This is a genomic window from Pseudomonas sp. GM33 (genome assembly GCF_000282295.1).
Taxonomy (GTDB): Bacteria; Pseudomonadota; Gammaproteobacteria; order Pseudomonadales; family Pseudomonadaceae; genus Aquipseudomonas; species Aquipseudomonas laurylsulfatiphila.
In genome coordinates, this window is record NZ_AKJO01000004.1 from 1 (window position 1) to 55,727 (window position 55,727).

General features: G+C 55.6%; 46 protein-coding genes. 23 read left to right on the plus strand and 23 right to left on the minus strand.

Annotated elements, in window-relative coordinates; all coding sequences use genetic code 11:
• Nucleotides 1–120 precede the first annotated feature (120 nt).
• On the minus strand, nt 121–1,794 hold the full coding sequence (locus tag PMI26_RS28520; RefSeq protein WP_007969948.1) for a nitrite/sulfite reductase: 1,674 nt from the start codon (nt 1,792–1,794) through the stop codon (nt 121–123).
• Between the two features lie 433 nt (nt 1,795–2,227).
• On the opposite strand from PMI26_RS28520, the gene PMI26_RS31755 reads away from it, so the two are divergent.
• Nucleotides 2,228–2,572 (plus strand): hypothetical protein, encoded by a 345-nt coding sequence (locus PMI26_RS31755; RefSeq protein ID WP_007969949.1) that lies wholly within the window; start codon nt 2,228–2,230, stop codon nt 2,570–2,572.
• A gap of 93 nt (nt 2,573–2,665) precedes the next feature.
• Nucleotides 2,666–3,124: a hypothetical protein gene (locus tag PMI26_RS31760; RefSeq protein WP_007969950.1), complete on the plus strand. Its 459-nt coding sequence runs from the start codon at nt 2,666–2,668 to the stop codon at nt 3,122–3,124.
• 207 nt (nt 3,125–3,331) lie between these two features.
• On the opposite strand, the gene PMI26_RS28515 is transcribed toward PMI26_RS31760, so the two are convergent.
• From PMI26_RS28515 to PMI26_RS0129265, 3 genes are all read right to left on the minus strand, one after another.
• Nucleotides 3,332–4,087 (minus strand): SDR family oxidoreductase, encoded by a 756-nt coding sequence (locus tag PMI26_RS28515; protein WP_007969951.1) that lies wholly within the window; start codon nt 4,085–4,087, stop codon nt 3,332–3,334.
• Nucleotides 4,088–4,138: 51 nt separating this feature from the next.
• Nucleotides 4,139–4,429, minus strand: a complete 291-nt coding sequence (catC, locus tag PMI26_RS28510; RefSeq protein ID WP_007969952.1) for a muconolactone Delta-isomerase — start codon at nt 4,427–4,429, stop codon at nt 4,139–4,141.
• 73 nt (nt 4,430–4,502) lie between these two features.
• Nucleotides 4,503–4,886, minus strand: a complete 384-nt coding sequence (locus PMI26_RS0129265; RefSeq protein WP_033047299.1) for a winged helix-turn-helix transcriptional regulator — start codon at nt 4,884–4,886, stop codon at nt 4,503–4,505.
• 93 nt (nt 4,887–4,979) lie between these two features.
• Here PMI26_RS0129265 and PMI26_RS28505 point away from each other — a divergent pair, with 93 nt between their 5' ends.
• Nucleotides 4,980–6,107, plus strand: a complete 1,128-nt coding sequence (locus tag PMI26_RS28505; RefSeq protein WP_007969953.1) for an alkene reductase — start codon at nt 4,980–4,982, stop codon at nt 6,105–6,107.
• A 323-nt stretch (nt 6,108–6,430) separates the two neighbouring features.
• Here the strand turns inward: PMI26_RS28505 and PMI26_RS28500 are convergent, their stop codons facing one another.
• From PMI26_RS28500 to PMI26_RS28485, 4 genes are all read right to left on the minus strand, one after another.
• Nucleotides 6,431–7,441 (minus strand): XdhC family protein, encoded by a 1,011-nt coding sequence (locus PMI26_RS28500; RefSeq protein ID WP_007969955.1) that lies wholly within the window; start codon nt 7,439–7,441, stop codon nt 6,431–6,433.
• Nucleotides 7,442–7,577: 136 nt separating this feature from the next.
• On the minus strand, nt 7,578–9,806 hold the full coding sequence (locus PMI26_RS28495; RefSeq protein WP_007969957.1) for a xanthine dehydrogenase family protein molybdopterin-binding subunit: 2,229 nt from the start codon (nt 9,804–9,806) through the stop codon (nt 7,578–7,580).
• On the minus strand, nt 9,799–10,284 hold the full coding sequence (locus PMI26_RS28490) for a (2Fe-2S)-binding protein (RefSeq protein ID WP_007969958.1): 486 nt from the start codon (nt 10,282–10,284) through the stop codon (nt 9,799–9,801). The genes PMI26_RS28495 and PMI26_RS28490 overlap by 8 nt, the downstream gene beginning before the upstream one ends.
• A gap of 301 nt (nt 10,285–10,585) precedes the next feature.
• On the minus strand, nt 10,586–11,767 hold the full coding sequence (locus PMI26_RS28485) for an MFS transporter (RefSeq protein WP_007969959.1): 1,182 nt from the start codon (nt 11,765–11,767) through the stop codon (nt 10,586–10,588).
• Nucleotides 11,768–12,201: 434 nt separating this feature from the next.
• Between PMI26_RS28485 and PMI26_RS28480 the strand changes: the two genes are divergently transcribed.
• From PMI26_RS28480 to PMI26_RS28470, 3 genes are all read left to right on the plus strand, one after another.
• Nucleotides 12,202–13,638, plus strand: coding sequence for an aldehyde dehydrogenase family protein (locus PMI26_RS28480; RefSeq protein WP_007969960.1), 1,437 nt, complete (start codon nt 12,202–12,204; stop codon nt 13,636–13,638).
• A gap of 44 nt (nt 13,639–13,682) precedes the next feature.
• Nucleotides 13,683–13,961: a muconolactone Delta-isomerase gene (locus PMI26_RS28475; RefSeq protein WP_007969961.1), complete on the plus strand. Its 279-nt coding sequence runs from the start codon at nt 13,683–13,685 to the stop codon at nt 13,959–13,961.
• A 113-nt stretch (nt 13,962–14,074) separates the two neighbouring features.
• Nucleotides 14,075–15,337, plus strand: coding sequence for a c-type cytochrome (locus PMI26_RS28470; protein ID WP_007969962.1), 1,263 nt, complete (start codon nt 14,075–14,077; stop codon nt 15,335–15,337).
• A gap of 180 nt (nt 15,338–15,517) precedes the next feature.
• On the opposite strand, the gene PMI26_RS28465 is transcribed toward PMI26_RS28470, so the two are convergent.
• Nucleotides 15,518–16,396, minus strand: coding sequence for a LysR substrate-binding domain-containing protein (locus PMI26_RS28465; protein ID WP_007969963.1), 879 nt, complete (start codon nt 16,394–16,396; stop codon nt 15,518–15,520).
• Nucleotides 16,397–16,559: 163 nt separating this feature from the next.
• On the opposite strand from PMI26_RS28465, the gene PMI26_RS28460 reads away from it, so the two are divergent.
• Nucleotides 16,560–16,973, plus strand: coding sequence for an ester cyclase (locus PMI26_RS28460; RefSeq protein WP_007969964.1), 414 nt, complete (start codon nt 16,560–16,562; stop codon nt 16,971–16,973).
• A gap of 459 nt (nt 16,974–17,432) precedes the next feature.
• On the opposite strand, the gene PMI26_RS28455 is transcribed toward PMI26_RS28460, so the two are convergent.
• From PMI26_RS28455 to PMI26_RS28425, 7 genes are all read right to left on the minus strand, one after another.
• Entirely contained in the window at nt 17,433–18,734 is a 1,302-nt protein-coding gene (locus PMI26_RS28455; protein WP_007969965.1) for an MSMEG_0569 family flavin-dependent oxidoreductase, read from the minus strand.
• 50 nt (nt 18,735–18,784) lie between these two features.
• Complete coding sequence (locus PMI26_RS28450) at nt 18,785–19,120, minus strand: MSMEG_0570 family nitrogen starvation response protein (RefSeq protein WP_007969967.1); 336 nt, start codon at nt 19,118–19,120, stop codon at nt 18,785–18,787.
• A 1-nt stretch (nt 19,121) separates the two neighbouring features.
• On the minus strand, nt 19,122–20,153 hold the full coding sequence (locus tag PMI26_RS28445; protein WP_007969969.1) for a sll0787 family AIR synthase-like protein: 1,032 nt from the start codon (nt 20,151–20,153) through the stop codon (nt 19,122–19,124).
• Complete coding sequence (locus tag PMI26_RS28440; protein ID WP_007969971.1) at nt 20,146–20,706, minus strand: MSMEG_0567/Sll0786 family nitrogen starvation N-acetyltransferase; 561 nt, start codon at nt 20,704–20,706, stop codon at nt 20,146–20,148. Before PMI26_RS28440 ends, PMI26_RS28445 begins: the two co-directional genes overlap by 8 nt.
• Nucleotides 20,707–20,720: 14 nt before the next feature.
• Nucleotides 20,721–21,803, minus strand: coding sequence for an MSMEG_0568 family radical SAM protein (locus PMI26_RS28435; RefSeq protein ID WP_007969974.1), 1,083 nt, complete (start codon nt 21,801–21,803; stop codon nt 20,721–20,723).
• Nucleotides 21,790–22,767: a Nit6803 family nitrilase gene (locus tag PMI26_RS28430; protein WP_007969975.1), complete on the minus strand. Its 978-nt coding sequence runs from the start codon at nt 22,765–22,767 to the stop codon at nt 21,790–21,792. Before PMI26_RS28430 ends, PMI26_RS28435 begins: the two co-directional genes overlap by 14 nt.
• A gap of 139 nt (nt 22,768–22,906) precedes the next feature.
• Nucleotides 22,907–23,389 (minus strand): MSMEG_0572/Sll0783 family nitrogen starvation response protein, encoded by a 483-nt coding sequence (locus tag PMI26_RS28425; RefSeq protein WP_007969977.1) that lies wholly within the window; start codon nt 23,387–23,389, stop codon nt 22,907–22,909.
• Between the two features lie 242 nt (nt 23,390–23,631).
• Here PMI26_RS28425 and PMI26_RS28420 point away from each other — a divergent pair, with 242 nt between their 5' ends.
• From PMI26_RS28420 to PMI26_RS28390, 7 genes are all read left to right on the plus strand, one after another.
• Nucleotides 23,632–25,533 carry a sigma 54-interacting transcriptional regulator gene (locus PMI26_RS28420; RefSeq protein ID WP_007969979.1) on the plus strand — a complete coding sequence of 634 codons (1,902 nt, stop codon included), beginning with the start codon at nt 23,632–23,634 and terminating at the stop codon, nt 25,531–25,533.
• Nucleotides 25,534–25,795: 262 nt separating this feature from the next.
• A complete protein-coding gene (locus tag PMI26_RS28415) occupies nt 25,796–26,656 on the plus strand; it encodes a Pnap_2097 family protein (protein ID WP_007969980.1) in 861 nt (286 codons plus the stop codon).
• A complete protein-coding gene (gene scpA, locus PMI26_RS28410) occupies nt 26,641–28,719 on the plus strand; it encodes a methylmalonyl-CoA mutase (protein ID WP_238540782.1) in 2,079 nt (692 codons plus the stop codon). The genes PMI26_RS28415 and scpA overlap by 16 nt, the downstream gene beginning before the upstream one ends.
• Before the next feature lie 556 nt (nt 28,720–29,275).
• Nucleotides 29,276–30,223, plus strand: coding sequence for a D-2-hydroxyacid dehydrogenase family protein (locus PMI26_RS28405; protein ID WP_007969982.1), 948 nt, complete (start codon nt 29,276–29,278; stop codon nt 30,221–30,223).
• A gap of 65 nt (nt 30,224–30,288) precedes the next feature.
• Nucleotides 30,289–31,575 carry an SLC13 family permease gene (locus PMI26_RS28400; protein ID WP_007969983.1) on the plus strand — a complete coding sequence of 429 codons (1,287 nt, stop codon included), beginning with the start codon at nt 30,289–30,291 and terminating at the stop codon, nt 31,573–31,575.
• Nucleotides 31,576–31,766: 191 nt separating this feature from the next.
• Nucleotides 31,767–32,027: a DUF2790 domain-containing protein gene (locus tag PMI26_RS28395; protein ID WP_007969984.1), complete on the plus strand. Its 261-nt coding sequence runs from the start codon at nt 31,767–31,769 to the stop codon at nt 32,025–32,027.
• 96 nt (nt 32,028–32,123) lie between these two features.
• On the plus strand, nt 32,124–32,969 hold the full coding sequence (locus PMI26_RS28390) for a LysR family transcriptional regulator (RefSeq protein ID WP_007969985.1): 846 nt from the start codon (nt 32,124–32,126) through the stop codon (nt 32,967–32,969).
• Between the two features lie 911 nt (nt 32,970–33,880).
• Here PMI26_RS28390 and PMI26_RS28385 read toward each other — a convergent pair.
• A complete protein-coding gene (locus tag PMI26_RS28385) occupies nt 33,881–35,182 on the minus strand; it encodes a cation:dicarboxylate symporter family transporter (RefSeq protein WP_007969986.1) in 1,302 nt (433 codons plus the stop codon).
• Nucleotides 35,183–35,651: 469 nt separating this feature from the next.
• Here PMI26_RS28385 and PMI26_RS30220 point away from each other — a divergent pair, with 469 nt between their 5' ends.
• A complete protein-coding gene (locus PMI26_RS30220) occupies nt 35,652–37,058 on the plus strand; it encodes an MmgE/PrpD family protein (protein WP_007969988.1) in 1,407 nt (468 codons plus the stop codon).
• A 1,010-nt stretch (nt 37,059–38,068) separates the two neighbouring features.
• Here PMI26_RS30220 and PMI26_RS28380 read toward each other — a convergent pair.
• Nucleotides 38,069–39,085 carry a DNA-binding protein gene (locus PMI26_RS28380; protein ID WP_007969991.1) on the minus strand — a complete coding sequence of 339 codons (1,017 nt, stop codon included), beginning with the start codon at nt 39,083–39,085 and terminating at the stop codon, nt 38,069–38,071.
• A gap of 78 nt (nt 39,086–39,163) precedes the next feature.
• Between PMI26_RS28380 and PMI26_RS28375 the strand changes: the two genes are divergently transcribed.
• Complete coding sequence (locus tag PMI26_RS28375) at nt 39,164–40,270, plus strand: site-specific integrase (protein ID WP_033047306.1); 1,107 nt, start codon at nt 39,164–39,166, stop codon at nt 40,268–40,270.
• A 119-nt stretch (nt 40,271–40,389) separates the two neighbouring features.
• On the opposite strand, the gene PMI26_RS31275 is transcribed toward PMI26_RS28375, so the two are convergent.
• The 3 genes from PMI26_RS31275 to PMI26_RS28370 all read right to left on the minus strand — a co-directional run bounded on the left by PMI26_RS31275 (nt 40,390) and on the right by PMI26_RS28370 (nt 43,877).
• Nucleotides 40,390–41,280, minus strand: a complete 891-nt coding sequence (locus PMI26_RS31275; RefSeq protein WP_338009678.1) for a hypothetical protein — start codon at nt 41,278–41,280, stop codon at nt 40,390–40,392.
• Nucleotides 41,281–41,420: 140 nt separating this feature from the next.
• The gene (locus PMI26_RS30055) at nt 41,421–42,266 is read right to left on the minus strand and encodes a TniB family NTP-binding protein (protein ID WP_007969995.1); all 846 of its coding nucleotides are present in this window, start codon (nt 42,264–42,266) and stop codon (nt 41,421–41,423) included.
• Complete coding sequence (locus tag PMI26_RS28370; protein ID WP_007969996.1) at nt 42,267–43,877, minus strand: Mu transposase C-terminal domain-containing protein; 1,611 nt, start codon at nt 43,875–43,877, stop codon at nt 42,267–42,269.
• A 424-nt stretch (nt 43,878–44,301) separates the two neighbouring features.
• On the opposite strand from PMI26_RS28370, the gene PMI26_RS30225 reads away from it, so the two are divergent.
• Complete coding sequence (locus PMI26_RS30225; protein ID WP_081500921.1) at nt 44,302–44,736, plus strand: class I SAM-dependent methyltransferase; 435 nt, start codon at nt 44,302–44,304, stop codon at nt 44,734–44,736.
• Between the two features lie 466 nt (nt 44,737–45,202).
• Here PMI26_RS30225 and PMI26_RS28360 read toward each other — a convergent pair whose 3' ends face one another.
• Nucleotides 45,203–46,066, minus strand: coding sequence for an MBL fold metallo-hydrolase (locus tag PMI26_RS28360; protein ID WP_007969998.1), 864 nt, complete (start codon nt 46,064–46,066; stop codon nt 45,203–45,205).
• Nucleotides 46,067–46,216: 150 nt separating this feature from the next.
• On the opposite strand from PMI26_RS28360, the gene PMI26_RS28355 reads away from it, so the two are divergent.
• Nucleotides 46,217–47,320 carry a CaiB/BaiF CoA transferase family protein gene (locus PMI26_RS28355; RefSeq protein ID WP_007969999.1) on the plus strand — a complete coding sequence of 368 codons (1,104 nt, stop codon included), beginning with the start codon at nt 46,217–46,219 and terminating at the stop codon, nt 47,318–47,320.
• A gap of 69 nt (nt 47,321–47,389) precedes the next feature.
• Here the strand turns inward: PMI26_RS28355 and PMI26_RS28350 are convergent, their stop codons facing one another.
• Complete coding sequence (locus PMI26_RS28350) at nt 47,390–48,397, minus strand: AraC family transcriptional regulator (protein ID WP_007970000.1); 1,008 nt, start codon at nt 48,395–48,397, stop codon at nt 47,390–47,392.
• A 368-nt stretch (nt 48,398–48,765) separates the two neighbouring features.
• Here PMI26_RS28350 and PMI26_RS28345 point away from each other — a divergent pair, with 368 nt between their 5' ends.
• From PMI26_RS28345 to PMI26_RS28325, 5 genes are all read left to right on the plus strand, one after another.
• Nucleotides 48,766–50,238, plus strand: coding sequence for a flavin monoamine oxidase family protein (locus PMI26_RS28345; protein ID WP_007970001.1), 1,473 nt, complete (start codon nt 48,766–48,768; stop codon nt 50,236–50,238).
• 108 nt (nt 50,239–50,346) lie between these two features.
• Entirely contained in the window at nt 50,347–51,798 is a 1,452-nt protein-coding gene (locus PMI26_RS28340) for an arylsulfatase (RefSeq protein ID WP_007970003.1), read from the plus strand.
• Nucleotides 51,799–52,010: 212 nt separating this feature from the next.
• Nucleotides 52,011–52,394, plus strand: a complete 384-nt coding sequence (locus PMI26_RS28335; RefSeq protein ID WP_007970005.1) for a c-type cytochrome — start codon at nt 52,011–52,013, stop codon at nt 52,392–52,394.
• A 57-nt stretch (nt 52,395–52,451) separates the two neighbouring features.
• On the plus strand, nt 52,452–54,236 hold the full coding sequence (locus PMI26_RS28330; protein ID WP_007970007.1) for a DUF1302 domain-containing protein: 1,785 nt from the start codon (nt 52,452–52,454) through the stop codon (nt 54,234–54,236).
• A gap of 9 nt (nt 54,237–54,245) precedes the next feature.
• Nucleotides 54,246–55,607, plus strand: a complete 1,362-nt coding sequence (locus tag PMI26_RS28325) for a DUF1329 domain-containing protein (RefSeq protein ID WP_007970009.1) — start codon at nt 54,246–54,248, stop codon at nt 55,605–55,607.
• Nucleotides 55,608–55,727 lie beyond the last annotated feature (120 nt).

Consider the following 55,727-nt stretch of genomic DNA (forward strand, 5'->3'; position numbering starts at 1 on the left):
GGGGAGCCAGTGGCAGGATCAGCGGGCCGGTGGGGAGCTCACCCTCGGCGTCGCGGATCAAGGTCCACTGATCATCCGAAACATGACGCGCACCGCCTTCGCACAACATCAGCAAGTTATTCATGCTAGGGCCTCCGCGTGTTTGGGGTAGACCCGCTCCTTGAACGGCTCGATACCGATGCGGGAGAAGGTATCCATGAAGTTTTCATCGACTTCTCGATAGTCGACGAAGGTGTCGACGATGCGCTCGATAACATCCGGGATTTGCTCGGCGCTGAAGGATGGGCCGATCACTTTGCCCAATGCCGCGGCTTTGCCCTGGGCGCCACCCAGGGTGATCTGGTACCACTCCATGCCGTTTTTATCGACCCCAAGGATGCCTATGTTGCCAATGTGGTGATGACCGCAGGCATTCATGCAGCCGGAAATGTTCAAGCTGAAATCGCCCAGGTCATGCAGGAAGTCGAGGTCATTGAAACGCGCCTGGATCGCAGCGGTAATGGGTAGCGAACGAGCATTGGCCAAGGCGCAAAAATCACCACCGGGGCAGGCAATGATGTCAGTCAGCAAGCCGGCATTGGCCACCCCCAGCCCCTGTTCGCACGCCAGCGTCCACAGCGCGAGCAAATCGCTTTTGCGCACGTCCGGTAAAATCAGGTTCTGCTCATGAGCGATACGTATCTCACCGAAACCGAAAAGCTCCGACCAGCCGGCCACCGCCTCCATCTGCACTGCCGTCAAGTCGCCAGGCGGTGTGTCCGCGCCAGGTTTTGTCGACAACACGACACTCACGTAGCCAGGGACCTTGTGCGCCTGGGTATTACGCGATACCCAGCGTGCAAAATCAGGAAAAGCCATCAGATCACTGCCAAAACTCAGTTCTGTATCGCTCAGCGATTGATACGCCGGGACGACAAAGGCGCGGGCGACGCGCTGGTATTCGACTTCAGTCAGTTGCGCGGGACCATCCTTGATCTGTTGCCACTCCTGTTCGACTTCAGCAGCGAAGGCTTCGATGCCCAGTGACTTTACCAGGATCTTGATTCGCGCCTTGTACTTGTTGTCACGTCGTCCGTGGCGGTTGTAGACCCGCAACACCGCTTCGACATAAGACAACAAATGCTCCCAGGGCAGGTCTTCCCGGATCTGCTGCGACAAGATCGGAGTGCGCCCCAATCCACCGCCGACCATCACCCGCAAACGCATATGGCCTGCTTCGTCGGCATACAAGTACAGGCCGATGTCGTGCATCATGATCGCCGCACGATCCTGTTTTGCGGAACAGATGGCAATCTTGAACTTGCGCGGCAGGTACAGAAACTCCGGGTTGATTGTCGACCACTGCCGCAGGATTTCTGCCAAAGGTCGAGGATCCATCAATTCATCGGCCGCGACGCCGGCAAAGGCCTCGGTGGTGATATTGCGCACGCAATTTCCCGAGGTCTGGATCGCATGCATATCCACTTCTGCCAGGTGCTGCAGAATCTCAGGCACCTGATGCAGCTCGATCCAGTTGTACTGCAGGTTTTGCCGGGTGGTGAAATGCCCGTAACCGCGATCATAGTCGCTAGCGATTCGCGCCAGGATGCGCAACTGCCGCGCCGACAGAGTACCGTAGGGAATTGCGACCCGCAGCATGTAAGCATGCTTCTGCATATACAGACCGTTCTGCAGGCGCAAAGGCAGAAACTCTTCTTCGCTCAGCTCGCCCGCTTGATAGCGTTCGACCTGATCGCGAAACTGCTCTACGCGCTCTAGCACCAGTGCACGGTCGTAGTCGTCGTATTGATACATGCTCGGGTCCTCATCAGTGTTTGCCCTCTCACACGGGGCAACTTCGATAGGGCCAATATGCGCTTGCGCTGATATTCATTACAGAAGCAGATTATGCATAAAAAACCGGATCAGATCTGGCGCAATCCATCCGGTACTCGTGGCATATCTGATATCGTTTTCTTTAAAGATTGGTGTGTTTGTTTTGACGCGGAGCAACCGCCAAATCCCCCTCCAATACTCAAATCAATATGAGATGGCTTTTAATTGCTTTTCTAATTCCATCAATGAACCGTGCACTCCCGTAGATATACGAAAATTCGTAATCCCCGGCCGTCCAGGCGGTGATGAGTTTCCTCGTGTCATGTGTTGAAAACTGAGTCAGTACACAGTAAAAGATGTGCATTTTTACGGACGGTGTCCGCACTTTTCTAGGCTGGCGAGCGGGCCCGTCTTGGTCGCCAGGACCGGTGGTCGACTGATTCTCGCAACCAGTGGCCTCATCATCGCGCTGGGCCTGGTCTTGCTCGCCAGCGCACCCAACCTGCCCTGTTTTGTTATGGCCTGGGTGGTGATCGGTGTCGGAATGGCTGCCGGACTCTACGACCCTTTGTTTGCCGCTCTGGGACAACTCTATGGAGACAACGCGCGCAGCGCGATCCCCCGGATCACGCCGATTTCTGGGTTCTGTACCACCATAGCCTGGCCACTGATTGCCATCCTCATCGAGCGCTTCGGCTGGCGTGAAACCTGTTTGGTGTACAGCACCGGACTTGCGCTGCTGGTACTGCCGATCTAGCTGTGTGTGTTTCCCAAACACCTCCCCGCAATACAAACAACAACGGCTCACCCACGCATCGAACAAGCTCTATCGAACGTAGCGCAAGAAAGGATGTTCAAGCTACTGACAGCGGGCTTCATCCTGGCCTCCGTGATCATGACCGCGATTTCGGTCCAACTGATCGCCGTGCTACAAGCGCAAGGCATCTCGCTCGCTGCAGCCCTGGGTATTGCCGCATTGCTCGGACCCAGCCAAGTGGGTGCCCGCGCCATCGATATACTCATCGGCAAGCAAGCTCACCCGATCTGGAGCGCGTTAGGCTCTTCGGTTCTCGTCGCACTTGGGTTGCTGTGCGTGATCATGTCACCCACTATGGCAACATTGAGCATCGTGCTTTACGGCGCTGGCAGTGGCATTCGTTCCATCGTTCGCGGCACCTTGCCCCTGGCACTGTTCGGTACACGTATTTACCCGATCATACTGGGCCGAATTGCTCGTCAGACATTGATTGCGAAAGCATTGATACCTTTGGCTGGGGGTACTTGCAGCAGCGCTACGGCGCAACGGTGACCATGATGGTCCTCGGGGGGGGGCGCGCTAACCAATGTCGTTCTCGTGCTGATGTTATTGACTGAGGTTCGCAAAATGCCGAAACCGAACGAAACCAGCGCTACGAATAGAACGCCTGATTGACGGGTAGCGTGGTCCATGGGTTTGTCCGCTTCGCCACCCCCATAAACCTTGATGACCCACTCATGGGAAGCGCCATCATCCCGCTTATATGCCTTGGCCTCCGGACACTTCAATCCGCTGAGCGTTAACCCAGCGATTGTCCTCAGATAACAAACTCGCGATCATCGGTCCAATATCGTCCGGTAGCCCTGTGCGGCCTAGCGCGGTCATATCCGCGAACAATTTGTTAACCTCAGAATTGTCGCGGACGGCGCCGCCGCCAAAGTCAGTTTCGATTGCGCCCGGCGCCACAGTGTTGACCGCGATACCACGACCACCCAACTCCTTGGCCATGTACACGGAAAGTACCTCAACCGCGCCCTTGACGGCTGCATAAGCGGCATAGCCGGGAAAGGAAACCCGCGTCAACCCGGAGGAAAGGTTAATGATACGGCCGCCATTGGCGATCATTGGCAGCAGCGCCTGAGTCAAAAAGAAAACGCCCTTGAAATGGACATTGACCAACCCGTCGAACTGCTCCTCGGTGGTCTGTTCGATCAGAGCGTAATCACCGTGACCGGCGTTATTCACCAAATGATCGAATGTTTCGCGCTGCCAGATCTCGCGTAATGCCTTCTGAAGCTGCCCAGCGAATGGCGCGAAACCAGCAATTTTCCCGGTATCGAGTTGCAAGGCGATCGCCTTGCGCCCCAAGGCGTTGATTTCTGCGACGACAGCCTCAGCGTCTTCACCACGGCTCTGATAAGTAACAATGACGTCACTGCCGTGGCGAGCGATGCTCAGTGCAGTGCTTCGGCCGAGACCGCGGCTTGCACCGGTAACAATGGCAATCTTGGTCATGATGGATCCTCATCGTGCATTGATTAGCATGCAAATCGGAACAACGTCGGCCTAGCGATTATCCTCATGAATGGAAGCGGGATGCTGGCACATCGCATCTACCTCAATTGCCATGTAGGGATGTAGCGGTAATTGCATCAACAGGTCGTGCAATTCCTGAACGCTGTCGACGTCAAAGACGCTGTAATTGGCGTAGTGCCCGGCGATACGCCATAGGTGGCGCCACTTCCCTTGCTGCTGCAGGCGCTGCGCCAAGGCCATCTCATCGGCCTTGAGCTGGGCGGCGAGGTCTGGGTTCATTTCGAATGGCAAATTCACGGTCATTTTCACATGGAATAGCATGATGCTCTCCTCAGGTTTGATGAACGGTAGGTGGCTAGTTGCATTATCGCTTTAGAACGTTGTTTGACTCACACTAGCGCTGGCCATCAAGTGAGCGCACGACCGCGTCGCACGATATCAGTCGATGGGCGTCCCCCTGCTCTTGCGCATGTTGCTGGCCCCAATCCTGGAGCGACGAAATCAGAGGTTCAAGACTCAATCCCAATGGCGTCAACGAGTAATCAACGCGTTGCGGCTCTTCAAGAGAGGTTTTTCGCCAAACAATGCCGTGTTCTTCGAGCGCCTTGAGCTGCTGGATAAGGACTTTCTGCGAGATACCGGTAATTTGAGTCTCTATCTCGCACGTTCGCTTGGGACCCTCCAGCAATACATGGATGATGACTGCTTTCCAGCGTCCTGAAATGATGCCAAGGGTTCGCTCGATGGGTAGGCGGGGAAGCATTTTTGTAAGGGTCATAGGGCGGTTCAATCTTGCATACCAAAGTGTGTGTAGATACGAGAATAAGCTCTAACTAATCTGGTTCTCCAGTCCACTTTGGAGATAATTCAGATGTCCTCCTTGTTCAAGGCCTATGCACTAGGTACCCGCAAGCTACAAAACCGCATCGTCATGGCCCCGATGACCAGATCACGCACCTCCACCGGGGACGTCCCCAATGCGCTTATGGCGGCCTATTATGCGCAACGAGTGAGTGCTGGCCTGATCATTACGGAAGCTACCGATGTCTCGGCGTATAGCAAGGGTTACGCTTGCACCCCTGGCATTTATACAGCGGAGCAGACTCAAGGTTGGCGCCTGGTAACCGACCGAGTCCATCTCCACGGCGGTACGATTTTTCTGCAAATCTGGCACGTCGGCAGAATGGCCCACCACACAATGCTACCTAACGGAGAGGCACCGCGTGGTGCGACCGATGAGCGGGCAGCACAATCCGATGTATTTATCTACGACACCACAGGAACGGCGGTTTTCGTTCCCGCGGATACTCCGCGCAAGATTGAGACCGACGAGGTCGCAGGACTGCTCGATGAGTTCACGCTTGCCTTCAGAAACGCGAAAGCTGCCGAGTTTGATGGTGTGGAAATTCACGGCGCCAATGGTTATCTGTTCGATCAGTTCATGAACTCGACCCTAAACACGCGTACTGATCAATTCGGGGGGCAGACACCTCAAACGCGAACGCGTCTGTTGCTGGATGTGGTCGACATTGCGATTCGGGAACTAGGGGCCCATAAGGTCGGCGTTCGTGTCTCCCCATTCGGAAAATTCAATAGCATGCCCTCTGATCCATTCGCAGAAGAAACTTTGCTTTACCTGTGCAGCGAGTTGAATCGCCGTGAAATTGCCTATCTGCATGTCGTCTACCAACCGTTACCAGCAGGCAACACTGTGGACAGCGAGTTCAACGAAAATAATCTCAGTGACGACTTAGTGCGCGAGGTCCGTAACGCCTTTCAGGGCACATTGATCTGGTGTGGAGGATTTGACCAGCAAGCGGCTCAGGCGGCAATGGATGACGGTTGGGCAGACCTGATAGCTTTCGGCAGACCTTTCATTGCCAATCCTGACTTGGTGGATCGTTTGAGAAACAATTGGCCGCTTGCCGAGGCTCCTCATTCCACCTTTTATACACGCGACGGTGAGAAGGGCTATACCGACTTTCCATTTTTCGAATAAGTCGTTACGCGTCCGCCAAATCACACCTTGGCTGCGAAGTCGGTAGTAGAAAGTATGGCTCATAGAGCTGTTGGGACCGCATCAGTGATCCCAGCAGCCACTTACCGACTATCCAGTGGCATGATAGAGATGCCTTGAGCGAGATGACGACGCTCTTGTCGCATAGACTTCCGCTTAAAAAGGCTAGAGATAGTGTCTTCCTTGCAAAGCAGGCAGAGACCACAGCTTTTGCATCCCCCAGGTGATTCTAAGGAGCTTGAGCAAGGTAACGAGCAAAGTTATAAATCACTGCTTTGGTTCAGTCGGTGTTAGATCACAGAGATTCAGGCGCTTGCGATCAGCGATAACAGACGCGGCTCAACAAAGGACTTCTTCTGCACTGCTTGGACTCCATTCTTGATCGAGACGATTTCGGCCATTAGCGACAAGGCTATTTCCGGCGGAGTATGACTACCAATATGTAAACCGACAGGCCCATGCAATCGAGCAATTTCGTCCTGCGCCAACCCAAGCAACAGGAGATTTTCTCGACGTTTGAGTGTGTTAACTCGAGAGCCAAGCGCGCCGATATAGAAAGCATCGGACTTCAGTGCTGTCAATAGTGCCATGTCATCCAACCTTGGATCATGGGTGAGCGCGACGATGGCAGTATGTGCATCAGGGACGATAGCGTGCACGGCATCGTCAGGCATTCCCGGAACAAAGCGGGCTCCTTCGTCCTCCCAGCCATAGGCGAACTCTTCTCGCGGATCGCAGATAAGGACGTCGAAATCCAGCATTCGAGCCATAGACGCCACATAGCGGGACAGTTGCCCAGCACCAATCAATAGCAGACGCCAGCGCGGCCCATAAACTGTTTTCAGTCGTTTTCCGTCGAATTCAAGGAAATCATCGCGCGTCGCAGCACCCAACTTCGACTGACCTGTGCTTAGCGACAGTTCACGACTCACAATTTCGTGGTTTTCGCAGCACGCCAACAGTTCTTCGACCCAGGACGGATCAGTTATCCGTTCTTCGGTTAACCGTAACGTGCCTCCGCAGGGCAGTCCAAAACGGGCCGCTTCTTCCCTGCTCAATCCGTAGGTGATCAGTTGTACGGGAACATTGAGCACTTCATGATCCCGTTCTGACTGACGACGCGCGATCAAATCATCTTCAATGCACCCTCCCGACACTGACCCGATCACCATGCCATCTTCGCGCAAGGCTAACATCGCGCCTGGTGGACGGGGTGCACTTCCCCATGTCTGGATGACCGTATAGAGCCAGACAAGATGTCCGTCGCGCCGCCATTGCAGGACGTTTTTCAAGACGTTGAGATCGACGCTGTCCATGGGGCCTCCGGACATACTTGAAGGATAGAGACTTAATTCAGGGTGGGAATGTGGCTGAAAACCCGCGCTGAGCACCCAGAAAAAACACTCGCTGCTGCATCACAGCAGCGGGTAGTTTTGCCGCTATTGCGGGCAGTCAAACACTAGTGCTTGCGGTATGCCCCAACGCGGCCAGCACTTTGGCCTCGGTGAAAGGTATTGACCGCAGACGCACTCCCGTGGCGTCGAATACCGCGTTACCGACTGCCGCACACACCACGGCCGCGGCAATTTCACCTACGCCCAGCGGAGGTTCCGTGGGACGTTCGATCAACTCAATTTCGATCTCCGGAACTTCCGGGAATGTGAGGATCGGATAGGACGCCCAGTCGCGGCTGGTCACGGTCGACTGATCGAACTTGAGCTCCTCTCGCAAGGTCCGGCTGAGGGTTTGCACGATGCAGCCTTCGATCTGGTTGCGGGTCCCGTCGGGATTGATCACCAGCCCACAGTCATGAGTGACGTAGAACTTGCGCGCAAGGATCTTGCCGGTTTTTCGGTTTACCTCAACGTCCGCCACCATGGCCACGTAGGTTTTCGACAAGTCGTATTTGACGTAGGCCAGTCCCCTCCCCCTTACCGTCTCGTCGGTGCCGGCCGGGCGAGGATAAGCCCCTGCCTGCCACTTCGATATCGTTGCCAAACGTTGCAACACCTCGGCACCACGCAAGTCGGTGGGATCGATGCTTTTGAGACGGATCGTCATCGGATCAATTCCTTCAACTGCTGCAATTTCGTCGAGAAAACTTTCGTTGGCAAAAGTGTTCTGCATCCGTCCCGGGGAGCGAATCCATGCAGGACGAAACGGCGTATTGGCCAAGCGGTGACCTTGAGTGAGGATATTGGCGAACCGGTAAGGAATGCCTGAGTTTCCCATCACGCCGCCCGGTGAGATGAAGTCTTCATGGGGCATGTCGCTCAGGTCGGCAGCGATTAGCGCCACCGTACCCGGTTTGCCGTCCGGCACGAAGAAGTCGCTTTGCCACGCGGTCAAATGGTTGTCAGCGTCGAAACCGGCCTGCATATCGATGAGCGTCGGAGGCCCCTTCGGGTCCCACCCGTGTTCATCGGCACGCATCCACTGCACGCGCACCGGCTTGTTCATGATCTTCGCCAACAAAGCTGCATCTGCCGCGGCGTCCTCATGACCGTTGCGGCCATAACAACCGGCACCCTCCAGGTAAATTGCACGCACGTTTTTTGGATCAAGCTTGAACATCACCGCCAATTGCCGGCGCAAGGCATGGGTACCCTGTGATGCAGTCCAGCAAGTCAGATCACCGTCCTTGAACTGGGCGATGGCACACGAAGGGCCGATGGAGCCATGGGTATGAATGGCGAAATCATAGGTGGATTTCAGCGTGCGATGTGCGCTGCGCAAAGCCGCACCGGTGTCGCCCAACTTGCTGGAGACTTCGGTATTCGTCACGGGTGTAGCACGCACATGCTCCCAAAGCTTTTCCTGCTCAGGCAGTCCCGTCCAGTTCGTCCACGAAGCGCTGAGGGTTCTCATCGCCTGGATCGCTGACCATTCCGTCTTGCCCACCACTGCCAGGAAGTTTCCTTCGCGTACGACTTTCAATAGACCAGGAATGTCCTTGACCGACGCCTCATCAACGCTGACTAGCGTTGCCCCCATCGCTGGTGGCCGAATGACCCGGGCATGGAGCATCTCCGGCACCTTGAAATCCTGCATGTAGGTAAAGTCACCGGTGACTTTTGGTGGAATATCACGACGCGCCGCGGACTTACCGATGCTCCGGTATTGCATGGCATCTTTGAGCACCACGTTCGTCGCGATGGGCAAGTTCAACTGATCGCCGCCAACCAGTTCGCCATAGCTGAGGCCAGGTGCCCCAGGTGCGGTGGAGATCACGCCGTTGGTGACTTGCAAGTGATCAATGCCGACCTTCAAGCGCACGGCAGCTTTAGCTATCAATGCCTGACGGGCAGTCGCCGCAGCCTGGCGAATCTGCAACCCGCCATTGGTGATCGACATGCTGCCATATGTGGTGCCTTGATCCGGGGTCAATGCTGTATCACCCTGGATGATCGTGATCCGTTCAATCGCTACATCGAGTTCTTCGGCGGCCATTTGTGCCAGCGCGGTTTCAACGCCGGTACCCAGATCGACTTTGCCGGAGAAGACTGTGACCTGACCGGTTTTATCGATGGCTAAAAATCCGTCGACCTGATCGAGGTTAACGCTTTTTTCCTGAGTACCTGTTTGAGCAAGCAACTGAGCGGCTTGAGGTAGCAGGCTAAAGCCGACCACAACCGCCCCACCCTTGAGAAACCCTCGTCGACTGCTTGAGATATCAAACATGTTGGCCTCCCTGCATCGATTCGGAGGCGCGTTTTACCGCGCGCAAGATCCGCACATGAGTGCCGCACTTGCATAAGTTATTGGCCAGTTCCTGGCGGATTTGTTCGTCGCTCGGTGTCGGGTTGCGACGCAGCAACGCCGCCGACTGCATGATCATGCCGTTGATGCAGTAGCCGCACTGCACTGCTTGTTCATCGATGAACGCTTGTTGCAGAGGATGCAAGGCGTCGCCTTCGGCCAAACCTTCAAGCGTAGTGACGCTGGAACCTACGACGGCGGATACAGGCATCAGGCAAGACCGCAACGCCTCTCCATTGAGCAATACCGTACAAGCACCACACTGGCCCAAGCCACAGCCGAACTTGGGGCCATGAAATCCAAGCTCATCGCGAAGAGCATATAGGAGTGGCATATTTGGATCATCAACTTCGACTGTAACTGTTTTTTGATTCACAACCAGCGATAGTGACTGACTCATGGTGCTCGCCTCTCTGCAAGAAAATGCCTGGTGACGTGCGCTCAATATACGCCTCACCCACCCAGCTGTTCACAACTTGTGTTTCAGCTGAAACCGATTAAGTTGCGATGATTTGTTCATTTGACCTCCTGTTGTATCCGCCAGCAGCAGATCGTTTCAGGAATGGTCGAACATCAAGCGTGACCGCTCAAACGATATGAAGAAAGGAGTCAGTTGACAAAATATCAACTCAATACTGAGGCGGATGAAAAAAGGCAGGAGTTGCCTCGCGCCTTTTTTTGTGGGAATGAACATCACTCGATCAAGCGACCCTCGCAGACATTGCCAAGCCGCCCAGCGCCAGCAGAGCACTACTGGCAATAAAACAGGCCAAGGCAGTCACTCCCATTTCCAAACCAAAAAATTCAATGAGATAACCCGTGGCCACTGGAATGATGCCGGCTGGTATGTAACCGCCGATATTGAATATCGCATTCGCTTCAGCTCGGCGATTGGCCGACACATTATCGGCAATCAGTGTCAACCCGCCTAATTGCCCCAGGCCTTGACCCGCACCGGCAAACAAAGCGCCTACCAGAAGCCATGCAGCAGAGCCAAAGTGCAGCGCAAACCACAGACTCAGCATGCTTAAAATCGTCGAGAGGCCGCTGAGCAAAAACATTTTTTTAACGCTGAATGGCTTCATCGCAAATTGCACGAGCACTGCGGTAAGAAACATGAAAAACGCCATCACACCACTCAGGAGGGGTTGATTGGTATGTAAAAATGTCGCGAGCATCTTCGGTCCCAACGAAAGCACAAAAGACGTAGCTGTGATTCCAGGCCCGAAAAAGGTCACTCCCAGCAAGACAACGCCGATGCTCTGCTTTGGTATAGAGGGAAGCTTGGGACGGAACCTTCCTGTACCCAACTTGCGATGGGGTTGGCGAAGAACGGCGACCAGCGCGAGCAACAACAGCAGGATTTCAGTGCTGAAGACCAGGCGAATCGGATCCGCGCAGTAGTGGGCTATTACCCCCGCTAACAAAGGTCCCGAGCCCGCACCTGCGACCATGGCAACAGACGCCATTAACGACGCGAAATGCTTACGGTGGGACGAGGTCTGTTCAACTACATTGGCCATACCCGCAGAGACGACGATTCCTACTGATACGCCTGTCAGGAAGCGCGCAAGCATCAGGACGAAGACGCTTTGAGCCGCCTCAAATAACACTGCGGCTGCAATGGCTATCACAATGCATGGCAGCAACATTGCTTTGCGCCCATAGTGATCCGAAAGTTGTCCAGCAACAATTAAAGTCATTAACAACCCGAGAATGTAACATCCGAAAATAACAGTCAGTATTCCCGAAGCAAATCCTAATTCATCCTGCCAAATTCCATATAACGGTGTTGCAGCATTGGAAAGTATAAATATTGCCGTGATTATCCAGGCGGCCCGCATGACGCCCAGTGTGTTGTCAGCTTTCACTTCGATAATCATCGTTAACACTCCGCATAAATTCCCGTAGTGGAGGCAGCATAAACAGTGTTCTTTGACCTACATATGCCAACGAGCGCGGAGTTCATGTGCAAAATTTCACAAGCGTTCAGCGTTGATAATGAACCTCAGCGAGGCCGCATGAGTGGATCTGCTAAATAATTTCCCAAAGAAAAACCCCGGCAATAATGTCGCGGTTGTGGTTTCAGATGCTTATCCCCGCCTTTTTCAGGCTTTTTTTCGTTCCGTTATCCCACTGACGATTGGTTTTTTCTCAATCTTCCAACGCCATAAAATCAGTTGAACAACCCTCTGCTTGCTTCTGTAATGAAAACCACCCTGCCGGAATCGTCTGCCACGTAACGACGAAAAAGGTTGGCCCGACACTGCACGCTTGTCACCTCGAATTGCGAGATTGCTTTCAGAGAGAAACGACCATGTTTGAAAAAGTGAAGAGTTATGTCCACGGGAGATATGCGGAGCCGGTGGAAGGCGCGTATGTGGACAAAATCGATCCGCGCAGCGGGCTCAAACTCAGTGAAGTCGCCAACAGTGACGCACGCGATGTCGAGCTCGCTATCGAATCCGCATCCAGCGCATTGCAGGCATGGCGCGATATGCGCCCAGCTGACCGTGGTCGTCTACTCAACGACCTGGCTCGCATCATTCGGCGCAGTGAAAGCACCTTGGGCGCGCTGGAGAGTGCAGACACTGGCAAGCCGCGCCGTGAGATGTCAACGCTAATGGATCTCACCGCCCAATACTTCGAGTTCTATGGCGGCATCGTGAATGTGATGGATGGCGAAGTGATCAACCAAGGCCCGAATTACCATGTTTACACTCGGCGCGATCCATTCGGCGTTATCGGCGTAATTCTGCCGTGGAATGCCCCGCTCCACCAAGCTGCACGAGCAATCGCGCCAGCGTTGGCCACCGGCAATGTCGTCGTTGCGAAACCCTCCGAGCATACCTCCGCATCATTGGTAGAGTTGGCGCGCATTGCCGTGGAAGAAGCTGGAATACCCGCTGGCGTTTTCAACGTCATCGTTGGAAAAGGCAGCGTCATAGGGCCGGTCATGGCCCGTCATCCTGATATTCGCAAGATCTCCTTCACCGGTGGGTTGCGAGCAGGTCAGGAACTGGGGCATATCGCCGCAGAGCGCATTCTTCCACTGACCCTGGAATTGGGCGGCAAGTCAGCCAATATTGTCTTTGACGATGCTGACCTCGATGCTGCGGCAAGGGGTTCGACCACTGCCTTCACATGGAACAGTGGTCAATGGTGCGCGGCCGGCACGCGCCTGCTGGTTCAGGAAAATATCTACGATCGTTTTGTGGAAAAGCTAGTCGCCGAAGTCGCAGTGCTGCGCGTCGGCCCGGAAGATGACGCCACTTCAGGCCCCATCACAACTCAGGCGCAATTCGAAAAAATCAAAAGCTATTTCGCCATCGCCGAACGCGAAGGTATGACGCTTGCTATCGGGGGCAAGGTGCTAGCCCGGCCAGGACTGGATGAGGGGTGGTACATCGAACCTACGGTCTACACCCACGTCACTAACGATATGACGCTGGCTCGGGAAGAGATCTTCGGACCGATCGTGTGTGTCATACCGTTCAAGGATGAAGCCGACGCCTTGCGCATTGCCAATGATAGTGAGTTTGGATTGGGGGCCGGGATCTGGAGTCGGGACATCGGGCGCATCCATCGCGTGGCAGGCAGACTGGAAGCCGGCCGAATCGTGGTCAACGAGTACAGCGGCGGCTTCGTGCAGACGCCCTGTGGTGGTTTCAAACAAAGCGGATATGGGCGCGAACAGGGTGTTGATGCCCTGTCTCATTACACTCAATTGAAATCAGTGATTATCCGTTTGTAAGAACGGAGGTCGCTTAATCGCCCTCAGACAGACAGGAGATTCCCATGCTGTTTCACGTATACATCCAGATCAACATTCCACATGACGCGGACCAGGAAAAAATTCGAAACCTCAGCGCCCAGGAGGTCAAGCAGGCGCAAGAGCTTCAGCATCAAGGGACGTGGCTACATCTATGGCGGGTCGCTGGGAAATGGGCAAACGTCAGTGTTTTCGATGTCGACAGTATCGACGAGCTTCACGCAATCCTGAGCGCTCTGCCGCTGTTCCCCTTCATGGCGCTCGACATAACACCGTTGTGCAAACACCCTGCGGCCCTAGGGTGAGGCAAAACCTCAATGGGGATTTTTGCTGAGGTGATAAGCAATCGTGCCGAATTCCCAGGTAAAGCGCACCTCCGCAAGATAGACCTTGTCAACGCCAGATAAGGAACCTGATCATGATAAAGAACCTGATTCCTGCCCTTTGCCTTGTCTGGCTGAGTGCTGTACTTGCGCCTGCATACGCAGCCAACGACAGTACGCTCGTCAGTACCGGTGAATACCTGGCGAGAGCCGGAGATTGCGCCGCCTGCCACACTGTTCCCGGAGGCAAGCCATTTGCCGGCGGGCTGAAAATGGTGACGCCCATGGGCGCCATTTACTCCACCAACATTACCCCTGATCGTGAATCCGGCATTGGTCGCTACAGCGAGGCCGAATTCATACGAGCGGTTCGCGAAGGCGTAGCCCAGGACGGCCATCGCCTTTATCCGGCCATGCCATTTCCTTCCTATGCGAAAATCAGCGACGAGGACATGCATACGCTCTATACCTGGTTCATGCAGGAAGTCCCCCCCGTCGCCCAGGCCAATACAGCGTCGGACATTCCCTGGCCGCTTAGCATTCGCTGGCCATTGATGTTCTGGAGTTGGACGTTTCTAGAGGATGAACGCTACACCGCCGTCCCGCAGCAGTCTTCAGAATGGAACCGCGGCGCTTATCTGGTCCAGTCCCTAGGGCATTGCGGTGCCTGTCACACGCCGAGAGGAATCGGTTTTCAGGAACTGGGGCTGGATCAAAACAGCCCTCGCTACCTGAGCGGTGCACAGGTCGACCATTGGTTCGCTTCCAATCTGACCGGCAATCACAACACGGGGCTAGGTCGCTGGGACATCCAGGACATTGAAAACTTCCTGCGCAGCGGCGCTAATCGGCACGCGACCTCGTTCGGCTCAATGACCGAGGTGGTCAACAATAGCAGCCAACACCTGACTGAACAGGATTTGCGTGCCGTCGCGGTGTACCTGAAATCCCTGCCCGGAGCCCGTGACGATGATGGAGCACCCTTTCAACCGGGAGCGGGCCTGGCAACCAGCCTCAGTGGCAATCGTGGCCGCCTGCTCTACGCTAACCATTGTCTTCAATGTCACGGTAGCAACGGCCAAGGTCGAGCGCCTTGGCTGGCACCGTTAGCGGGGAACCCCAATGTGCTGGAGCCGGATCCATCATCGTTGATCAACGTCACCCTTAATGGCACCCCCTTCATCGTGCTCCATGGCATCCCCTCCCCCTTCCCCATGCCCGGTTTCAACGCCGCGCTGAACGACCAGGATGTGGCCGACGTGGTGACTTATCTTCGCACCGCGTGGCACAAGGAGGGTTCGAGCGTGACGGCTGAACAGGTGAAAAAAATCAGGGACGTGACGCAAGGGGTGCATTGATCGCGATCCAGCATACTGCGGCTCACGCCAACAAGACGCGCAACTGCCACTAGTGCGTGTGTTACCGCAGCCAAGGCTAATGCCTAACCTGAATCAGTTTTCGACAGAGCATTGCCACGGGATCGGTGCTGCGTGAAGGCGCCCCTCGCAGACGCAAACAAGAAGGACGAACCTGCAATGTCATGTCAGGCTAGTACCGGACATCAGTCCTTCAGTCAGCAACGACACCAAAGGCTGGACTAAATGCTGAGTGCGTACATCATCGCCGATCACCGCCACTTCAGTGGTGGGCAGCGTAGGCAATTTTTCCGAAGGCTCGACGATTTTCATGCCTTCTTGCAGAAATGAAGTGCCAAGGGCGGTGATACCCAATCCGCCTGCTACGGCTGCTTGAACGCCAATCAGATTGCTGGCCAGACAGGCCGAAGTCCAGTCGCGCCTTACCGAAGCCATCGCCTCGATCATGATCGCGCGGTACGCGCATGGAGGTCGCATCATCACCAGGCGCACCGGCCGCGATGCTTCAATTTCATAATCCTTTGCGGCAATCCAGACCAGTGGTTCACGCCAGATGATCCTGCCTCGCTGGGCCGTGGCGCTGATCTTGCGTTTAGCGATCACCACATCCAGCAGTCCTGCTTCGTGGTCCGCCAACAAGTCGTTGCTGAGGCCAGTGGTGAGTTCCAGCTGAATATCCGGATAGAGCTTGCTGAAGCGGGAGAGCAGTCGTGGCAACTGGGTAGGCACCAGGTTCTCAGAGATGCCGAGACGCAGGACATTCACCCCCTCTGGCTCCCTGATTTCACGGACGAAATTGTCAAAGTGCACCATCATTTTGCGTGCGCCAACCAGAAGACGTTCGCCCTCCGGGGTCAGGGTCAATGCACGACTGGTGCGCTCGAAAACGCGCATGCCAAGTACTTCTTCCAACCGGATGATTTTCTGACTCACCGCTGATTGCGATCGTGCAATCACCTCAGCCGCCGCCGTGAAGCTTCCCGTTTCTGCGACTGCGATAAACGCCCGAAGCAAATCGATATCCACGTCGCCCGCTTGCATGATGAATTCGCCTATCAACTAGATGCCATTAACTTTATGCGTTTGAATTATAGATAGCAAACTCCGAACATCGTGCTTGTGATCATCCCTTAGGGACGTTTCACCGACTAATCCAGCGTCACCACTGAATGGGACGCCGAGCTCAAATTCCAGGAGATAGAAAATGCCTGACAATAAAGCTGTAGAAATTGTTGAAAGCTTCTGGCGAGAAGTCTGGCAGGCGAAAGATCCGCAGGCCGCCGCACGCTTTGTTGCTGAAGACTTTGTCATTACCTCTGGCGGGGTCGATATCGTCGGCCGTGAAGCCTTTATTGAGTGGATCGAAGTCTTTTTGTCGAAGATCGAAGATTTCACATTTGGCAGCATCGAGACCTTCCAGAACAAAGAAGGTACTCGCGTGGCCTCACGGTGGAAACTCACCGGCAAGAACAAGGGCTTCATAGGCGCTCGCTCGTGTAGCACACCTTTCGAAATGCTCGGTACTGCGGTTTGGGAAGTACGTACAGACGGACTGCTAGCGCACAACTGGGTAGAGCGCAATTCGCTTGAGGTTCATCGCGACGTTATCGGTCTCTAAGGTCGACTCGCTGCCTCAACACCCGGCCTACCTCCCTCGGTTTCGTCCACGCAACGTCTTCTCGAAGACTTCGAAACCTTCGAACGTCGTTTGGGATATGCCGATTTCACCGAACGCACCCTGCGTTATACGAGCAATAAAAACTGATTGCCCCTTACACCATCGAACTTGTCCCTTCCGATGGTCGACACTGTCGGAAGGGTTGGATTTTCCTCCCGGAGCGCTCATGAACCAGATGGCGTATCTAGTACTCTGCCTACAACTGTTGACACCGCCTCATGCGGCTCGTCCTCCGGAAATCGTGATGGATACGAGAACGATCCTGCCTTGGGCGGGCTTCGGTCATCCTCCAGATCCCCAGCACCCGGAGGCACGATAAACTTTGTTTCAGCCATCCACGGTGCTAGAAGCAAACGCCTCTGGCCTGCTCACACACGCCAGAGGATTTGGTGGTCTGGCCTACCCCGCCACTGAACGTCGTTTCCGTGAGGTGCCTTCAAGCGCTCCTTCGATAATGTGCTGCACCAGGTACTCTGCGTCCCGCGCTACACCCGAGAAACGTCCTGATCCCCAGGTGTACAACCACGGCAATCCAAGAAAGTACAAACCAGACTGTGCCGTGACTCCGCGTTGGTGCCCGGGATGGCCACGCCCATTGAAGACCGGTGCCTCGACCCAAGTGAAATCCGGACTGAAGCCTATACACCAGATGATGCTGGTGATGCCCTCGCTCACCAGGTCCAGTTCGCTACGCTCCTGCACGGGTACCCAACTCGGCTGGTAGTGCTCGCCGGGAGGCGCATCAATCCCGTGTTGCTCGATGTACTTGTCGATCGAGCCGTTGATCCGGTTGTACACCGCATCGGCGCTGTCCAGATTCTCGGTCAGGTTGTTGGCGAATTGCAGGCGCGTGCCTTGCAAGCCGTCGAGCCGACCGAACAGCTCCATGCCTTCGCGGGCAAAGTTGCGCAGGTCAATATCACGACCACCATCGCGACCGGTCACGTAGTGGTTGGTGTTGTCGCGCACGCCTTCACGCAACGGATGGGTATCAACGCCAATCTCGTAGTAACCCATTTCCGCCAGCCAATCGACTACGTCCTTGCCCCGGTAGAAACGTGCGCAACGTGGCGCATCACCGACAGCCAGATAGACTTTGCGCCCGGCCAGGTGCAAGTCCTCGGCGATTTGCGCACCCGACTGCCCGGAACCAACGACCAGCACATTGCCGACGGGCAAGGCCTGCGGATTGCGGTATTGCTCGGAGTGAAGCTGATGAATGCCCGCCGGCAAGCGTTCGGCCAGGCGCGGGATGATCGGTGTGTGATAACCGCCCGACGCGACAATCACCTGATCGGCGGTGAATTCGCCTTGCGAGGTATGCACCTCGAAACCACCTTGGGTTCGAGGCACTACGCGCTGGACCGTGACACCTTCACGGGCCGGAGCATTGACCGATTTGACGAATCCGGCCAAGTATTCGTTGATCTCGTCCTTCTTCATGAACCCATGAGGATCGCTGCCGTTGAAGCCGTCTGTGTAACTGTAGCCCGGCAATGCGCATTGCCAGTTGGGCGTCACCAGACTGAAGGCATCCCAGCGCTGATTGCGCCAGGTGTGGGTCAGGCTGTGTTTTTCCAGGACCAGATGATCGATGCCCTGCTGTTGCAGGTAGTAGCTGGCGGATAACCCGGCCTGACCGCCGCCGACGACGATCACGCTGTGGTGTGGAGTTTTGATTGAAGTGAGGTGGCTGGTCATGGGTGCTCCAGTACTGGGTAACGAAAAGGGTTAAGGGAAAAATCGATGAATCAGAATGAGCTCCAGCCCGCACCGATCACTTGGCCTGCGCCTTCGGTACGCATGCTCAGAATGTCCACCTGGCCATCGGCGAAGGCTGGATCGACCAGGTAACTGGCCTGGCCCTTGAGCGAACTCAAGGTGTCCATCGCCGAACTGCAATAGAAACCCTTGACCTGCTTGACCCGTTCCGAGGCATTGTCCAATGCGCTTTCGATGAGTTGCAGAAAGTCCGTCAGCGGGTAACTGGCGCCCTCCTCAAGGTATTGATAGATCACGGTCGAAGGCGAATAACCGGTCGCTTCCCGGCCATTGGGCCAGCGGATTTTGAAATTGACGGCGGGCATGTCAGTGCTCCTGTTGATTGAGTTTTAAAGGGGTCAGATCGAGATGGGGATAGCTGAATCCGGTAAACGGCTGCTCGCGCAGGTTCCAGAAGTCGCCGTGTTGTGCGCCGGACTGGACACGCAACGTGCCGCTGGCGTTGACCAGGCCAATGCGTTCGCAGCGCACGCCTTCAAAGGCAAAAGCGCTCTGCACCTGCGGCCAGTCACGCTCATCCAGCGTCATCAAAAAGCCATAGCTGGGAAACACCTGAAGCCAGCGAGCGAGGTCGGCATCCGCAGGACAGGGCAGCGCAGATAAATCGATGGTCGCGCCGCAGCCGGTGGTGTCCAGCAACATCAACAGGCTGCCGAGAATCCCGGCGTTGCTGATGTCTTTGGCCGCCTGCAGCAGCCCGGCTTCGGCCAGGCGCGGCAGCACTTCGAGCTTGCTGCGCAGGCGCTCGGCCGGTACGCCTTCGAAGGCCTTCCAGTACGTGCTGTCGGAATGCCAATGGCCGTCAAGGTCCACCGCCATGGCGATTACCTGACCGGGAGCGACATGCAGGGTCGACAGTAATTTTTTCGCGATGCCGGTAATCGCTACCGCCAGCGCAGCCGGATTGCCCGCCGTGAGGCTGGTGTGCCCACCGGCCAGCAACAATCCATACGCGTCGCAGGCCGCACGAATACCCGCCAACAGCGCTTTGGCGGCCGCATCATCGTGATGCCAATAAGCATTGACCACCGCCGTGGCGCGTCCCCCCATGGCGGTGATGTCGCTGACATTGGCCATGACCGCCGACCACCCGGCAAACCAGGGCGCCGCCTCGACGAAGGCCGGCAACATGCCTTCGATGGCCAGCAGCTGGAAATGCTCGCCACAGGCAATCGCTGCCGTGTCATCGCCGGGCAAGGCGTAAAGCTGTTCGCGGGTCAGCGCTTGCGCCGCACTGCCGATAACCGCCGCCGGTTGCTGGATAGCCTGTTTCGAGCGCGTCGCTGGGGTGTTGCGCAAGGTCTCGAGCAGCGCGGGTAAATCAACGACGTCAGTCATGGCGAGCCACCTTCAGCGCACGTAACGACACCTGGCGCGGCATCAACGGGTAGCTCGGCAAATCCGCCTGCATCAGGCAATGCGGCTGGCCGAGCAATTCCAGTTGTTTGAGAGTTTGCCAGCTCAAGCCGTGAAAGTAGGTTTCGTTTTGCGTCTGTACAGTGGCGCGAAACACCTCGCAACCCAGGTCCTTGGCCCGAGACACCGCTTCATTGACCAGCGCCCTACCAATCATGCTGTGCCGCCGATACGCCGGAGCGACACACAAGCGCCCGCCGTACCACAAACCAGGCTCTGGCTGATAGATGCGCACCGCACCGACCACCTGATCAGCGATGCCGCAATTGCCGGCCAAGGCGACGATGGCGATCGCCTGGAAATCATGGCTGTCTTTGTCCTGCACCAGCAGTTGTTGCTCATCGGAAAACACCGAGCGCCGCAGGGCGAAATAGGCCTGTTTTTCCCAGTGTTCGTTGGCGGGCTTGACCACAAGTTCACCGGCGCGAAACGGTTCGAAGGTGCTGTCGACCAAAGCAAAGGCGAGATTCGGCATGGGTGTTCTCCGGCTTATTCGTAGCTTTTCAGAGCCGAGCACGCGCCGCATTTGGCGCAGCCGGCGTTGATCTGATCGGAGTGCAAACCGTGACGACGCAGGCTGGCGCCGATTTGCGGGTAGAGCCGGGCCATCATCGCGCTGTCGGGTTTCGGGTGAAGAGCCAACGGTGTGCCATCGATGGGTACGAACGGCACCACGAACGGGTACACACCCAGCGCGCATAAACGCTCGCTCATCTCACTGATCGCTGCTTCGCTGTCACCCAGGCCGGCGAGGATGTAAGTGCTGACCTGGCCCCGACCGAAGACGTCGACCGCCGCTCTGAAGGCATCGAAATAGCGGCTCAGCGGCACTTCGGCCTTGCCCGGCATGATCCGTTGGCGCACTTCATCAGTGACTGCTTCCAGGTGCATGCCGAGCGACACTACACCGCTGTCGGCCAAGCGTTGGAACCAGCGATCGTCGTCCGGCGGCTCGCACTGGGCTTGAATCGGTAGAGCGACCACAGCGGTTACCGCCGCGGCAGACTCACACAGAATTGCCGCGCCACGGTCCGGGGTTTGTGGCGTGCCGGTAGTCATCACCATGTGCTTGACGCCGTCGAGCTCCACTGCGGCTTTCGCGACTTCTGCCAATTGCTGCGGGCGTTTTCGGGCAATGGTTTTTCCCGCTGCCAGTGACTGGCCGATGGCGCAGAACTGGCAGGAACTGGCGCGGTCATTGAAGCGAATGCAGTGCTGTAACACCGTGGTCGCCAGCACATCGCTGCTGTGCAGCGTGGCGATTTTCCAATAGGGAATACCGTCGGCGGTGCTCAAACTGTAGAACTTCGGCACGCCGGGCATCTGCACCTGGCCGACCTGCAAGCCTTCGCGGAAGATCAGCGCCTGACTGCCATCAGCCGTGGGTTGCGCCTGATAGGGCGAATCCTGGGAGGCCTGGTTGAGGATCGGCACCATCATGGTCCGGCTGCCGAACGTCAGCGCCTTGTGGTCTGACGGGCCTGCACCGCCTTGTCGAGACAGGCCGTTTTGCGCCGCTGGCCAACGCACGCCATGGCATTGCAGTTCAGCGAGCAATTCATTGGTTTGCATGGTCGGACTCCTCGTCGGCCACCGATGCAAAGTGGCCGCCGCGCTCATGGACATGCGCCGTGGGCGTGCGGTCGATCAACAGGCTGAGCAACTCTGGACGGCTGTAGTGCCCGACCGAATCCATCATGCGTTTTCGCTTGTCGATCAGTGCTAGATCAAGGTCGGCAATCACCACGCCTTCGCCGGAACGCAGCGGTTCTCCGAGCAATTTGCCTTCGGGAGAGACGATGGCGGTGAAGCAGCCACCCGAGATCGGGCCGAGGCCGCAACCGGTGTCCTGCATGATCTGGCCCTGCTGATCGGCATCCAGCCACGCGGTGGCGTTAACCACAAAACAACCGGATTCCAGGGCGTGATGACGAATGGTGACTTCGATTTGCTCGGCAAAAATATCGCCCACCAGGGAGCCGGGAAACATCGCCGCGTGGATCTGCTCGCCGTCCGCCATCAAGGCGTAACGGGCCAGTGGGTTGTAATGCTCCCAGCAGGCCAGCGAGCCGATGCGCCCGACAGCGCTGTCGATGGCGCGCAAACCGGAACCATCGCCCTGACCCCAGACCATGCGTTCGTGGTAGGTCGGGGTGATCTTGCGGCGATGCTGAATCAGGCTGCCGTCGGCATCGAAGAGTAATTGCGCGTTGTAGATCGTGCCGCCATCGCGTTCATTAACGCCGATGGACACCACGATGCCCACTTGCTTGCAGGCCTCGCCAATCGCAAGGGTGGCGGCGGACGGAACCGTAACGGATTGATCCAGCAATTTGAGGTGCTGTGCGCCCATGGCGAACGGCGGCTGCACGAATGAGAAATAGGGGTAATAAGGCACCACCGTTTCCGGGAATACGGCGAACTGCACGCCTTGTCGACCGAGGGCGATGATCTGTTGGCAGACCTTTTCCACGGTGCCTTCGCGGCTGTAAAGCACCGGGCTTATCTGTACGGCGGCTGCGCGAATAATGGCCATGATGGGTCCTGAAGTCAGTAGTGGTCGGAAGATGGACAGCGGTCCTGTGGGAGCTGGCTTGCCTGCGATTCAGGCGGCGCGGTGTATCAGTCACACCACCATCGCGAGCAAGCTCGCTCCCATAGGGAGTTCTGTGCTGTCAGGCCGTCCAGGTATCGATGATCATTGCGCCTTCACGGCGCATCAGCAGACGCAGGTCCATCACGTCCAGCGGGTTGATCGGGCGGATGCCTTCGATCAGGGCTTTTTCGGTTTGGCCGTACAACGCTTGCAGAGCGAATCGGCAGGCATAGACCTCGCCGCCCTCTTCCATGAACTGAATGAGTTGCTTGTTCACCGCCAGATGACCAGGGAACGCTTCAGCGCCCAAGGTCGGAAAACCGCGCTGCACGCCCAGTTGCACGCCTGGCCCGTACAGCAGGATTTTGGTTTCGAAGCCTTTGCGCAGCAGACGCTTGGCCTGAAGCATATTGACCAGGCCGATGGAGCCCTCGAAGGCGATGGTGTGGAAGGTAATCAGGACTTTTTCGCCAGGCTCGGCCTTGATGTCTTCGAAGACTTTCTCTTCGTAATTGACCAGGAAGTCGCCGTCTTTGTAATGGGGGATGTCCACGGTTGGCATAGTGTCGCTCTCCAGTTGCTTCGTGCTTGAACGCCAGCCTGTATTGGCTGCCGGGTTACAGGAGAGAGAGCGAACGCCGTGCCAGGAAATAAAATTATTTTCTGTGCAGTGGTAAGTGATTGATTAGGTTACGAATGACCATCTGATCCGGTTTTATATTGCGTATCTGATGCTATCGGTGAATCACGCATTCCCGTAGAAATACGAATATTCGTAGCAGCCAATCACGAGACTTCGTAGCCATGACTGAAACAGACTCTCTCAGCGGCTGGGCCGATCTGGCGTATTCGTCGCGGCACATGGTGTTCGAGCATTGCGCCGAGGCCATCGCGCTGCTCAACCCGTTTTCTGATCGGCTGGGTGACCTGAACATTGCTGCCTGTAAGTTGCTCGGCTACCCGCGTCAGGAGTTGCTGGAACTGCCGGTGAGCAAGCTGTTCGGCCATCAATTGGCCGACCTGATCGTGTTCACCCAGGCAGTGATGGACAAAGGTCGTGGCTGGACCGAAGAGTTGAGCTGCAACTGCAAAAGCGGCGAGCGCATCGAGCTGGAAATCTCCGCCACCACCTTGCAGATCAAGGGTGAGCAGCACTTGATTCTGGTGATGCGCGAGTTGAGTCATGAAAAGTACCAGCGCGACCAGGCGCATACCGAGCGCACCATGCGCGGCGGGCTGATCGAGTGGCGCAACATTCTCAACCTGTTTCAGGAAAGCGAGCGCGATAACCAACTGTTGCTCAGCTCCGTGGGCGACGGCATCTACAGCATCAACAGCGATGGCCTGGCCACCTTCGTCAACCCGGCCGGCGCGCGCATGCTGGGCTGGGAGCCGCAGGACATGATCGGCAAGAACATCCATCGCATCCACCACCATACTCACGCGGACGGCAGCCATTATCCGGTCGAAGAGTGTCCGATCTACAAAGCCGTGCGCGACGGCGTGGTTCACGAAGGACGTCAGGAGGTGTTCTGGCGCCGAGACGGCAGTTCGTTTCCGGTGGAATTCACCAGCACTCCGGTGATTTCCGACGGCCGAATCGTCGGTGCGGTGGTGGTGTTTCGCGACATCACCGAGCGGCGCAGCACCGAAACCCAACTGCAAAATGCCCTGGATGAACTCAAGGTCCTCAAGGAGCGGCTCGAAGAGCAAAACGCTTATTTGCAGGAAGAGATTCACATCGAGCACAACTTCCGCGAGATCGTCGGCCAGAGCGAGCCGATCAAAAAAATCATCAAACAGATCGACGTGGTCGCCCCCACCGATGCCAGCGTGTTGATCAACGGCGAGTCGGGTACGGGAAAGGAACTGATCGCTCGCGCCATCCATCAGGCCAGCCGTCGTAATGCCAGCCCGCTGATCCGGGTCAATTGTGCGGCGATTCCTGCCGAGTTGTTCGAAAGCGAATTCTTCGGGCATATTCGCGGTGCCTTTACCGGCGCTGTGCGAGATCGCGTCGGGCGCTTTGAACTGGCCGATGGCGGTACGCTGTTTCTCGACGAAATCGGCGAAATCCCGCTGGAGCTGCAAAGTAAACTGCTGCGGGTTTTGCAGGAAGGCCAGTTCGAACGTGTCGGCGAAGAACGCACCCGCAAGGTCGATGTGCGGATCATTGCCGCGACCAATCGCGATCTGCGCCAGGAAGTCGCTGCGAAACATTTTCGTGAAGACTTGTATTTCCGGCTCAACGTTTTCCCGATCCAGTCTCCGGCACTGCGTGAACGTCCGATTGATATTGCGCCCCTGGCGGTGCACTTTCTCAAGCAGACCGGCAAGCGCCTGAACATGCCAGGGCGGCGCCTGCGTAACAGCGACATCGAGCGGCTGCAAAGCTACTCCTGGCCGGGAAATATTCGCGAACTGCAAAACGTCATTGAGCGCGCCCTTATCACCTCCGTCGGGGCGGATCTGAACCTGGACTTGCCCGACGAACCTAAAACCACCGTCACCCAAAAACTTGCCCCCTCGCCCCAGATCATGACTGACGCGCAGATTCGGGAACTGGAGCGCAACAACATGCAGGCCGCGCTCAAGGCCTCCGACGGCAAACTGTTTGGAAAAGGTGGTGCAGCCGAACTGCTGGGCCTGAAACCCACGACCTTGGCGTCGAGGTTCAAGCGGCTGGAAATCAAGTTGGAGAACTGATTCGATCGTGGGCATGGTTTGGCACTTGACCACGCAATCTCGTAAAAGCCTCTACGAAAATTCGTATTTCCACGTAATTACGTAATTTCTGCGACGCCATCAGCGATGCCCAGGCGTATCGGACACTAAAAAATAATATTTATTATCAAATAGTTAGCGATTAGCTTGAAACCATCAACGTGCTGGCACGACCTTCGCTTCTGAGTGCTGCAACCGATAGGCCAAACGGGCCATCGATAACAGCAGATCCAGGATGCCTACCATGCCGACAACCTCTGCTTTCACCGTTTCACGTTCAGAAACCTACCTGGCTTCGATGCCCAACCTGGCGTTCACCGGCCTGTCGGAAAATTGGTTATTGAAAGAATGCGGGCATCAACATTGGCTCGCACTGGCCCAACTGCATGATCGGCCTCTGCCAGATTTCGTCGATGAGCGAGGGCGCATCGCCTATGCCGCGTTCACCGCAGTCAAAACGTGGAATTTACAGCTGGAAGCCATCATCGAGAATCGCACGTTCCAGATTCATACGCGGATCGGGCGCGGTGGACAGGCCCGGCATTACAGCGAACATGAGGTTAGACTGGGTGATCGCCTTGTGGGGCAACTGGCATTGCTGTCCACCTTTGTGAGCCGTCACGTACCGGGCGATAATCGCAGTGTCAGCAAAGCATGTTTGAACGGCACTCAAGTACCCGTGACCCCGCTACCTGAGGCGTTGCAAGCACTGCACGCCGACAATCGGCGAGTACGCAGCGGCGACTGGCGCAGTCATTTCAGCATTGACCGTCAATCAACCGAGGCGCGCGTATTTGATTTTACGCCCTGTCCTGACATCGACTTCAACGGTGCCGACCTCCTGTACTTCGCCAACTTTCAGGCCATGGTCGAACGTGCGGAATGGGCCCTATTGGGATTGCGCCGCCCCGGCCACATTCGTCAACGCGAGCTGCACTTCTACGGCAACCTCAATATCAGCGACAGCATGCAGCTCAGACTGCACACCAGCCAGTCAGGTCATCGAGAATTGCACTGGTGTGAAGTGTATCGGCGCAGCGACCTCTTTAAGCTAGCTGACATTTTCACCCGCAAAATCCACCTCTCCGATTGCAGCCGACCATGAGCCATACTCCTCTCTGGCGGCCCGAAGGCCTGCGACTCAAGTCGGTGTACCACGGCAGTGACCTGGACGGTCTCGAGCACCTGCACAGCCTGCCCGGCAAAGCGCCTTTTGTGCGTGGCCCCTATTCGAGCATGTACCCGGAAAAACCTTGGACCGTGCGCCAGTACACCGGATTCGCGAGTGCCGACGCCAGCAATCAGCGTCTGCGGCAACGTTTGTCCGAGGGCGCAACGGGTATATCACTGGCCTTCGATCTGCCGACTCATCGCGGTTACGACTCAAGTGATCCGCAATGGCAGGCGGATGTCGGCAAGACTGGTGTCGCCATCGATAGCGTCGAGGACATGGCTGAACTGCTAGACGGCATCGCTCTGGACCAGGTGTCGGTGTCACTTACCATGAACGGCGCAGTGCTGCCGGTGTTGGCAGCGTTCATCGTTGCCGCAGAAGAATCCGGCGTCGCTGCGACTCAACTCAGCGGCACGATCCAGAACGATATTCTCAAAGAGTTCACGGTACGCAACACCTACATTTTTTCGCCACAACCCTCAATGCGCATAACCACGGACGTGATCGGCTACTTGAACGAACACGTGCCGCGGTTCAACCCGATTTCGGTGTCCGGCTATCACTTTCAGGAGGCCGGTGCGGATGCGGTGCTGGAGCTGGCATTGACCTTGGTCAACGCCAGAACCTATGCCGAGGAGGTGCAAAAAAGCGGGCTGGACCTGCAAAGATTCTGTGAACGAATCAGTTTCTTTTTCGGCATCGGCAACGACTTTTTCACCGAAATCGCCAAGTGTCGCGCGGCCCGTCTGCTCTGGTCCGAAATCACCCAGGCCCTGGACGTGCAGAGTGAAAAAGGCCGGGCACTTCGCATGCACTGCCAGACCTCAGGCTGGTCGCTGTGCGCTCAGGAACCGCTCAACAATGTCACGCGGACCACCGTCCAGGCCATGGCCGCGGTATTTGGTGGCACGCAGTCTCTACACACCAATGCCTGGGACGAAGCCTTGACATTGCCCAGTGAGGCGTCGTCCAGGTTGGCCAGCAATACCCAGCATATCCTGCAGCAGGAAACCGGGCTTTGTGATGTAGTCGATCCTTGGGCTGGGTCCTACATGATGGAATCACTGACAGCAAAAATAGCTTCGCTGGTTCGTCAACGAATCGCAGAGATTGATGCCCGGGGTGGAGTGCTGCAGTCGATAGAGTCCGGTTGGATCAGTCAGGCCATTCATTTGCAAGCCATGGCCACCCAGGCACGCCTTGACGGCGGGATTCAACGGCGCATTGCTTCTAGCGAACAAGTACAGACAACGCAAGAAGGAACGTCCACCATTAACAGCCAGGCACTGCACGACCGTCAGTGCCAACGCCTGAGCCACTTGCGCCTTAGGCGCGACACTACTCGGGTTGAAGCCCTTCTGCATTCGATCACTGAGTGCGCACGCTCGGGCCAGGGCAATTTGCTGGAGGCGACCGTGGCGGCCATCAGAGCTCGGGCGACGTTGGGTGAATGCACCCAGGCACTGGAAATGGTCTGGCCACGATTTCGGCAGGACCTGAGCTTTCACCGCGGTCACTTTCGCCCCTCCGTGTGCAAACAACCTGGTTGGGCACGGGTCGCTGCGCGCATCTCGAACTTTGCCTCTCACCATGGGCGGCCGCCCAGGATTGTTCTGAGCAAGCTGGGTCAGGACGGGCATGACCGTGGGATTCGGCTAATGGCTGCGGCGCTTTCCGATGCAGGCTTACAGGTGCGTCTTCTGCCGCTGTTTCAAACGCCGATTCAATTACTGGAATCGCTGGAAGACAATAGCCCGGTGGACTTGATTGGGGTTTCCAGCCTGGCCGGGGCACATCACGAATTACTCACTGAACTGCTGAACCTGTTGAACGAACGCGAACTCGACGTTTCGGTGGTGGTGGGAGGAATCATTCCGGACGCCGACGCGCGACAGTTACTGCGCTTGGGAGTCAAAGCTTGTTTTGGTCCTGGCCAGGACGTGATTGAAATTATTGAACAGCTGGTCGATCTACTAGCGCCCCCACATTCGTAGCGCCTTACATAAACTTGACACCCCTTGGGCACCGCGTATTTACCCTACTCCGCAAGATTCAGCACGGGATAGCGAATGGCCGCTGACTCGTTTATTGACCTTAAACGATGAATACAAACTGCCAAGTCGACTGCGTCTCCACAGGAAACGCAAATACGCACTTTGAAAAATGAATGAATATGGAACTTCACTCATCACTGACAACAAGCGATCGGCGGCAACAAGTTAATCACTCAGCTTACAAGGTAATTGAGACTTGTTACATTGAGCATAAAAAAACTGTGTCAGCGCGACATCAACCAACCTCCTTATACAACTAATGACATGCTTTAATCATTATCTCGCATAACTTGGAGCTTAAAGATGGAGTCAAATAGAATGCATTGAGATTTTTCTCCCATTTGATAACGCGGATGCCATTATTGACCAAGCTACCGTTTTGATTTTTTTGCAATCGAGAATGGCAAAAAACTCAGTTGTCTGTATTGGGTGAGCTGGCTAACTTGGACGACAGATCACCGCCCGAGTTACTCCCTAAACTATTAGGAATATGAGAATGCGAATTGCCGTCCTTAATGATATTCACCATGCCTACGAAAATACCGCTGGTATCCGCCGATTGCGTGAGCACGCTCAGGTCGAAATCTTCACTGGACCTATTAGCGGGCCGAGCGATTTGAGAGGTTTTGATGCGGTCATTGCCAATCGTGAGCGGACCTTGTTCACTGCGGAGTTTTTGGAGCAATTGCCTGATCTTCGTATTATCGCTCAGACGGGCAATCATGCTTACCATATCGATCTGGAAGCCGCGCAAAAACTGGGTATCGTGATTGCCAAAGCGACTGGGGGGTTCTGCACCAGTGCGGGTGAATTCACCTTCGGATTGATGATGGCATTGATGAGAGAAATCCCATGGGTCGACAACGCGGTCAAAAATGGTGATTGGCCGACGCCCATGACGCGAGTTCTGCGCGGCAAAACGCTGGGCATTGTGGGTATGGGCAATATCGGTCGTTACGTAGCGCAGATCGCCCAAGTGTTTGGCATGAATGTCGTCGCTTGGGGCCCCAGGCTTACGGAGGAAATCGCTACAGCGGTTGGAGCCAAGGCATTGGACCTGGATGAGTTGATGAAGCAGTCCGACATCGTTTCGGTTCATGCTACGTTGGCTGCAGAATCGAGAGGCCTGATTGACGCACGGCGTTTGGCCTTGATGAAACCATCAGCCTACATTGTCAATACCGCACGCGGCCCCATTATCGATGAAGCCGCGCTTGTGCACACTCTTGCAGAAGGTCGTATAGCTGGCGCAGCACTGGATGTATTCGATCAGGAACCCCTGCCTAAAGGGCATGCCTTGACTGGCCTCTCCAATGTAATCCTCACTTCCCATATCGGCTGGCCGACCGATGAGATGTATGCACAATTCGCTGACGCCGCTGCTGACGCTTTGCTTGGATGGAAGCAAGGCATTGATGTCCCGCGCTTCCTCCCTCACCACTAATTACTCGTCCTTCCCCGGGGCCGATCGGTCCCGGTCAACAACAAGAATAAAAGGAAGAGGTTTCGATGCTTACTATATTGATTTTATTAGCGATCCTGGCGTCCATCGGTATCGGCTATTGGCTAAACGTCAACACCGGACTCTTGGCGATTGTATTCGCCTATTTACTCAGCGTTTGCATACCCGGTACATCGCTGAACGATTTGGTCACACTCTGGCCTACAAAACTGTTCCTAATCATCTTTGGTGTCACGTTTTTCTTCGGATTTGCGATCGCAAACGGCACACTTGAGCAAATAGCAAACCGGGTCGTCTATGCGACACGCAACCGTCCTGCGATGATACCCTTTGCCTTATATGCACTGGTAATGCTGATTTCTGGCATGGGACCAGGACACTACGCAGTATTTGTTTTTCTCTCCCCCCTGGTTATGGCAGTCGCAAGCAAAACCGGCATGAGTCGACTGCTGGGTGCTGTGATCGTCGTATGCGGCGGAATGGCCACTACTTTCAATAGCATTAGCCTCGGTGGTCGAGTAACCCAAGGAATTTTTGAACAAATGGGCTTCAACACCCCCACTGCGGAACTCTTTACACACCAATTATTGTTGGATTCACTAATCGTACAAACTGTAATATTTGTTGCCGCCTATCTGTTGCTGCAAGGCTACAAAACCCGATGTTTGGTGGCCGATGCTCCGCCTCCATTAGATGCAGTGCAGCGTAAAACAGTCGTTCTTGTGCTATTCATATTGGGACTCGTCGTTATACCTAGCCTTTTGGCTGTAATTATCCCTGGACAAGGAATCCTCATAACTGTCAGATCAGCAGTAGATCCAACGTTCATCTCAATACTGGGTGTCGTCTTGGCGCTGATGTGCAAAATCGGAGATGAACGCATTGCCTTGGCCAAAGTGCCGTGGTCAATCATCATATTGCTGTGTGGAATGGGAATGCTCATCTCCGTAGCAACGAAGGCTGGCACCATCGACGTTTTATCTCAATGGTTGGGGTTACATGTCGGAAGTAACTCAGTGGTTTACGCCACCGGAATCTGCGCTGGGATCATGAGCTTTTTTTCAAGTACGCTTGGTGTAGTAATGCCAACGTTATATCCAATTGTACCGGGCCTGGCTGCACAGACGGGCGTGGGTCCAACAGTGCTATTTTCCGTCATTACTTCCTGTGCAATCATGACTGGGTTCTCACCGTTTTCTTCTGCAGGCGCCATGGCACTGGCAGGTGTCCAGGAAGATGCCGAGCGCAGCAGACTCTTCTATCAACTCTTCATGGTTCCGCTGTTAGGCATAATAGTTGTATTCGCATTGGCATTTCTGAGAGTTCTGGGATAAGCAATACTATAACAGATACTTGGAGGCACGATGGTGATGGCCGGGCACGAGTGATGGTTCCTTTGTGCAAAAAAGCATAGAACGTGTGCAGGGATGGGGAATTTTCAGCATGTAGGTGTTTCATCAGAATGATCACAAGCCGATATGACGACGATCATAAAGGTGAACAATGTGACTTCTGGAGAAATATCATGAAATTTATAACCACCCTTGGCACTCTGGTGATTGCAACCGTTAGCGCTTTTGCTTATGCAGATCAGGACACCGTGCCCCCCACCACCCCTTACAGCTATGCAATGAAGCTCGATGTGGCCAAGGTGATTGCCATGGATGAACCTGATTCCGCAACGTGCCAAGTGATCGTGGCGTATATGACCTACAGTACGACCGCAGGGAGTGTGCAACGAATCAGTTATCGAAAATTTGCCCAATCGTGCAACTTTCAGAACTGATGCTGTTTGTGAACCGCTCAATCGGCAGCCTAGCCGTGGCAATGTGGAGTTGTCACGTGCCAGGCAAGCACCATAATCCGGCAAAGGACGTACGTGATGTTTGATTGGGAAGATCTGCGCTACTTCTCGGTGTTTGCTCAAGAACAGTCGTTATCCGCAGCAGCACGCAGGTTAAAAGTTGATCACGCGACAGTAGCAAGGCGAATCAGTGCACTGGAATCGTCATTGAATCTTAAATTGGTAGACCGTCGGCCCAGGTCCTACGTGCTGACAGCGGACGGCGAACGAATTGCCATTTTGGGCAAACGCATGGAAGTCGAATCCTTTGCAGTGGAGCGCAGTGCATTAGCAGGTCAGGTCGGGGTTGTCGGAGAGGTGACAGTCAGCGCACCGCCTGCGTTGGCCTGTTCATTAATTGCTCCGCACCTAGGGAAACTTCGTCAGCAATATCCTCAACTTTCTCTGCAACTGCTAGGCAATTTAGGCAGCGCATCCCTCACTCGTCGGGAAGCGGACATCGCTGTTCGCTTGAGCCGCCCTACAGAGCCCGACTTCGTCGCGCGAAAAATCACAACCATTCCATTTGCCTTGTATGGCTCTGCCGATTATCTGGACCGGACACCCGCCGATCAGATGACCTTCATCGCCTATGACGAAAGCATGGAGCAAACCACTCAGCAGCTATGGTTGATGAAACAGGCCGGTGATCGCCCAATTCTGCTACGCAGCAACGATCTGAACATTCAGGCAATGGCAGCGAAAGCAGGTGTCGGACTTGCTGCACTACCCTACTTTCTCGGCGAACAATATTCACTGCGGTCCACCGCCATTTTTGGGCCGGGACTAGAGCGCGAAGTATGGCTGGTGACTCATAGCGACATTCGTAATAGCGCACCAGTGCAGTCTGTGATGACCTTCCTGACCCAATGTCTAGCCCGGTAATACATCACTGTCTAGAGTATTTACACCGCCGATTAGCGACTTTAGCTAATTCCTCGAGAGACCATTTCAACAGACAGTCTTCAGTCACCATGATCGCGAAGAGATGCCGTCATGAGTACTAAGACCTATCCCTCCCTAAGCCCCACAATCACTGCGTGAATCTACGTTGTGATTGCCTCGATCATCACTGGTGGCGGATTGTTTGAGATTCGGAAGTGAAGTCATTCCGAAGATTTTGCCAGAGCAGCCTAAAAGCGACGATAGGCTCATCGGACAATTACACGGCCTGGGCTGGAGCGGCGGTTGGCAAACAAATAAACACAGTGCAACTGCACCGCACGGAACACGGTGATCACCCGCCAGACCGGTTTCGGTACCGGCGCGTCTGTCCATCGTCCCGGTGGCGAGCCAGATGGAGTCGATGTAGATCATCGCTACTGATCTCGACGAAAGGTCGCGCAGACAGCCGCGCTTTCGGTCGGCCAGTTCACTTTGACAGTGTCACGCTGGTGTGGGATTTCAACGCAGATATTCGTTGATGCAGCTTGCGAATTTGTTCCGGTTAACTGCATGGGGAACGGAATAAAAAAAGTTTGCAGTTCCGTGTTTTTTGCGCTTGCATTCGAATCCATTTGTGGACGAGGTTCGCGTTGAGGCTATCGCTCAGCACGACACCGGCAATCGAGACACCGGTCTGAGCGCACTCTCGGATAGAGTACCAGCTTAAAAGGCTAAAACTGGTGTCCACTTAAGCATAGATGCGCAGCTTGCGCTTTGTAGGGCTGGGTAGATGACTTGCCGGAAGGATACGGGACCTAATTTACCGATCCTTCCTGCATTCACACGTGTATGAAATTAAAGCAGTCGTGCCAAATCACATTTCGAAAATCACTGGCCTGCGTCGAAGAAAATTACAGCGCTGCATTGGGTGTTCGTCCAAGTGTGCGTTCATATTCAATCTGTGCTGTCTGTTCTGAAAACTCTCCCGCCCATCTAGATACCACCACGGTAGCCACACTATTACCGATTGTATTGCAGATTGCATTCGCCATGGACATAAACCGATACACTCCAAAAATCAATGCGAGCCCCTCGACCGGCAACACCCCGATCGCACTCACCGTTGCCGCGAAAACGACAAAGCTGCCGCCATTGACTGTTGCTGCTCCTTTGGATGTCAGTAGCATAATCGCTAGAATCCCTAGTTGCTGGTCCCAGCTGAGTGGAACGCCATACGCATTGGCAATGAATAACATGCAAAGCGACATGTAAATAGAAGTGCCATCAAGATTAAACGCGTAGCCTGTTGGCAGCACCAAGCCAACGCTCTGCTTGGAGCAGCCAAATTTTTCAAGCTTTTGCAGAAGACGAGGTAGGGCACTTTCTGACGAGGCAGTGCCTAAAACGATTAGGATTTCGTCCTTGATGTACTTCAAGAATCGCCACAGGCTGAATCCGGACATACGGCATATCACACCTAAAATAACGAAGATAAAAAAGGCGACAATGACGTAGAACATAAGCACAAGATTTGCCAACGACATCAACACTGCACTGCCGTTACTCCCGACGGCGTAGGCAACGGAACCGAAGGCTCCGAGTGGAGCAAGTTTCATAATCAAGTTGATGAACTCAAAGAAGCATTCAGAGATCCGAGTTAATCCGTCGTCAATAAAGTTTCGACGTTCCGGCTTAAGAGCCAAAAGGGCGAAGCCAAATACGACAGAGATAACGAGCACCTGGAGCATTTGCCCACCTGAGAACGCCCCCACAAAATTATCTGGAAAAATTCCAAAAAAGAACTCCATGGTCGATGTGGGGGCATGGGCCTTGGCCACTGCCGAGTTGGCCGCCGCCGTTGCAGCGCTACTGGGGTGGGCGCCATGCATGTTGGCACCGATATCGAGCAGATTGCCCCACAGGAGTCCTATGGATAATGCGATCGTTGAAACAACTTCAAAATAAACTATCGCCCTCACGCCTACCTTACCGACTCGTTTAATATCTCCCGCGGAAGCGATACCCTGAACTACTGTAAAGAACACCAAAGGGGCCACGGCAGTCTTTATTAGCTTTAGAAAAATATCTCCAAGGATTTTGAACTTAGTCGCTAGTTCCGGTGAGAGGAACCCTAAAGCGATACCCAACCCCATGGCAGCGACAACCTGAAAAGTCAGGTTTTTGTAAATCGGTTTTCTTTTTTTTATGGCCATGCAAGTAGTCTCGTTATTTTTGTAGTTGGAAAGTTATAATTAATCGCAACAGATTAAGTCCTGATCTCTGATCTCGACGACCAAGGCAGAAATAGTCACGCAGCGACTCAATTACAAAGTTAACGCAAGCTGCAGACAATCGAGTTTTACGCATCACCAGGTTGAGGAAAAATCAATCTAGAGGAAGAGTGGTTTATAAAGAGGATATTTTAACTCGTCCCTAGTCGGTTGAGCTTTTTTCAAACGAATCAAGACTTTAATTCGCTTGAGCTTTCGTGAGCATTGCTGGACCCTTTCCTAGGGTAGTTCTCACTTAGGATAATTGACTCGAACGTATTAAAAATTGCGGCACATGATTCTGATTCGGAAGAAATTCGAATTCAGGGGCATTTAAGTAGCTTGCGCGGTTGATAATTTTGGTTTCGGCAAACTTCTGAAAAGCGGGAAATCACATTTCGGTTAGGGTATTATGGAAAATAAAAAAGAAAATATCACCTTTGAGTTGGCTTCTTTAGCAGTTAGCATCCGGTTAGAAAGTATTCCCCCACACGTACTGGGTATTGCTCGCCAAGCTGTACTTGACTGGCTGGGTGTGAGCATAGCCGGTGCCGATGAGTCAATTACAGATAAGCTTGTCGAGTTTATGGTGTCTGAAGGAGGTCACCCTCGCTGCACTCTTATAGGCAATCTGGATCGTCTTCCAGCCTCTGCGGCGGCCTCGATCAATGGCACGGCATCGCATGCGCTAGACTACGACGACGTAAATTTTTCCGTTCCTGGCCATGCCTCCGCGCCAGTGCTTGCAGCGGCGTTAGCGCTTGGCGAAGAAATTCATGCCAGCGGCGCACGCCTATTGGAGGCGTTTATTGCCGGTTACGAAATTTCCTGTCGAGTTGGCCAGTTGATTGCACCTAATCATTATTCGAGCGGCTTTCACGCGACAGCAACAATGGGCTGTTTCGGAGCTGCTGCGGCGGCTTCTCGTTTGCTAGGACTTGACGCGGACGCTACGTCACGGGCACTGGGGATTGCATCAACTCGTGCGGCAGGTTTGAAGGCAGCATTTGGATCTTCATGCAAGGCGTTGCAGGTAGGAGAGGCTGCACGTAGCGGTCTTGTAGCCGCGATGTTGGCTCAGAAAGGGGTTGATGTGCCAGAGGACATGATAGGTCATCGCCTTGGCTTCGCCCGGACGCACTCGTCCGATTGGGCTGAACTTTGCGCACTGAGGTCTCCTCGTTATGTAGCAGACTTCGCTGTGAAGACCACGGACGAAGCGCCTGTTTATGACTATCATCTGGAAACCAATCTTTTCAAATACCACAACTCATGTTACGAGACTCACTCAGCTATTGAAAGCGCACTCTACCTCGCTCGCACTGAGAATGTAGAGGCATCCAATGTTGTTGCGCTAGATATTCACGTGAACCCACATTGCGACGATATCTGTAATATTGCTTGTCCTTTAACGCCGCTGCAGGCCAAATTCAGCCTTAAACATACGGTGGCGATGGCCTTGCTCGGCAAAAACACAGCAGACCCAAGTGCTTTCAATGACGAAAACGTAGCAGATCCACAGATTCTGGCTTTGCAAGAATTGACACAAGTGATTTTCGATCCGGGATTGCGAGTACCGGAAACCATAGTGCGCATCAAGTTGCGAGACGGACGTGAAGTAGAGCGGAAACATGATTCGAGCCGTCCGGAAAATGACCTCAATGCGCAGAAAAAGCGGCTCACTAACAAGTTCCGGGCATTATGTGAAGGGCATCTTCCTTTATCAATAATTGAAGAAATAGAACGGAATGTTTTTGAATTAGAGTCCCTAGTTAATATTTGTGAGCTAGTACGCCTAACGGCTAGAACTGCGCGTTAGCGCCAACATAACTGCCAAAGATGCAACGAGGTATTGTCACAGAGGATACTCCCTGCAGGCAACGGGGCGATAAACAAATAGAATCTCAAGAAAAAACACGCCTAAGAGCTAATGCCGGTTAGTTAAGCTGACTGGCATTTTTGTTTTTGATCGGATACTTCGGGGAGGGGGGAGCCGGATAGCTCGAGTATAAATGCGCTCTCCCGGTGAAGCGACAAGACATAGTGTGGGGCTGAGGCATGCAATTCGGCGAGATATTTGGGCATGCTCCCCGAGCGATCCGCATTAACGCCGTTGATAATCCCCAGGATCGCCCAAGTACACGCAGTGAAACTCAGTTCACACGGATGGATGCCCGGAGCGTTTCGATCAGCTACTCCGATCCACAACAACTGACCGCGCTCCAGCTCTACATGGTGGTGGCACCGGCCGTAAAGTACCACCCCAAATCACCACTTCGCCCTCCACAGTCACTAACGCTCGGCCCTTTTCATCCTTCTTTTTGGTTACACCTGAGTCCTTGGTTTTTGACATACACATTCACTTGGAAAGTTGCCTACGACGGCGCAGTGAAGATATCAAAGAAAAGGGATCAACAAACGCGAGACACTGGCCTGCGCAATACCGATGCGTACGGGGTGACTCCGCTGCAGATGCACCCGGACTCAGCTATAGACCTCTTTCCTAGCGCCAAGTCGACGCGCAACACTGGAGCCAAACCAAATCCTTGTAGTGAGGGGGGGCAGCAACTCAGGGGGGAGTTCCCGTGCATGGCAGTCTTCTCTGCGGATCGACGCCGGTGACGCGTTGGTCTCACAAGTCGAAATCCCTCGCCTAGTAGCAATCGCATCACGTACGCGCGAAAATCAGAGGCACCTAGCCCGAGTTGAGCCCAATTTGTGAGCGGGCACAACTGCCTGAGGAAGCTTGCACCGAGGGGGACGCTAATTGTTGTCGCCATTCACCCCAAACACCATCTCCACCGCCGTTTGTTGACCGCTGCTGGTGTCTCAGCTGGTTTTAAGCGGCGCTTTGCGTGGACGTCTAGGGCGCTCTGCAGTAGTTGTACTCCGGTTGGCAATGCCCAATTGTTCGCCCAAGGTCTCTGCGCGGGCGTGCGCCGCAGCGGCTTGTTCGCGAACATTGGTCAACTCCGCTTCGGCGCGCTGCAGGCGCTGTTGTAGCACCTGGTACTGTCCAGCCGCGCCGGCGCCCGCCTGACGGTTCTGCTCCAATTGTTCGCGCAGGACATGGGCTTGAGCTTGGGCGCTGGCGCGCTGTTCGCAGACTTCGGACAGGTCTCGCTGGCTGGTGAGCAACGTCTGCTGCATGGCCTGCAAGCGGCCATTGGCCTCCTTAAGCTGAGCGCTCGCCGCTTTGCTTTCCTCGCGGGCCCGATCGACCTCGCGGTGCGCACGATCTTCGACGCTACGGACGTAGGTCTCCTGGGCCACGCGCTCCTGCTCGACCTTGAGCCGCTGCGCCTCAAGTTCCTGCTGCAATGTCTGGTTGTGCTGCTGAACTTCGCGGCGCTCGTGCAGCATGCTTTCACGCTGCTGTTGCAGGTCCTCGATCTGCGTCTGACGCTGCGCCAACAGCAGTTCCAGGTCGGCCAGGCGCAACTCGGCTGACTGACGCCCAGCCAAGGACTCGGCCGCCTGCTGGCGATATTGCACAGCGTCCTGACGCGCCCGGTCTTCGACCGCCGCCACCCGTTCGCGTTCTGCGATCAACACCTGACGTTGTTCCGCTAGCGCCTGCTCGGCGACACCCTGCGCCAGGTGAATCGCCTGCTGCCACACCGCGACAAAGGCCTGCGACACCTCACCCGGCAGTGCCGGCAGGCGGGTCTCGCCATTCAGACGCTCGGCCAGGCGCGCCCACCATTGATCGAGCAAGCCGCCGACCCGTGCCGGACTGCCGCGCCCGAGCTCCAGGCGTACGCGTTCAACCGTCGGTCGCTCGCCGCGGGCCAACACCGCATCCGCGGCGGCAAATACGTCGTGTTCGGGTACCCCTACTGCCATGGCCCGCCTCCGGCTATATTAGGTCTGATAAGAGAATGTTATCCGATGTTATTTCTTGAATTATGGAATTATAATACGTTGAACGTAATAGATCTTACAGATCAATTGTCTTTGGTCGACGAAACCCCGCTGGACCTGCATGTCCTCGCGCTCAGCGCCCAGGAAGCGGCGGCAGCATTTATCGCCGCCGGCACCGCGGCCAACACCGTGCGCAGCTACCGCAGTGCCCTCGCCTACTGGTCGGCCTGGCTGCAGCTGCGCTACGGCCAGGCGCTGGGTGACGCGCCGCTGCCCGTTACCGTGGCCGTGCAGTTCGTCCTCGACCATCTGGCCCGGCCATTGGCTGACGGCAGTTGGGCGCACCTGCTGCCTCCGTCGATCGACGCCGCGCTGGTCGCCGCCCGGGTCAAGGCCAAGCTGGGGCCACTGGCGTTCAACACCGTCAGTCATCGCCTGGCGGTGCTTGGTAAATGGCACCGGCTCAACGAGTGGGACAGTCCGACCGAGGCGCCGGCGCTGAAGACCCTGTTGCGCGAGGCGCGCAAGGCCCAGTCACGCCAGGGCATGAACGTGCGCAAGAAAACCGCGATCGTGCTCGAGCCGTTGCAGGCGCTGCTCGCCACCTGTGACGACGGCGTGCGCGGCATTCGTGATCGGGCGCTGCTCTTGCTGGCCTGGAGTGGTGGCGGCCGGCGCCGTTCCGAGGTGGTCGGCTTGCAAGTGAGCGATGTGCGCCAACTGGATGCCGACACCTGGCTCTACGCCCTAGGCGTCACCAAGACCGACACCAGCGGCGTTCGTCGGGAGAAGCCTCTGCGGGGTCCGGCAGCAGCGGCCCTTTCTGCCTGGCTGGCCGTCGCCCCCGCTGACAGCGGCCCGCTGTTTCGGCGGATGTATAAAGGCAACAAGGTTGGAATCACGCCCCTATCGGTAGATCAAGTGGCGCGTATCGTGCAACGCCGGGCGAAGCTGGCGGGCTTGGAGGGGGATTGGGCGGCGCACAGCTTAAGATCAGGCTTCGTGACCGAAGCTGGGCGCCAGGGCGTGCCGTTAGGCGAAATCATGGCCATGACCGAACACCGCAGTGTCAGCACGGTGATGGGCTATTTTCAGGCGGGTTCGCTGCTGAATAGCCTCGCTGCAAATCTACTGACTCAGGACTCGCAGGAGGATTCGGATACATGATCAAGTTATGCATACGATTACGCATCTTTAAAAAAAAAGGATTATGTCTGTGTGAGCCAACCCCGACGTGAAGCCGGCATTCATCATTGAGAAAACTTCGACAGCGCCGTGCGACCCACCTATCGGTCATACTCTGGCCCTCTGATAGTCGATAGAAACTCTTCCAGCCGAGCGTAGATATCCAAGCCGCCGACTGGTGGGATATTTAGGAACAGCGACGCATACCACTCCCTCTCCGGCTCGCTCAGAAGCTCCAGGACTGTAGCTCCGGCTTCTTTAGGGTTGCTGGGAAATAGGCCAGAACTATACGACGCTGCATCTCCTAATTTCTGCAGTTGCAGCTCATCATAAAAGCCCAGCACGACGCCAAGCATAATTAGCGCTGCTTTCCGTTGTGTTGAATTTGAATTTCTTGCGCCGTGGTACATACATAAACTGTAATGATAATCTCTATGAGTTATAGGGACCTGAGGTGCATAGCTAAATGCTACCCTGGCGATCCCGCAGTATCGTTGATCCGTGCGCAGCGACAAAAAACTACTCAACAGATCACGGATTAGCTTTGTTGCGCCTGCATTGCGGGCGATATCATTTCGTTTGGTGTAAAGCCAATTCTGAACCTTGAAACCTAAAAACTTTAATGTTGCGAATTCATATTTTATTCTGTCGCCTCTTCTCTCGTAATCAAAGCCCGAAAAATGCGCGAACGACTCCCAGGAGCGATATAGTCCATAATTTTCTCGGGTAGTCGTGAGGAGGGTTTTATGCGTTGAGCAATATGCTACATCAAACCGACACCATGCCCTCCTCCAATATGGAGCTGAACGAAGCTTAACATCCTCATCAAGACACTGCCTGCAGAAAGAATTCCTGCTAGGTATACTCATGACTATATCTTTTGGGTGCATAGCAAAAAATGCCTTGCAATAAGAATAGTCTATACCGAAACGAGAACAAAACGTTTTAAACATCTCACCAAAACTAAAATCGTAGTCAATGCCGTTTCGCACGGAGTTTTCTACGTAACATTCGACAGCGTCAATAGTTAAGACGCACTTCCTGCTGACTGCGCATCGGAACAGCCATGAAGATAACGTTTCGTCGCTATACGGCTGAGGAAACCCTCTAAGCCTTCTATACTTTTTGTTTGTTAGTAATCCCATCTGCGAATGAATCCCTCGTTCATGCTTTCCACCGTTATCTTTTCTTCTCCATTCGTAAGTGCGTGGATTGCTCCAAACTTAATAGCCTTCAACACCTCATCCATGGTGCCCCTGGTGTTTGTCAAGAGATAATTTACAATTTCCGCAGAATAAAGCTTAGAAGCTTTACGAAGTGGTAAGTTTTCTTCGATCGACGCAAGAAAACTCCTAAACTCATCACCTTCAACCCACGGTAATAGCTTAAGAATTTCGAACCGTCTTTCGAGCTGGGGATCCTGCTTAAGCGCATTTACTGCTGAGAACGTACCGAAACCCATGACCCTCAGATGATAGGGTGGTCCGGAAAGCGTTTTGAGCAAAGAGAGATTCTTTCGTTGCTCGCCCAATTGTGCCAGCAACGCATCATGGAATTCGTCAATGACGATCGCAGATATTTTTCTAAGTTGAAGATATTTCTCCAATCCGTTCGGGATTTTCCCGGCCCCTCCTTGTGCTTTTAGCGGTACGCCCAAAGCCAAAAGCAATAAATCTCGAAAACGTAGATTGTCAGGATTTTCCGACAGACTTGCGAAGGCTACGACGCCATCGACTGCGGCGTACTTACTGCTTATTCTACTGATTATGCTGGTTTTCCCGGCGCCACCCTCTCCACAGACAAGGAGGCAAGGTGCAGGAGTTACACCCCGAGCACTGAGCATGTTTTTAACAACCCGTTCCACCCGTGAACACTGTGGACAATCCACCCAAATATTCTTATTTATAATTTCGATTCTTTCAAGAACCCCATACATCGCAAACGAGCGCTTGGCGTCTTTTATATGTGAAAGGTCCATTCAGCCCTCGCTATTGAAGGGAGTAGGTTTTTTTGAATAGTCAATACTGACTGTTGAGTGAACCTCTACAGGCAATCGAGGACCATGCTCCCTTATTATTGCTTGTTGCCTTCTTTCTTTTCTGGTCGCAGCTTGTGAGCTCACTACTATCTCATCTGCATTTTTTTTAAGCTTTACCCTTCCCTCCTCCGTAACCCATCGAGTTTTAGATTTTTCTTGTTGATTCAACCCACCAATACGTGCGCTTTCTAGAAGATTGTCATTCTGAGCAAGATCTGAAAATGGCACATTTATGTATTCGTCATTCAAGCGCGCCCAGATTCTTCTCATGGATAATGGGTTGTACTTTATCAAAACGTCCTTCCCGACGTAAGGTGCCAAATCTGGGCAGTAATAGTAATTATTTTTGAAGCGCAAGCCCTTTGGATTAATAGTGCGCCTATCCTGGGGGAGGAAATCGATAGTTAATTCAGCCTTCTCGTTACTTGTTAGAATATTTGGATTATGCGGACCAAAGTAATCGAGCCATGCGTCTCCGGGAGTTTTTTTTATAGCTGAATGTTCAGTGCAGTGATAAATTGCAACTTGCGTAGCAAACCACCGGGAAAACTCTAGGAAGGTCATGCACGATTTTTTCTCACTGTCGTAACCCTTTCTCACTTTCGTATTAGAGAAAGTCGTGCCAGGCAAAAAGTGAACCTCCCCCATGAGAGTACCTATCAATCGTTCTACGTGCCCTCCGTAGTGTTTTTTACCACGGGGCCGCCAGTTCAGATCAATTTTATTTTTTGCGCATGCTTTCTCCATGCTAAGCGATCTAAACTCTTTCGCATTATCCGAGTTGATAGCTTCAGGTTTTCCGGAGAAGGGGTAACTGATATCTTCACAGCCTATCATTGCTAAATAATCTGCTTTATTTGCTACCGCAAAGGCTATCGTTGCGGCCACCGAGACGGATGACGGGTTATGCCAAGATAGATAATAGGACAGTATCACCCGAGTTTTGACATCAATTAGCACGGTAAGCCAAGGCCTACCGAGCGGCGCCCGATCATCATCACATAGAATAATATCGACACGCGTGTGATCAATCTGTGTCACTTGCAGAGGCCGACTTAATCTGAGGCGGCCAGGTTTCATTGCTAATTTATCATAGGCATCCGCAGCGCCGTATTGTAGCTTCCGCAGTTCTAGCGGACTGATGGAGTGAACTCTCTTCGCCACAGACCCCAGACTCGGTATGGGCAAGCTCGATTCTATGCACCTATCCTTAACGCGCTTCCACACGGCCGATGGCCCGGCTACTCTACTTGTTAGCTTACTCTTAATGGAGTCCCTAATAATATCCTCAACGGCTTCAGCAAGTTGACTTTCACCTTTTTTTCGGCCTCGTTTGGTCGGAATCAGGGCAGTCGACCCAGAGCTTTCATCATATTTATGAATAAGCTTGTAAAACGTTGTTTTCGAACAGGGGATTAGGCCCAGTGCACTTTTATATGTTATTTCTTTATCTAAGTACTTTTGAATTACATCATTTCGACGCTTGGCCTCTTTAAGTTCTTCAAACTCCACCTCTTCGCAGCGCGCGCTCCTATTTTTTTTGCTTCTCATCGGCTCACCTCGTCGATATTGGGCAGTAAGAATAAACTTTTTTGCGCGCGCGCCGCATACCCTTCGAGTGCATTTCCCGAATTTTTTTTTGCTCGAGACAATAAACTACGTATAATATTACTTTAAACGAAAACAACTTTTGAAAGAGGGAAAAGCAGCCACCGAAGGCAAACTAAGAGTTTTTCCCTCTCTAGATAATATAAATAGATAGAATTCAGTGGGTTAGGTGTTTTTCAACATTTAAAACATCTTCAGATTCAGTAAATTCGGCAGAAAGCTAGCTATTCGAGGTTTTTCCGTTTTTAACTGCTAGAACGAAATATATCCTTATAAATCATACATATAACTTCGGTACCTGCTTTAAGTGGTGATCACAGTTGCGGCTGGTCATGTCCTCGACATCGGCTGTGGCTGTGCCGAACCCATGGCTGGTTACTTGATCGGCGCGGGACACGCTGTGTCTGGCATTGATTCGTCCATGGCGATGATCGCCTTGTGTCGGCAACGTTTTGCGCAGCACGATTGGCATGTGGCCGACATGCGCCAATTGGCGCTTGAACAGCGTTTCGCTGGCATTCTGGCGTGGGACAGTTTCTTTCATCTGACGCCTGAGGATCAGCGTCGAATGTTCCCGATTTTCCAGGCCCATGCCCAACCTGGTGCCGCTCTGATGTTTACCAGTGGAACGGCCCATGGCGTTGCGTTGGGCAGCTTCGAGGGTGAAACGCTTTATCATGCCAGCCTGGACCACGATGAATATGTTGCGTTGCTCGATGCCCATGGTTTTAGGGTCGTTGAGCAAACAACGGAAGATCCGGCTTGTGGTGGGCATACGATCTGGTTGGCTGTTTTTGGTTAGAAACGTCCCTTTGCCCTACTCGTTTGTATAAGTAATTCTTATAACTAAACTAAACAACCATTTAGTTGAGTTATATACTTTACCAACGCAGAAACGAGCACCCTACTGCTAGCTGAGTGGTGTTCTTCAAGCGCTACCCCCCCCTTAAAAGGTGGTGTTTCCATCGCTGTGATGGCCAACAATTGGGAACTGTCCGGCTTGGTGCTTACATCAAGTCGAAACAAAAGCGTCGATATATCAAGTTTGGTACCAGCCTGTTGATTGTCAGCGACTTACAGTTTTCGTAGGCGCAGGTTCCATTTTGGCGGTGCGGGCGGTCACCCTCCTCGGCTAAATGGTCTGCCCCTACTTTTTATTTGCCAGACAGGGCTGGTTGGCCGCTTGGTCGTTCAGGCCTGATACTGCACTGCAATAAGAAAAAAACGCCGCCATCGTGAGATAAGCGGCGTTTTTTTTGCAGCCTCGCTCAGGCCTCGAATCGGCTGAACGAAGCGTGCTGGTCGAAGGGCGTGTAACGTGCCTGCCGATCGCGCGTGACCTTGATCATGGCGATCTCAGGATCCCGGGAAAAAAACAACCGACCGCCGCTTGCCACCAGGTGGTCGAGCAGGCGCTCCTTCTCGCCGACTACGCACTCTGGATTGCGGTCGTAGGCGCTGGTGATATCCAGGTCAAGCCAATGGATGCCCGGGATCAGGTCGCCGGCATACACCACCGGACCGCCCGGCATAGCGATTTCAGGCACCAGATGTCCCGGTGTATAGCCATCACAGACATGCAACTGCCAGCCATCGCCGAGCTGGTCACAGCGGCCGCCATTGACCAGCACCAGGCGGCCACTGTCCTCGAGGCGGTGAATGATCGGCGAGACAAACTGGCCCCTGTCACGCGGATGCGGGTGCCGGGCACGCTGCCAATGGCGTTCACCCACGATGTAGTGCGCATTTGGAAACAGCAGGCGCGGCATCTCCCCTTCCCTGACCAGGCCAGCCAGTTCAGTTGATAGCTGCGCATGCAGATGAGGCAGTACGACCGCATCGATATCACCTTCGCCAAGCCCGAGTTTGGCCAGGGTGTCCAGCAACCCCGGAGCACGCGGCTGACAACGGCAGGTTCGTGGTGGTGGAGCCAGAAGCGCCTCGGCTCCGGCGACTATCAGGATATTTTTGCCGGCCTGCTGCACCAGCAGGCCGCGCGTGGCGAGGTCCACCAGGTTGTCCTGATCGGGCTTGATCCAGTTTGCCCAGCGCAGACGCGGCGTATTGCCAAAGACAATGCCACCGTCAAGTTTGGTGTTTCTACCGGCCAAGGTGGAAATGCTGCGGTTCACGATGCTTACCTCTTCAGACTGGCCATGGACGTGTTATCACCTGCAGCTTGAACCAGTGCCGTGAACTGCCACCCACCCCCAATGAGTGGGGTTGGGCGTTTTGTCCGAACGCTATCATCGATCTGTACTGAACTTTCAATGGAGAGCGCTATGCAGACGAAACAAGGGCCGCTGTCGGGCCTTAAGGTTCTTGAAATCGCGGGGCTTGGGCCTGGACCCTTTTGTGGAATGCTGCTTGCCGATCTTGGCGCAGATGTGGTGCTGGTGGAGCGTGGCGCACAGACTGCTGACGAAATCGACATGGGCGCAGGTGCTATCTATAAGCGCGGCAAACGCTCCGTCGGGGTTGATCTCAAAAGCCCGGAAGGCATCCAGACCGTACTGAGCCTGGTAGAACGCTGTGACGCCCTGATCGAAGGCATGCGTCCTGGCGTGATGGAACGCCTGGGCCTCGGACCGGATGTTTGCCTGGCGCGCAATCCGCGTCTGGTCTACGGCCGCATGACCGGTTGGGGTCAGGATGGTCCGCTGGCCCAGGCCGCCGGGCATGACATGAACTACATCGCGCTGGCCGGTGCGCTGTGGTATGCCGGCCAGCCCGGGCAGGCACCGATTGCACCGCCAAGTCTGGTGGGTGACGTGGGCGGTGGTGCGCTCTACCTGGCCATCGGTTTGCTCGCCGGCGTCATGAACGCTCGCACTACCGGCAAGGGCCAGGTCATCGATGCCGCGATCGTCGATGGCTGCGCCCACATGCAGAATTTGCTGCTGAGCGCCAAGGCCGGTGGTCAATTGCCCAACGAGCGCGGGCAAAGCGGGCTCGATGGCCCGCACTGGTACAACACTTACCTTTGCGCCGACGGTAAGTATGTGTCCGTGGGGTCTTTGGAACCGCGTTTCTATGCTCTGCTGCGGGAGAAGCTTGGCCTGGGCGACGACCCGGAAACCGCCAACGGCTACAACCCGAAAACCTGGCCGCAGCTGCGGGAGAAATTCGCTTCGATTTTCGCCCGGCGTACCCGCGAGCAATGGTGTGAAATCCTCGAGGGGACTGACGCCTGCTTCGCCCCGGTACTGAACCTGGATGAGGCAGCGGACCACCCTCACCTTCAGGCTCGCAAGGTATTCGACCGCGAAAATGGCATGCTCCAGGCCAACCCGGCACCTCGCTTCAGTGGTACGCCGGCTGGCAGGCCGGGCCCGCTGCCTGTACGTGGCGAGCACACTGAACAGGTGCTGCGCGACTGGCTCTGAGGCAACGCCACAACGACAATGCCCATATCGCAGGATACGGGCATTGTCGTTTAGGGGCTGTTCGTTGTTTTAGCGAATATGCTGACGAAACTCGCGCGGACTGAGCCCGGTCCAGCGACGGAAAGCCCGGGTAAACGAACTGGCCTCGGTGTAGCCCAGCCCCAGCGCGATGTCGTTGATGCTGCGGGCGGAGTTCTCCATGTATTCCAACGCCTTGGCAATGCGGATTTCCTCGACCAGCGTGTTGAACTCCAGGTCCTGTTCTTGCAGTCGGCGTTGCAATGTCCTCGCACTGAAACCCAGTTGCTTGGCGATCGCGTCGAGGCCGACGTGGCCTGCTCGCAGATTGCCGGCAATGGTCTGACTGATGCGTGACGTCAGTTCGGTATCCGCCAGGCGCTTCTTGCGCTGTTCTTCCAGAAACGGCTGTAACGCCTGGAAGAGGCGCTCATCGGCCGTGACCAAAGGCTCTTCGAGCATTGCGCTTGGCCAGATCATCACATTGATGGATTGGCCGAACCGCAATGGACATTGGAACGCCTGCTGGTGGAGGCTGATGTCGGCGGGCTGTGGATGGGCGAAATCGACCCGCAGCGGGGCGAACTTGTTATTCGTGACTTTGCACAGTGTGGCGTACAGCCCGGCCATCGCAAACTCGGCATCCTGTCGGCGCCGCGTAATACTCGGGTCGGTCAGCTGGTAGTGGACTTCCACACGTCCACCGCGCAAGTACCAGGTCAGCTCATTGGCGTGGGCATGTACCACCAGGTAGCGGCTGATGAAGTTGAGCATGGCGCGGACATCCCTGGCACTGCGTGCAGCGTGTCCGAAGGCGCCCAGATAGCTTCCCGAAGTCGGCGGACTCAGCTGCCCCAGGCCCATGCGCAACCCCAGGCAGGGGTCGACATGTTCGGCAGTCGTCTCCAGAAGCTGAACGTAACTGCTCAGTGGTACCTCGCTGTCTGCGCGATCGACGACATCCTGACTCAAGCCAACGGACTCCAGGTAGGGCCTGAAGATCTCGCTATGCCGTTGCAGCAGCGTCTCGCTGAACACCGTGTAGTTGCCATGAGACATGATGGGCCTCTTGCTCGGATCGCCTTGAAACACGAGCCATTACACTCCAAACATCGCCACCTCTCTACCCCTAATAAAAGGGGGGCGTCCCTCGCCCCTCGGGGTGTCATCGTTCTGTAGGAGCGAGCTTGCTCGCGATGGTCGCTGACGTTAACGCACGCTTGCTGGATAACCGCGGTGTTCCGGGGTTCATCGCGAGCAGGCTCGCTCCTACAGGGGACTAGCGAAGACGCAAATATCCCGGTGCGTTGTGGCTGGCGTCAGATGTCAGATTGCCTGGCGCCGTTAGGCGATTCTTGGCGGGGCCTCTCTGTCACCGTTGTGCGCTAAACGCCCGAGGGCGATGACAACAATAAAGAGGTTGGGCTATGACGGAGCGTGAAGTGAACACCCAGTGTGGCGTCAGTCGGCGCAGGTTTTTGCGCGATGCCGGGGTCGTCAGTGCAGCTGGCGCGGCGGTGGCTGTGGGGGCGGCGCACATCGATGGCGTGCAGGCACAAGAAAACAACCAGGGTTGCAAGAGCGCTGGCTGCGATTACGACGTGGTGGTCATTGGCGGTGGTTTCGCCGGGGTGACCGCTGCCCGCGACAGCAGCAAGCACGGCTACAAGACGCTGCTGCTGGAGGCGCGCAATCGCCTCGGTGGCCGTACGTTCAGCAGCGAATTCGCCGGCCACAAGATCGAACTGGGCGGCACCTGGATCCACTGGACACAACCCTTTGTCTGGGGTGAAGTCGAGCGTTACGGCCTGCAACTCAAGGAAACCCCCGAGCACCACGTACCGGGCAAGGACACCTTGTCGGTGATCCACGAGGGCAAACGCATCGAACTCGCGGGCAAGGACTTGATGAGCGCCGTCGAGGGGATCTATGCCTACTTCGCCGAGGCTCGCAAGCTGTGGGAGCGCCCCTACGACGCCAAGTACACCTGGAACCAGCTCAGCGCCGTGGACGCGATGAGCGCGACCGACCGTTATGCGCAGCTCTCGCTCACGCCGCTGCAACGCACCGTGGTGGACGCCTACATCGCAGGCATTTCGCACACCACGAGCGACAAAGCGTCCTATGCCGACGTGCTGCGCTGGTGGTCTCTGCCGGGCTGGGAGCTGTCGCAGTTCAGCGATTCCCTCGGTCGCTACACCTTCAAGAACGGCACCATCAGCCTGATCAACGCAATGATCGCGGACGGCCAACCCGAAGTGCGCCTGTCGACGCCGGTGGCCAAAGTTGAAGACAAGGGCGACCGGGTGCTGATCACCACCCAACAGGGCGACACCATTGTGGCCGGCGCCGTGATCGTCGCCGTGCCGATGAACGTGCTGCCGCGCATCGCTTTCTCCCCTGCCCTGGACCCGGCGCTGGTAGCGGCCGCCAAGGAAACCCATACCGGCAGCGGGATGAAGGTGTTCGTGCGGACCAAAGGCAAGCTGCCTGTGGAAGGTAAATACACGGGCATCGCCGACTCGCACCAGCCACTCAGCCTGGTGACCACCTATGCCAAGGCCGACGACCACACCCTTTTCGCCTGCTTCGGCAGCGACCCGGACAAGCTCGACGTCCAGGACCGCGACGCCGTGCAGCAGGTCTTCGAAAGCTTCTTCCCGGGCATCGAAGTGACGGAATGCTACAGCTATGAGTGGACGCTCGACCCTTATTCGCGCGGCACCTACTGCAGCTACAGACCCAACTGGCTGGGCAAATACTACGACCATTTCCAGCAGGATCGCGGTCGGGTCATCTTCGGTCAGGGCGACCATGGCGAAGGCTGGCGCGGCTTCATCGACGGCGCGATCAGCGCCGGTGGCAAGGCCGCCAAGCGCACGCAGACGTTGCTGGGCTGACGCATCACATCCTGAGTGCCGAGCGTTGGACGAATCGTCTTGCAGGCGAGGCAAGGCGATTCGGGTAACGCATCCGCAGCGAGAAAAACCGATCCCGAAGGAATGTCGATGAACTCCATAGCGTCCATTGCTGCGCTCACGGCAGCGCTACTGAACGTCCCTGCCCCGGCTTTCGCACAGCCGGCCAGTCCCAACATCGTCGTCATACTGATGGACAACCTGGGCTACGGCGAACTCGGCGCATACGGCGGCGGCATCCTGCGTGGTGCGCCAACACCGCGTATCGATGAACTGGCTGCCGAAGGCGTGCGCTTCACCAATTTCAACGTCGAACCGCAGTGCACGCCGTCGCGCTCGGCGCTGATGACCGGGCGCTTTCCCATTCGCTCCGGTACCTACAAAGTGGTCGGCGGCGGTGCGCCGGATGGTTTGACGCAATGGGAAGTCACCCTTGCCGAGTTACTGTCTGATCGCGGCTACGCCACCGGAATCTGGGGCAAATGGCACCTGGGCAGCAACGAGGACCGTTTTCCCACTCACCAGGGTTTTGATGAGTGGTACGGGATACCGCGCACCTATGACGAAGCGATGTGGTCGGCCGCCGATGACACCGACAACGAACAGCCGGCCATTGGGCGCAATCAGGGCTGGGACGAGTCACTGGCACCTGCGCAATACATCTATGAAGCACGCAAGGGCGAGCCGGCCCGCAAGGTGGCCAGGCTGGACTTGGCGACCCGGCGCACGCTCGACGCGCAAGTCGCCACCCGCGCGGTGGACTTCATCCAGCGTAATGCCAAGGCGGGGAAACCCTTCTTTGCCTATGTACCGTTCTCCCTGGTGCACATGCCCACCCTTCCCAACCCGGAATTCGCCGGCAAGACCGGGAATGGTTCGTGGGCCGATGCGCTGGCCGAGATGGATCATCGCAGCGGGCAGATTCTCGATGCGATCAAGGCGGCGGGCATTGAAGACAATACCCTGGTGGTTTTCGCCAGCGATAACGGAGGTGAGGCGACCTACCCCTGGCAAGGCGCCAACGGCCCTTGGCGCGGCAGCTACTTCACCGCCATGGAAGCAAGCCTGCGCGCGCCGTTCATCCTGCGCTGGCCGGGGAAAATCAGCGGTGGCCGCGTCACCAATGACGTCGTGCACATTGTCGACCTGTACACCACCCTCGCCCATGTGGGGGGCGCACAAGTGCCGCAGGATCGGCCGATTGACGGGGTGGATCAGTTGGACTTCTTCACCGGCAAACAGGAAAAATCCAGCCGCGAAGGTTTCCCGGCCTATGTGGCCGACCGGTTGACGGCTGTCAAATGGCGCAACTGGAAATTGCACTTCATCTGGCAGGAGAACATGTACGACCCACCGCAGGTGTTGCCCGTGGCGAAAGGCATCAACCTGCTGACCGACCTGCGCGAGGAGCATGATGTCCTTGCGCAGAACACCTGGATCGTGAGGCCAATGATGAAAATCGTCGGGGATTTGAAGGCGAGCCTCAAACAGTATCCACCGATTGAAGCCGGGACACCGGATCCGTACAGCCCACCGAAATAAACATCAAAAGATCGCAGCCTTCGGCAGCTCCTACAGAGGATCGCGTACACCTGTAGGAGCTGCCGAAGGCTGCGATCTTTTGATTTTGATGATTGGCGCCGAAAGCTAGAAACCCTGTCGCCATCCAGCGATTCATCCGCCCCCTTCAACTGCCACCTTATCCGCACTTACTCCACAACGGCGGTAAGACCCGGTTAGCAGTGGGATACACGATGCAGACAACCATTCGCGGATTGGCATTGGCCATCCTTTCCAGCGGTTTCGCAATGGCACATGGCATCAGCCAGGCCGCGGAGTGCGACGCCAGTGCTGGCCAACAAGTGTTCCAGACCAAGTGCAGCGCTTGCCATGCGCTCGACGAAAGTCGGGTGGGGCCCAAATTGGCCGGGGTCGTCGGTCGCCCGATCGGCTCGGTGCCGGGCTTCACCTACACGGCAGGCCTGGCCGTTGCAAAGTCAACGTGGAACGTCGAGCAACTCGACCAATTCCTGACAGCCCCGGCAAAGAAGTTTCCTGAAACCGCCATGGCCTTTGGCGGCCTGCGCAAGACCGAGGAGCGCCAGGCAGTGCTGTGTTTCCTGCAGACAAAGAGCTGACGCGCAGCCACTGCCCTCTGCTCAACAACACAAGACAACAACAATAAGGACCACCCAGTGCACAGCAAAATATTCAATCGCTGCCTGTTGGCGGCCGGGGTTTCGGCCGCGACCATGGGTCAGGCGCTCGCGGTCGACTTCAACATCGGCGAGATCCAGGGCCAGTTCGACTCGGCACTGTCGATTGGCGCCAGTTGGGGCACCCAGGCGCCGAGCCAGAAACTGATCGACACCACCAATGGCGGCAGCGGCTTCTCCTCCGGCGGTGACGACGGCCGACAGAATTTCAAGAAAGGCGAGACCTTCTCGAAGATCTTCAAGGGCGTGCATGACCTTCAGTTGACCTACGGAGACACCCGCGCCTTTGTGCGGGGCAAATACTGGTACGACTTCGAGCTCAAGGACGAGAACCGTCCGTTCAAGCCAATCAGTGACGACGGCCGCGACATGTCCGCGCGGTCTTCCGGCACAGAAATACTCGACGCCTTCGTGGCGCAGAAATACTCCATTGCCGATCGCTCCGGGGATGTTCGCCTGGGCAAACAAGTCGTGAGCTGGGGTGAAAGCCTGTTCATCGGCAACTCGATCAACTCGATCAACCCGCTCGATGTCGCGGCCCTGCGCCGCCCCGGCGCGGAGATCAAGGAAGGTCTGATTCCGGTCAACATGCTCTACGTGTCGCAAGGTCTGACCGACAATTTGAATCTCGAGGCCTTTTACCAGCTCGAATGGCAACCCTACGCCCTAGACAACTGCGGCACGTTCTTCGGCGCCGATCCGATCGCCAAGGGTTGCAACAACAACTTCACCGCCGGTCTGGCTGAAGTCAAACCGCTCGAACCCATAGCCGCCGCGGCAGGGCTGGGCTTTGGCTTCAATGGCCGTGAGGGTGTGTTCGTCCCGCGCGGCAAAGACCACGAGGCGCGCGACGGTGGTCAGTTCGGCCTGGCGTTGCACTGGCTCGGTGACGGCACTGAATACGGTGCCTACTACATGAACTACCACTCGCGCACCCCGACCCTGGCCCTGCGCCCGGCGAGTGGCGTGACCAACTTCATCAACAACGTGTTGCCCACCAGCGGCCTGGGCCCGGACGAACAATTCGCCCTGGGCCTGGCGACCGCTGCCGGTAATGGCAGCTACTCTCTGGATTACCCGGAAGACATCCACCTCTACGGCCTGAGCTTCGCGACCACGCTGCCCGATGGCACGGCCTGGAGCGGCGAGATCAGCTACCGGCCCAATGCCCCGATAACGATCAACAGTGCCGACCTCGGCGGTGGTTTGTTGAACCCGGCCTTCCGCGCGCTGACCGGTTCGAACGCCGAATCGACCGTCGACGGCGAAGAAGGCCAGGTCATCCAGGGGTATCGCCGCAAGGAAGTCACCCAGGCGCAAACCTCTTTCGTGCATATCTTTGACCCGATGCTGGGTGCTGACTACCTGAGCGTCGCCAGCGAAATCGGCGTTACCCACATCGGTGGCCTCGAATCGCTCAACAAGCAGCGTTACGGCCGGGATTCAGTGTACGGCGACGTCAACCAGGGCGGGCGCAACGGTTACTACACCACCTCGTCCTGGGGCTACCGCGCCTACGCCAAGCTGGCCTACACCAACGTCTTTGCCGGGGTGAACCTGACCCCGAACCTGTTCTGGTCCCATGACGTTTCCGGGTACAGCCCAGTGTTTACCGAGGGTTCAAAGTCTGTCGGCCTGGGCCTCGATGCCGATTACCGCAACACCTACACCGCCAGCCTCAGTTATACCAACAACTTCGGCGGCGATTTCAACACTTCGGTCGACCGCGATTTCGTGGCGCTGAGCTTCGGCGTTAACTTTTAAGGCTTGATAATGAACAAGACAATTCAGAAAGGTTGCATCCTGGCACTCAGCCTGTTGGCTTGCCATGTCATGGCGGCTGTACCCGCTGGCGAGGCCAACAAGCTTGGCACTGAACTCACTCCGCTCGGTGCCGAGAAATCGGGCAATGCCGACGGCAGCATTCCGGCATGGACCGGCGGCCTGCCGAAAACGGCGGGCCAGGTGTCGGCCAACGGTTTCGTCTCCGACCCGTTCGCGGCGGAACAACCGCTGTTCGTGATCACGGCTGCCAATGCCACGCAGTACCAGGCCAAGTTGACCGATGGCCAGTTGGCGCTGTTCAAGCGTTATCCGCAGACCTACAAAATCCCGGTCTACCCGACGCATCGTACGGCGTCGGTACCGCAGGCCATCGCCGATGAGGCCAAGCAGAATGCGTTGAAAGTCCAGCCGACCAACAAGGGTGACGGCGTGGCGAACTTCCATGGGTATTTCGCCTACCCGATCCCGAAGAACGGTGAAGAAGTCGTCTGGAACCACATCACCCGCTACCTGGGGGGCAGCGCACGCCGCAGCTATGTCCAGGCCACTCCGCAAGTAGACGGCGCCTACACCCTGGTGCGTTTCGATGAAGAAACCATTTATCCGGAGAGTGTCCAGGACCTGCCCGCCGAACGCGCCGATAACCTGTTGTATTTCTACAAGCAGCAAGTCACTGCACCCGCGCGACTGGCCGGCACCGTGGCGCTGGTCCACGAGACGCTCGACCAGGTGAAGGAACCTCGTCTGGCCTGGGTTTACAGTGCCGGGCAACGCCGGGTACGCCGCGCGCCTCAACTGGCCTATGACGGCCCGGGCTCAGCCTCCGACGGTCTGCGCACCGCCGATAACCTGGACATGTTCAACGGTGCTCCGGACCGTTATGACTGGAAGCTGGTGGGCAAGAAGGAAATCTACATCCCGTACAACAGCTACAAACTGGAATCTCCTGCGCTGAAATACGATGACATCGTCAAGGCCGGCCACATCAATCCGGACCACACGCGTTACGAGTTGCACCGTGTCTGGGAAGTCGTGGCGACACTCAAGTCGGATGCACGGCATATCTACTCCAAGCGCCATATGTATATCGACGAGGACACCTGGCAAATCGTCGAGGTCGATCACTATGACGGCCGTGGCCAACTGTGGCGCGTCGCTGAAGGTCATCCGCTGTTTCGCTACGACCAGCAGACTACGTACGCTGCCGCTGAAACGCTGTATGACGTGATTTCCGGACGCTATCTGGTCCTGGGCTTGCGCAACGAAGAGGCGCGCAATACGCAGTATGGGCTGACGGCGAAGGTGTTTGACTACACGCCGGCGGCCTTGCGTACTGATGGGTTGCGTTGATTGACGGGTTGCAGGTGAACCCGCAACTGTTCACTTGGCCTCCAGGCTGATTGTGGACCGGCATGCTCTTGTGCCGGTCCTTCTCAGGGGGCCTGACGATAAGATCAAAAGATCGCAGCC

Excerpts from the sequence above, each read along its gene's own strand:
- PMI26_RS28485 (WP_007969959.1), bottom strand. The coding sequence starts at position 11,767 with ATGATTATCGAAGTGAAAGCTGACAACACACTGGGCGTCATGCGGGCC.
- PMI26_RS28500 (WP_007969955.1), bottom strand. The coding sequence starts at position 7,441 with ATGGACAGCGTCGATCTCAACGTCTTGAAAAACGTCCTGCAATGGCGG.
- PMI26_RS28380 (WP_007969991.1), bottom strand. The coding sequence starts at position 39,085 with ATGGCAGTAGGGGTACCCGAACACGACGTATTTGCCGCCGCGGATGCG.
- PMI26_RS28430 (WP_007969975.1), bottom strand. The coding sequence starts at position 22,767 with ATGGCCATTATTCGCGCAGCCGCCGTACAGATAAGCCCGGTGCTTTAC.
- PMI26_RS28420 (WP_007969979.1), top strand. The coding sequence starts at position 23,632 with ATGACTGAAACAGACTCTCTCAGCGGCTGGGCCGATCTGGCGTATTCG.
- PMI26_RS30055 (WP_007969995.1), bottom strand. The coding sequence starts at position 42,266 with ATGGACCTTTCACATATAAAAGACGCCAAGCGCTCGTTTGCGATGTAT.
- PMI26_RS28400 (WP_007969983.1), top strand. The coding sequence starts at position 30,289 with ATGCTTACTATATTGATTTTATTAGCGATCCTGGCGTCCATCGGTATC.
- PMI26_RS28515 (WP_007969951.1), bottom strand. The coding sequence starts at position 4,087 with ATGACCAAGATTGCCATTGTTACCGGTGCAAGCCGCGGTCTCGGCCGA.
- PMI26_RS28495 (WP_007969957.1), bottom strand. The coding sequence starts at position 9,806 with ATGTTTGATATCTCAAGCAGTCGACGAGGGTTTCTCAAGGGTGGGGCG.
- PMI26_RS30225 (WP_081500921.1), top strand. The coding sequence starts at position 44,302 with ATGGCTGGTTACTTGATCGGCGCGGGACACGCTGTGTCTGGCATTGAT.
- PMI26_RS0129265 (WP_033047299.1), bottom strand. The coding sequence starts at position 4,886 with ATGACCCTTACAAAAATGCTTCCCCGCCTACCCATCGAGCGAACCCTT.
- PMI26_RS28350 (WP_007970000.1), bottom strand. The coding sequence starts at position 48,397 with ATGTCTCATGGCAACTACACGGTGTTCAGCGAGACGCTGCTGCAACGG.
- PMI26_RS28390 (WP_007969985.1), top strand. The coding sequence starts at position 32,124 with ATGTTTGATTGGGAAGATCTGCGCTACTTCTCGGTGTTTGCTCAAGAA.
- PMI26_RS28470 (WP_007969962.1), top strand. The coding sequence starts at position 14,075 with ATGATAAAGAACCTGATTCCTGCCCTTTGCCTTGTCTGGCTGAGTGCT.
- PMI26_RS28505 (WP_007969953.1), top strand. The coding sequence starts at position 4,980 with ATGTCCTCCTTGTTCAAGGCCTATGCACTAGGTACCCGCAAGCTACAA.
- PMI26_RS28440 (WP_007969971.1), bottom strand. The coding sequence starts at position 20,706 with ATGCCGAATCTCGCCTTTGCTTTGGTCGACAGCACCTTCGAACCGTTT.
- PMI26_RS28520 (WP_007969948.1), bottom strand. The coding sequence starts at position 1,794 with ATGTATCAATACGACGACTACGACCGTGCACTGGTGCTAGAGCGCGTA.
- PMI26_RS28340 (WP_007970003.1), top strand. The coding sequence starts at position 50,347 with ATGAACTCCATAGCGTCCATTGCTGCGCTCACGGCAGCGCTACTGAAC.
- PMI26_RS28450 (WP_007969967.1), bottom strand. The coding sequence starts at position 19,120 with ATGCCCGCCGTCAATTTCAAAATCCGCTGGCCCAATGGCCGGGAAGCG.
- PMI26_RS28335 (WP_007970005.1), top strand. The coding sequence starts at position 52,011 with ATGCAGACAACCATTCGCGGATTGGCATTGGCCATCCTTTCCAGCGGT.
- PMI26_RS28480 (WP_007969960.1), top strand. The coding sequence starts at position 12,202 with ATGTTTGAAAAAGTGAAGAGTTATGTCCACGGGAGATATGCGGAGCCG.
- PMI26_RS28475 (WP_007969961.1), top strand. The coding sequence starts at position 13,683 with ATGCTGTTTCACGTATACATCCAGATCAACATTCCACATGACGCGGAC.
- PMI26_RS28385 (WP_007969986.1), bottom strand. The coding sequence starts at position 35,182 with ATGGCCATAAAAAAAAGAAAACCGATTTACAAAAACCTGACTTTTCAG.
- PMI26_RS28490 (WP_007969958.1), bottom strand. The coding sequence starts at position 10,284 with ATGAGTCAGTCACTATCGCTGGTTGTGAATCAAAAAACAGTTACAGTC.
- PMI26_RS28465 (WP_007969963.1), bottom strand. The coding sequence starts at position 16,396 with ATGCAAGCGGGCGACGTGGATATCGATTTGCTTCGGGCGTTTATCGCA.
- PMI26_RS28405 (WP_007969982.1), top strand. The coding sequence starts at position 29,276 with ATGCGAATTGCCGTCCTTAATGATATTCACCATGCCTACGAAAATACC.
- PMI26_RS28370 (WP_007969996.1), bottom strand. The coding sequence starts at position 43,877 with ATGAGAAGCAAAAAAAATAGGAGCGCGCGCTGCGAAGAGGTGGAGTTT.
- PMI26_RS28355 (WP_007969999.1), top strand. The coding sequence starts at position 46,217 with ATGCAGACGAAACAAGGGCCGCTGTCGGGCCTTAAGGTTCTTGAAATC.
- PMI26_RS28325 (WP_007970009.1), top strand. The coding sequence starts at position 54,246 with ATGAACAAGACAATTCAGAAAGGTTGCATCCTGGCACTCAGCCTGTTG.
- PMI26_RS28425 (WP_007969977.1), bottom strand. The coding sequence starts at position 23,389 with ATGCCAACCGTGGACATCCCCCATTACAAAGACGGCGACTTCCTGGTC.
- PMI26_RS28435 (WP_007969974.1), bottom strand. The coding sequence starts at position 21,803 with ATGCAAACCAATGAATTGCTCGCTGAACTGCAATGCCATGGCGTGCGT.
- PMI26_RS28345 (WP_007970001.1), top strand. The coding sequence starts at position 48,766 with ATGACGGAGCGTGAAGTGAACACCCAGTGTGGCGTCAGTCGGCGCAGG.
- catC (WP_007969952.1), bottom strand. The coding sequence starts at position 4,429 with ATGCTATTCCATGTGAAAATGACCGTGAATTTGCCATTCGAAATGAAC.
- PMI26_RS28415 (WP_007969980.1), top strand. The coding sequence starts at position 25,796 with ATGCCGACAACCTCTGCTTTCACCGTTTCACGTTCAGAAACCTACCTG.
- PMI26_RS28455 (WP_007969965.1), bottom strand. The coding sequence starts at position 18,734 with ATGACCAGCCACCTCACTTCAATCAAAACTCCACACCACAGCGTGATC.
- PMI26_RS28395 (WP_007969984.1), top strand. The coding sequence starts at position 31,767 with ATGAAATTTATAACCACCCTTGGCACTCTGGTGATTGCAACCGTTAGC.
- PMI26_RS28445 (WP_007969969.1), bottom strand. The coding sequence starts at position 20,153 with ATGACTGACGTCGTTGATTTACCCGCGCTGCTCGAGACCTTGCGCAAC.
- PMI26_RS30220 (WP_007969988.1), top strand. The coding sequence starts at position 35,652 with ATGGAAAATAAAAAAGAAAATATCACCTTTGAGTTGGCTTCTTTAGCA.
- PMI26_RS28460 (WP_007969964.1), top strand. The coding sequence starts at position 16,560 with ATGCCTGACAATAAAGCTGTAGAAATTGTTGAAAGCTTCTGGCGAGAA.
- PMI26_RS31760 (WP_007969950.1), top strand. The coding sequence starts at position 2,666 with ATGTTCAAGCTACTGACAGCGGGCTTCATCCTGGCCTCCGTGATCATG.